The 57,671-nt window shown below is 53.7% G+C and carries 51 protein-coding genes (1 of these 51 running past the window's edge); 27 read left to right on the top strand and 24 right to left on the bottom strand.

Annotation, left to right across the window (positions count from 1 at the left end):
* The 3 genes in view from gcvPB to IE065_RS05155 are tightly spaced (at most 15 nt apart) and all read left to right on the top strand, a layout consistent with a single transcriptional unit that may run on beyond the window.
* A protein-coding gene (gene gcvPB, locus IE065_RS05165) for an aminomethyl-transferring glycine dehydrogenase subunit GcvPB (protein ID WP_189512523.1) crosses the window boundary here: on the top strand, positions 1 to 649 show its final stretch. The gene continues 812 nt to the left of window position 1, outside the view; the window shows 649 of its 1,461 coding nt (coding positions 813-1,461); its start codon lies beyond the left edge, outside the window; the stop codon is at positions 647 to 649.
* A 15-nt stretch (positions 650 to 664) separates the two neighbouring features.
* Positions 665 to 1,099 (top strand): response regulator, encoded by a 435-nt coding sequence (locus IE065_RS05160; RefSeq protein WP_189512520.1) that lies wholly within the window; start codon positions 665 to 667, stop codon positions 1,097 to 1,099.
* Positions 1,096 to 3,207, top strand: a complete 2,112-nt coding sequence (locus IE065_RS05155; RefSeq protein ID WP_189512517.1) for a methyl-accepting chemotaxis protein — start codon at positions 1,096 to 1,098, stop codon at positions 3,205 to 3,207. Before IE065_RS05160 ends, IE065_RS05155 begins: the two co-directional genes overlap by 4 nt.
* 17 nt (positions 3,208 to 3,224) lie before the next feature.
* Here the strand turns inward: IE065_RS05155 and alr are convergent, their stop codons facing one another.
* The 7 genes from alr to IE065_RS05120 all read right to left on the bottom strand — a co-directional run bounded on the left by alr (position 3,225) and on the right by IE065_RS05120 (position 10,066).
* Complete coding sequence (gene alr / locus IE065_RS05150; RefSeq protein ID WP_189512514.1) at positions 3,225 to 4,397, bottom strand: alanine racemase; 1,173 nt, start codon at positions 4,395 to 4,397, stop codon at positions 3,225 to 3,227.
* Between the two features lie 46 nt (positions 4,398 to 4,443).
* Positions 4,444 to 5,382: a cation diffusion facilitator family transporter gene (locus tag IE065_RS05145; protein ID WP_189512511.1), complete on the bottom strand. Its 939-nt coding sequence runs from the start codon at positions 5,380 to 5,382 to the stop codon at positions 4,444 to 4,446.
* On the bottom strand, positions 5,375 to 6,649 hold the full coding sequence (locus IE065_RS05140; protein WP_189512508.1) for a hypothetical protein: 1,275 nt from the start codon (positions 6,647 to 6,649) through the stop codon (positions 5,375 to 5,377). Before IE065_RS05140 ends, IE065_RS05145 begins: the two co-directional genes overlap by 8 nt.
* Positions 6,650 to 6,712: 63 nt before the next feature.
* Complete coding sequence (locus IE065_RS05135; protein WP_189512505.1) at positions 6,713 to 7,951, bottom strand: NAD(P)/FAD-dependent oxidoreductase; 1,239 nt, start codon at positions 7,949 to 7,951, stop codon at positions 6,713 to 6,715.
* 27 nt (positions 7,952 to 7,978) lie between these two features.
* Positions 7,979 to 8,887, bottom strand: a complete 909-nt coding sequence (locus tag IE065_RS05130) for a chorismate transformation FkbO/Hyg5 family protein (protein WP_189512502.1) — start codon at positions 8,885 to 8,887, stop codon at positions 7,979 to 7,981.
* A gap of 8 nt (positions 8,888 to 8,895) precedes the next feature.
* Complete coding sequence (locus IE065_RS05125; RefSeq protein WP_189512499.1) at positions 8,896 to 9,309, bottom strand: hypothetical protein; 414 nt, start codon at positions 9,307 to 9,309, stop codon at positions 8,896 to 8,898.
* Between the two features lie 25 nt (positions 9,310 to 9,334).
* Positions 9,335 to 10,066, bottom strand: a complete 732-nt coding sequence (locus IE065_RS05120) for a class I SAM-dependent methyltransferase (RefSeq protein ID WP_189512495.1) — start codon at positions 10,064 to 10,066, stop codon at positions 9,335 to 9,337.
* A 99-nt stretch (positions 10,067 to 10,165) separates the two neighbouring features.
* Here IE065_RS05120 and IE065_RS05115 point away from each other — a divergent pair, with 99 nt between their 5' ends.
* Entirely contained in the window at positions 10,166 to 10,690 is a 525-nt protein-coding gene (locus IE065_RS05115; protein ID WP_189512492.1) for a hypothetical protein, read from the top strand.
* A 3-nt stretch (positions 10,691 to 10,693) separates the two neighbouring features.
* Here IE065_RS05115 and dgt read toward each other — a convergent pair whose 3' ends face one another.
* Positions 10,694 to 12,004, bottom strand: a complete 1,311-nt coding sequence (dgt, locus tag IE065_RS05110; RefSeq protein ID WP_229792059.1) for a dGTP triphosphohydrolase — start codon at positions 12,002 to 12,004, stop codon at positions 10,694 to 10,696.
* A gap of 52 nt (positions 12,005 to 12,056) precedes the next feature.
* Complete coding sequence (locus IE065_RS05105) at positions 12,057 to 12,896, bottom strand: FkbM family methyltransferase (protein ID WP_189512488.1); 840 nt, start codon at positions 12,894 to 12,896, stop codon at positions 12,057 to 12,059.
* A gap of 170 nt (positions 12,897 to 13,066) precedes the next feature.
* Between IE065_RS05105 and IE065_RS05100 the strand changes: the two genes are divergently transcribed.
* Positions 13,067 to 14,497 (top strand): phytoene desaturase family protein, encoded by a 1,431-nt coding sequence (locus tag IE065_RS05100; protein ID WP_189512485.1) that lies wholly within the window; start codon positions 13,067 to 13,069, stop codon positions 14,495 to 14,497.
* 64 nt (positions 14,498 to 14,561) lie between these two features.
* Here the strand turns inward: IE065_RS05100 and IE065_RS05095 are convergent, their stop codons facing one another.
* The 5 genes from IE065_RS05095 to IE065_RS05075 all read right to left on the bottom strand — a co-directional run bounded on the left by IE065_RS05095 (position 14,562) and on the right by IE065_RS05075 (position 20,922).
* Entirely contained in the window at positions 14,562 to 15,233 is a 672-nt protein-coding gene (locus IE065_RS05095; RefSeq protein WP_189512482.1) for a PEP-CTERM sorting domain-containing protein, read from the bottom strand.
* A gap of 218 nt (positions 15,234 to 15,451) precedes the next feature.
* Complete coding sequence (locus IE065_RS05090) at positions 15,452 to 16,546, bottom strand: acyltransferase family protein (protein WP_189512480.1); 1,095 nt, start codon at positions 16,544 to 16,546, stop codon at positions 15,452 to 15,454.
* Between the two features lie 6 nt (positions 16,547 to 16,552).
* Positions 16,553 to 17,170 (bottom strand): HAD family hydrolase, encoded by a 618-nt coding sequence (locus IE065_RS05085; RefSeq protein ID WP_189512478.1) that lies wholly within the window; start codon positions 17,168 to 17,170, stop codon positions 16,553 to 16,555.
* Complete coding sequence (locus IE065_RS05080) at positions 17,167 to 19,698, bottom strand: DNA topoisomerase 3 (RefSeq protein WP_189512476.1); 2,532 nt, start codon at positions 19,696 to 19,698, stop codon at positions 17,167 to 17,169. Before IE065_RS05080 ends, IE065_RS05085 begins: the two co-directional genes overlap by 4 nt.
* Before the next feature lie 141 nt (positions 19,699 to 19,839).
* Positions 19,840 to 20,922 (bottom strand): pyridoxal-phosphate-dependent aminotransferase family protein, encoded by a 1,083-nt coding sequence (locus IE065_RS05075; protein ID WP_189512474.1) that lies wholly within the window; start codon positions 20,920 to 20,922, stop codon positions 19,840 to 19,842.
* Positions 20,923 to 21,211: 289 nt separating this feature from the next.
* Between IE065_RS05075 and IE065_RS05070 the strand changes: the two genes are divergently transcribed.
* The 4 genes from IE065_RS05070 to IE065_RS05055 all read left to right on the top strand — a co-directional run bounded on the left by IE065_RS05070 (position 21,212) and on the right by IE065_RS05055 (position 24,216).
* Positions 21,212 to 21,958 carry a class I SAM-dependent methyltransferase gene (locus IE065_RS05070; protein WP_189512472.1) on the top strand — a complete coding sequence of 249 codons (747 nt, stop codon included), beginning with the start codon at positions 21,212 to 21,214 and terminating at the stop codon, positions 21,956 to 21,958.
* A gap of 6 nt (positions 21,959 to 21,964) precedes the next feature.
* The gene (locus IE065_RS05065) at positions 21,965 to 22,420 is read left to right on the top strand and encodes an RDD family protein (RefSeq protein WP_189512470.1); all 456 of its coding nucleotides are present in this window, start codon (positions 21,965 to 21,967) and stop codon (positions 22,418 to 22,420) included.
* The gene (locus IE065_RS05060) at positions 22,410 to 23,294 is read left to right on the top strand and encodes a formyltransferase (RefSeq protein WP_189512468.1); all 885 of its coding nucleotides are present in this window, start codon (positions 22,410 to 22,412) and stop codon (positions 23,292 to 23,294) included. The genes IE065_RS05065 and IE065_RS05060 overlap by 11 nt, the downstream gene beginning before the upstream one ends.
* A 160-nt stretch (positions 23,295 to 23,454) precedes the next feature.
* On the top strand, positions 23,455 to 24,216 hold the full coding sequence (locus tag IE065_RS05055; RefSeq protein ID WP_189512466.1) for a hypothetical protein: 762 nt from the start codon (positions 23,455 to 23,457) through the stop codon (positions 24,214 to 24,216).
* A 59-nt stretch (positions 24,217 to 24,275) separates the two neighbouring features.
* On the opposite strand, the gene glpK is transcribed toward IE065_RS05055, so the two are convergent.
* Complete coding sequence (gene glpK, locus IE065_RS05050; RefSeq protein ID WP_189512464.1) at positions 24,276 to 25,763, bottom strand: glycerol kinase GlpK; 1,488 nt, start codon at positions 25,761 to 25,763, stop codon at positions 24,276 to 24,278.
* 233 nt (positions 25,764 to 25,996) lie between these two features.
* Between glpK and purS the strand changes: the two genes are divergently transcribed.
* From purS to IE065_RS05030, 4 genes are all read left to right on the top strand, one after another.
* Complete coding sequence (purS, locus tag IE065_RS05045; protein ID WP_189512837.1) at positions 25,997 to 26,236, top strand: phosphoribosylformylglycinamidine synthase subunit PurS; 240 nt, start codon at positions 25,997 to 25,999, stop codon at positions 26,234 to 26,236.
* 22 nt (positions 26,237 to 26,258) lie between these two features.
* Positions 26,259 to 26,936 carry a phosphoribosylformylglycinamidine synthase subunit PurQ gene (gene purQ, locus IE065_RS05040; RefSeq protein ID WP_189512462.1) on the top strand — a complete coding sequence of 226 codons (678 nt, stop codon included), beginning with the start codon at positions 26,259 to 26,261 and terminating at the stop codon, positions 26,934 to 26,936.
* Between the two features lie 21 nt (positions 26,937 to 26,957).
* Positions 26,958 to 29,273 (top strand): phosphoribosylformylglycinamidine synthase subunit PurL, encoded by a 2,316-nt coding sequence (purL, locus tag IE065_RS05035; protein ID WP_189512460.1) that lies wholly within the window; start codon positions 26,958 to 26,960, stop codon positions 29,271 to 29,273.
* 114 nt (positions 29,274 to 29,387) lie between these two features.
* Entirely contained in the window at positions 29,388 to 29,843 is a 456-nt protein-coding gene (locus IE065_RS05030) for a c-type cytochrome (protein ID WP_189512458.1), read from the top strand.
* A gap of 43 nt (positions 29,844 to 29,886) precedes the next feature.
* Here IE065_RS05030 and IE065_RS05025 read toward each other — a convergent pair whose 3' ends face one another.
* Complete coding sequence (locus IE065_RS05025) at positions 29,887 to 30,951, bottom strand: LacI family DNA-binding transcriptional regulator (RefSeq protein ID WP_189512456.1); 1,065 nt, start codon at positions 30,949 to 30,951, stop codon at positions 29,887 to 29,889.
* A gap of 228 nt (positions 30,952 to 31,179) precedes the next feature.
* On the opposite strand from IE065_RS05025, the gene IE065_RS05020 reads away from it, so the two are divergent.
* On the top strand, positions 31,180 to 32,127 hold the full coding sequence (locus IE065_RS05020) for an ABC transporter permease (protein WP_189512454.1): 948 nt from the start codon (positions 31,180 to 31,182) through the stop codon (positions 32,125 to 32,127).
* Between the two features lie 41 nt (positions 32,128 to 32,168).
* Here the strand turns inward: IE065_RS05020 and IE065_RS05015 are convergent, their stop codons facing one another.
* Both IE065_RS05015 and IE065_RS05010 read right to left on the bottom strand, forming a co-directional pair.
* Complete coding sequence (locus IE065_RS05015) at positions 32,169 to 32,966, bottom strand: TatD family hydrolase (protein WP_189512452.1); 798 nt, start codon at positions 32,964 to 32,966, stop codon at positions 32,169 to 32,171.
* Between the two features lie 149 nt (positions 32,967 to 33,115).
* The gene (locus IE065_RS05010) at positions 33,116 to 34,069 is read right to left on the bottom strand and encodes a LysR family transcriptional regulator (protein WP_189512451.1); all 954 of its coding nucleotides are present in this window, start codon (positions 34,067 to 34,069) and stop codon (positions 33,116 to 33,118) included.
* Between the two features lie 167 nt (positions 34,070 to 34,236).
* On the opposite strand from IE065_RS05010, the gene IE065_RS05005 reads away from it, so the two are divergent.
* The 4 genes from IE065_RS05005 (at position 34,237) to tkt (ending at position 38,749) form a co-directional block, all read left to right on the top strand.
* Complete coding sequence (locus IE065_RS05005) at positions 34,237 to 34,863, top strand: peroxiredoxin (protein ID WP_189512449.1); 627 nt, start codon at positions 34,237 to 34,239, stop codon at positions 34,861 to 34,863.
* 127 nt (positions 34,864 to 34,990) lie between these two features.
* Positions 34,991 to 35,938 (top strand): thioredoxin-disulfide reductase, encoded by a 948-nt coding sequence (gene trxB / locus IE065_RS05000; protein ID WP_189512447.1) that lies wholly within the window; start codon positions 34,991 to 34,993, stop codon positions 35,936 to 35,938.
* Positions 35,939 to 36,115: 177 nt separating this feature from the next.
* Positions 36,116 to 36,562, top strand: a complete 447-nt coding sequence (locus IE065_RS04995; RefSeq protein ID WP_189512446.1) for a hypothetical protein — start codon at positions 36,116 to 36,118, stop codon at positions 36,560 to 36,562.
* A gap of 195 nt (positions 36,563 to 36,757) precedes the next feature.
* Positions 36,758 to 38,749 (top strand): transketolase, encoded by a 1,992-nt coding sequence (tkt, locus tag IE065_RS04990; RefSeq protein WP_189512444.1) that lies wholly within the window; start codon positions 36,758 to 36,760, stop codon positions 38,747 to 38,749.
* Between the two features lie 118 nt (positions 38,750 to 38,867).
* Here the strand turns inward: tkt and IE065_RS04985 are convergent, their stop codons facing one another.
* Positions 38,868 to 39,557: a VIT1/CCC1 transporter family protein gene (locus IE065_RS04985; protein ID WP_189512442.1), complete on the bottom strand. Its 690-nt coding sequence runs from the start codon at positions 39,555 to 39,557 to the stop codon at positions 38,868 to 38,870.
* A gap of 154 nt (positions 39,558 to 39,711) precedes the next feature.
* Here IE065_RS04985 and IE065_RS04980 point away from each other — a divergent pair, with 154 nt between their 5' ends.
* Together IE065_RS04980 and IE065_RS04975 are read left to right on the top strand one after the other, a co-directional pair.
* Positions 39,712 to 40,299 (top strand): peroxiredoxin-like family protein, encoded by a 588-nt coding sequence (locus IE065_RS04980; protein WP_189512440.1) that lies wholly within the window; start codon positions 39,712 to 39,714, stop codon positions 40,297 to 40,299.
* A 57-nt stretch (positions 40,300 to 40,356) separates the two neighbouring features.
* Entirely contained in the window at positions 40,357 to 41,442 is a 1,086-nt protein-coding gene (locus IE065_RS04975; RefSeq protein WP_189512438.1) for a transporter substrate-binding domain-containing protein, read from the top strand.
* A 37-nt stretch (positions 41,443 to 41,479) separates the two neighbouring features.
* Here the strand turns inward: IE065_RS04975 and IE065_RS04970 are convergent, their stop codons facing one another.
* Both IE065_RS04970 and fusA read right to left on the bottom strand, forming a co-directional pair.
* Positions 41,480 to 42,880, bottom strand: a complete 1,401-nt coding sequence (locus IE065_RS04970) for a phenylacetate--CoA ligase family protein (RefSeq protein WP_189512436.1) — start codon at positions 42,878 to 42,880, stop codon at positions 41,480 to 41,482.
* A 190-nt stretch (positions 42,881 to 43,070) separates the two neighbouring features.
* Complete coding sequence (gene fusA / locus IE065_RS04965; protein ID WP_189512434.1) at positions 43,071 to 45,176, bottom strand: elongation factor G; 2,106 nt, start codon at positions 45,174 to 45,176, stop codon at positions 43,071 to 43,073.
* Positions 45,177 to 45,331: 155 nt separating this feature from the next.
* On the opposite strand from fusA, the gene IE065_RS04960 reads away from it, so the two are divergent.
* Positions 45,332 to 45,574, top strand: a complete 243-nt coding sequence (locus IE065_RS04960) for a hypothetical protein (protein ID WP_189512432.1) — start codon at positions 45,332 to 45,334, stop codon at positions 45,572 to 45,574.
* 109 nt (positions 45,575 to 45,683) lie between these two features.
* Here IE065_RS04960 and IE065_RS04955 read toward each other — a convergent pair whose 3' ends face one another.
* A complete protein-coding gene (locus tag IE065_RS04955) occupies positions 45,684 to 47,753 on the bottom strand; it encodes a chondroitinase-B domain-containing protein (protein ID WP_189512430.1) in 2,070 nt (689 codons plus the stop codon).
* Positions 47,754 to 48,234: 481 nt separating this feature from the next.
* Here IE065_RS04955 and IE065_RS04950 point away from each other — a divergent pair, with 481 nt between their 5' ends.
* Entirely contained in the window at positions 48,235 to 49,182 is a 948-nt protein-coding gene (locus tag IE065_RS04950; protein ID WP_189512428.1) for a PEP-CTERM sorting domain-containing protein, read from the top strand.
* A gap of 495 nt (positions 49,183 to 49,677) precedes the next feature.
* The gene (locus IE065_RS04945) at positions 49,678 to 50,988 is read left to right on the top strand and encodes a hypothetical protein (RefSeq protein WP_189512426.1); all 1,311 of its coding nucleotides are present in this window, start codon (positions 49,678 to 49,680) and stop codon (positions 50,986 to 50,988) included.
* 172 nt (positions 50,989 to 51,160) lie between these two features.
* Here the strand turns inward: IE065_RS04945 and IE065_RS04940 are convergent, their stop codons facing one another.
* Positions 51,161 to 52,036 carry a helix-turn-helix domain-containing protein gene (locus IE065_RS04940; protein WP_189512424.1) on the bottom strand — a complete coding sequence of 292 codons (876 nt, stop codon included), beginning with the start codon at positions 52,034 to 52,036 and terminating at the stop codon, positions 51,161 to 51,163.
* 165 nt (positions 52,037 to 52,201) lie between these two features.
* Between IE065_RS04940 and IE065_RS04935 the strand changes: the two genes are divergently transcribed.
* From IE065_RS04935 to IE065_RS04920, 4 genes are all read left to right on the top strand, one after another.
* Positions 52,202 to 53,017, top strand: coding sequence for a PIG-L deacetylase family protein (locus IE065_RS04935; protein WP_189512422.1), 816 nt, complete (start codon positions 52,202 to 52,204; stop codon positions 53,015 to 53,017).
* Between the two features lie 4 nt (positions 53,018 to 53,021).
* Entirely contained in the window at positions 53,022 to 53,960 is a 939-nt protein-coding gene (locus IE065_RS04930) for a sugar phosphate isomerase family (RefSeq protein WP_189512420.1), read from the top strand.
* Positions 53,961 to 54,093: 133 nt separating this feature from the next.
* The gene (locus IE065_RS04925; protein WP_200163337.1) at positions 54,094 to 55,143 is read left to right on the top strand and encodes a beta/alpha barrel domain-containing protein; all 1,050 of its coding nucleotides are present in this window, start codon (positions 54,094 to 54,096) and stop codon (positions 55,141 to 55,143) included.
* Positions 55,144 to 55,161: 18 nt separating this feature from the next.
* Positions 55,162 to 56,277 (top strand): carbohydrate kinase family protein, encoded by a 1,116-nt coding sequence (locus IE065_RS04920; RefSeq protein ID WP_189512418.1) that lies wholly within the window; start codon positions 55,162 to 55,164, stop codon positions 56,275 to 56,277.
* A gap of 137 nt (positions 56,278 to 56,414) precedes the next feature.
* On the opposite strand, the gene IE065_RS04915 is transcribed toward IE065_RS04920, so the two are convergent.
* Positions 56,415 to 57,104, bottom strand: coding sequence for an IS3 family transposase (locus IE065_RS04915; RefSeq protein WP_189512416.1), 690 nt, complete (start codon positions 57,102 to 57,104; stop codon positions 56,415 to 56,417).
* Positions 57,105 to 57,671: the final 567 nt, after the last annotated feature.

Below are 57,671 nucleotides of genomic sequence, written 5' to 3'. Positions count from 1 at the left end.
GACGCTCTCGACTCCCCACGGCGGCGGAGGTCCTGGCGCTGGACCCTGCGGCGTGAAGGCATTTTTGGAACCGTATTTACCGACGCCAGTAGTCCGCCCGATCGACGGCGTGCCCGCACCAGACTGCAATCGCCCAGAATCCGTCGGCAAGGTCAAGATGCACTTCGGTCACGTCGAGGTGCTCGTCCGTGCGTATTGCTATATCTTGGCCAACGGCGCGATCGGCTTGAAAACGGCGACCGAAAACGCCGTGCTCAATGCGAACTACATGAAGCATCAGCTCGCTGATTTGCTGCCCGCTGCCTTCCCACAAAACTGCATGCACGAGTGCCTGCTACATGGCGGATCGCTCAAGGTGCGTGGGGCGGACTTTGTGAAGCGTCTGATCGACTTCGGTGTGCATCCTCCAACGCTTGTTGGCGCGGGCTGCGTCCACTTCGCAGAAGAATTTGACGAGGCCATGCTGATCGAGCCCACCGAAACCGAGAGCATCGAATCCCTTGATTTCGTCATCGAACAATTTCGTAAAGTCGCCCGCGAAGCCGCCGTTGCTCCATATATGATCGAGACCGCACCTCACTCCGCTAGCACCGCCAAAATCATCCACAACGAAGCGGTCTGGATGAGCATCTACGACCCCAACGATTAAAATATTTTCCGCCTAATGCACCTCCCCCCCTTTGAACCGAAGAAAGCGCGTATCCTCGTCGTCGAGGATACGAATATGATGCGTATTATGATGATGCGCCACCTCAGCCAAGCCGGCTATGAACACGTCGAATCGGTGGAGGATGGCCAGCAGTGCCTGGATTACATTGCTGAACATCCGGTGGACCTCATCTTGCTCGATATTCAAATGCCCGTACTCAATGGCTACGAAGCGCTCAAGGCAATCAAGGCGAACCCCGCTTACAAGGACATCGCCGTGATCATGGTCACCGCGGTAGATAATATTGAAAGCGTCGCGCAATGCATTTCCGACGGGGCTGAGGACTACATGGCAAAGCTCTTCAACCCAATCCTACTCACGGCAAAAATCGACACCTCCCTCGAGCTACGACATCTCCGGATGGCCGTCGCAGCGGATCAATCCTCATGAAGCTACCGGCGCTCAGTTTTCGCAGTCTCCGCTCCCAGATCATTGTCTGCATTGCGCTACCGGTTATTGCTACGATTGCGCTCATCTCTTACATCCTACTGACCGAGTTCTACGAACAGTTAAAGAACGGCGCACTCACCAACATCAACCTGACCACCGAAAAAGCGTCGGACGAAATTGATAAAGCCAACTTGGAGTCCATTACCCTACCCAAAACAATGGCCATTGCTCAGCAGAATGGCATGTTTGGCCATCGCGAGGACTCCATTCACTACGCTCAGGAAATTCTGAAACTACACCCGCAGTTGACAGGGGCCTACTTCGGCTATGAGCCCAACGCGGATGGCCAAGACCACGAGTTCATCGGCTCAGTCGATGAAGAATTCGCCAAGGCCGTCGACGAAACAGGCCGCTTCCTGCCCTACTGGTATCGTGACCACGAGAACGATTCCAACATCTTGCTGACTCCGCTGGTCGACATGGAAACCAGCTTTTATTATCAGGGTGTCAAAAACCGCGCACTGGGTGACTCCGAGCTAAAAAACATCGGCTTCGCCACCGAGCTCAGCAAGCACTATGTGCCACAGAAAGTAGACCGTCACACATCAACGAACGAACTGGCCATGGTCACCGAGCCCTACGACTATGAGGGCAAGCTCATCGTGGAGCAGACTTATCCCATCATCATTGACGACGAGTTTAAGGGCATTGCCGGTGTCGACCGCGCACTCGCATTTTTGCAAAGCTATCTAGAAGAGCTTAAGCCTTACAAGACCGCGGAATTCATCTTGATCAGCCGCCGCGGGCGCATCATTGCCGCAACGATGGACAGTAAATTGAAAAGCAAGCGCGTCGAGGACTTGGACATCAGTGATACGCTGCTGAAGTTCTATAAAATGTCGCTTGATTCCAATATTCTTTTAGTAAAAGAGCCCGACGGCGAGGAGCGTTTCTACGACTCGGTTAAAATCGAAACCGGAAAATGGACGCTCGTAATGAGTGTCGCCAAAAGCGAAATCTACGCACCTCTCAACCGCCACGTCGCCTATATGGCAACGGTGTCAATCATCGGACTAATCATCACGCTGGTGGTCATGGTCTGGCTCGCAAATTCCATTTCCCGCCGCATCTCCCACGCTGCCATCTTGGCCAGTCGCGTGGCCGATGGCGACCTGACCGCCAAAGTCGCCGTCACGGGCAATGATGAAGCTGGAGTGTTACTACGCGCGATCAAGACCATGATCAGTAACCTCAACACGCTCATCGGTCAGGTGAAAGGCTCTAGTGTCCAACTGTCCGCAACGGCTACTAAAATTTCCGCCAACGCCAAGCAACAGGAAACCGCCGTCAATGAATTTGAAACCTCGACGAATTCCATTGCCGCAGCGGTGAAGGAAATTTCCACGACCTCACAGGAGCTCTCGAACACCATGAGCGATGTGACCTCGAGCGCCAACGAAACTGCCGCACTAGCAGATTCTGGGCGCAAAAGTCTGGAAGATATGGAGACGGTTATGGGCAAGCTCGCCGAGGCCAATGCCGCAATTTCCACAAAGCTTTCCGTGATCAGCGACCGCGCAAAAAACGTCAACCGCGTCATCACCACGATCACCACCGTGGCCGATCAAACGAATTTGCTTTCACTCAATGCCGCAATTGAGGCGGAGAAAGCTGGCGAATATGGCTTGGGCTTTTCTGTGGTCGCGCGCGAAATTCGCCGCCTGTCCGACCAGACCGCTGTCGCCACGCTGGACATTGAGCAGATGATCAAGGAAATGCATTCCTCGGTGGCCAGCGGGGTTGGTGAGATGGAGCACTTCAGTCAACAAATGAAGCAGAGCATGGGCGGCGTCCAAGCCGTCAGCAAGCAGCTCGTAGAAATCATTAAGCATGTTCAGGAGCTAACCACTCAGTTTGAATCAGTCCGCCAAGGCATGGACACACAGTCCATTGGTGCCAAACACATTGATCAGGCGATGCTCGGTCTTAAAGACGCTGCCCGCTCCACGACTTCATCCATCTTAGGCTTCAATCAAGCGACCCGCGAATTGCAGCAATCAGTTAAGGTTCTTCGCAGCGAAGTGGACAAGTTTGACGTGGATGCCTAAAATTGTGCCTATAACTATCACTGATCCCGCGTAGTCTTATATTGGCGAGGAACGCGCTTGGTGATCGAGCAAAAGATTTCCCAAGGAATATTGTCACACCAGTAGGCAAACTCTTCGACTGTGATGCGTTCGTGAGTCTCGCCGTCTTTTTGATGCTCAATGGTAACCGCCTGCGCGCCAATCATCGTAGCAATGTCTCCTGGGGCAGCTTCGGGTAGATCCGTTACGTCGACAATCGTCTGGTCCATCGTTACTCGACCAAGAACCGGGCAACGCCGGCCACGAATGAGTACCGATGCGCGGTTGCTCGCAGTCGTTGGGATGCCATCGCCGTAACCAGCAGTCAACACCGCGAGCTGGCTGCGACGGCGCAGCTTGTGCGTTTGCGAGTAACTAATCGGCACCCCAGAGGGCAGTTCCTTGACGATGCCAATACGCGCATGAAAGCTCAGAACGGGCTCTGGCTTGATACGATCCAGCAGCGAACCGCGATACGGTGCATGGCCGAACTGAAGCAAACCGACACGAACCGCGTTAAACGGGCTATCTGGCGCCAGTGTATCGAGACCCGCGCTATTGTCGGCATGGATCAGCAGTCGCTGGTCGGCGAGTTCAGGTAATTTATCAAGCAGTTGGAGAAACCGACGGCGTTGCAGCAGCGTGTAGTCTGGGTCGCTATCGGCGCTGGAAAAATGCGTAAAGACGCCCTCCAGCGCAATATTCTTGGCCGCAACGATTCGCTCGAACAACGGGCGCGCCTCGGTGTGCCAAATCCCCAAACGGCCCATGCCAGTATCAACTTTCAGGTGGACTCGGACCGGGCGCTTGTGCTTGCGGCCCAGCTTGTCCAGGCGCTCAACCTCTTCGGCGGTTGAGACTGTAGCCACCAGATCATAGTGCAGCAGATGGGCCTCTTCTTCGGGCAGCACGGCCCCCAAGACAAGTATCGGCCAGCCGGAGCCAATCTCACGCAATTCAGCAGCTTCGTAAACATTCGCAACAGCAAAGGCATCCGCCCCACTCTGCATCAGGCGAGCTACGGTTTGCGGCATTCCGTGGCCGTAAGCGTCTGCTTTGACCACGGCAACATAGCGGATATGCGATGGCAGCGCGGCCCGGATTTTTCCCAGGTTACGCTCCAAAGCGGCAAGATCAATCTCTGCCCAGCACCGATGCGTCGAGCCATTCATTCGTCTAAATCGTTACTCAAAACAGTGTTGGGCGCGAAATGTTTTTTCACGATAATAAATCCTGATCAGCCCACACCTTGTCATGCGTGAACATCACGTCGATCACGAGGTAGGGATACGTGGGCTTGAGCTGTTCGCAAATAGCACGGCGGCAAGCGTCCTGCTCTTCCACGCTGCTGGGCCAAGTTGCATCCTTCGCAACAATGAGAAATACATGCAGGTAAACGAAGCGTCCCGCCCGAATTGCACGGACTTGGTGGGATTCGCAGGACTTATCCGCAAGGTAATTAGCCATCGCCTCACGCGCGTCTTTGAGCAATTTCGCGTCGACATTTTGCCCCAACACCTGCGCCCAGTTTTCCCGAATAATACGGATCGGCACCGGCATGAAAATCAGACACAGCACCATCACCGCAACCGGATCCGCATAGGGTGCCCAGTCTCGAAAACGTGAGTTCTCAAGTAAGTAAACCCCGAGCAGCGCAACGGCGATAATTCCGCTGAGCACGGTGTCCAGCAGCCAGTTTTTCGCGTCCACATCCACAATCGGCGAGTGGCATTTTTTGGCAAAAGCACGGAGTGTCAGCGTAATAAACAAGCCGATCCCACTCGCAGAAATGGCGTAGAAAAATGCAATGCCCGCCGCAATCTCACGCCCCCCGTGGAAGAGCGCTCCTGCCGATGAATAAAGCCCCAACAAGCAGACCGTCGCGATGATCAAGCCCTTGCCAAGATTCAGGATCGGCTCGTAATACGCATAACCAAAGGGATAGCGATCGTCCGTCGGCCGCATGACCATTCGTGCGACCTTGAGCGACAGTAGCGCCACTCCAAAGTTGATCAGCGAAAACACCCCATCGAGTAGCACTGCGTCGGAGTGACAAAGCGCGGCAAAAACGATCCCTAGCACACCCAATGACAGGTTTCCCCAAACGCTATATTTCAAAGCGCGTTGCTCGTGGGCGGTGGCGTTGGGCTCAGACATGGGCAAGCGCGGTAGCGTCGATTTCGCAATGACAGCCAAACGGCGATTCGCTTATTTCGTCGCCGAGAGACAGTACGCCATCGTTTTGCAAAAGACGAAACTCCGAGTCGAATGTTTCTGAATGCGCCTGCAAGATATCAGCTTTCCAAGCCTCAGGCAGTTCAACGACATTGGGTTGGAAGATTTCAGGTTGGGCCGTAACCGATGTGAGGCCGAGTGCCGCGCAAGCAGCCAACTCAGGCAGTAGCGCAAGAGGATGCCCGGTAGTCAAGGGGCCAGCGGCCACGGTCCATTTGCCCACCGGCTCACGGTCTCGCCGGGCCCCCAGCAAGCACGCATCGACAATGCTCGGTATCAGCCCACGGTCAGCGCGAAAGACCGCACCTGCGTAGCCCCATTCAAACGAGCGCGCACAAGCACCGGGCGCATTGTCGGCCTCATCAATAAGGATCGGCGGGCGGTTGGGCCATTCGGCAAAGAGCGCGACGACAGCATTGCCCAGCGACTCCTCTACGGAGAATGGTTGCTCAATATAGCCGATGCGGCGGCAAAACTTCTTCAGTTCAGACGCGGCGCTCATGTCGTCCCACAACACGCGAAGATCCGTCGTGGTCGCAAAGGCGGCATTGCCTTCCAGACTGACCGAATAGACACCTTCGAGGCGATCGAGTCGCTCGGAAAAAGCAATCAGGCGGGCGATATCTACGCTAGGATGGCCACTCAAGCCAAACTGAAAATGTCGAATTCCTTGCGCCAAGGCGTCTGTAAAAACCGAAAACTCGGTGTCGGCGGCAATGAGTAACTGGATATTGAGACGAGGCTGGATCGGCTGCAAAAGCTCGGCGGGCTTTTTCCCTGCAAGCGGTTTACAGAGCTTTCCCAAATCGATTCTAAGCGTGTTTTGGCGAAGACAGTCTGTAAACGACATCTGCTGCCCGCGACAAAAGGCGTCCACCAATGCGCGCTCCACAAGTGCCAAACCAAAGGCGATTGATGCCTCCGTTTTGTCATTCGCCTTGCGCCAACTCATCATGGCGTCGCGGAGTTTCAACCAGAAGCCGAACACACTACTGGCTCGAATTTCGGTGGCATAGCGAGCCGCCTGTTCCGCTGCCTGTGCGAAAACCGGTGAATCATTAGGCGGACGGATCACCGCAAGGCCTCGAATAACATGCCGTTCATCTCCCTGCGTGTAACCGAGGAAACAAACAAGCGCAGAATCAGTGGCGATCAGAGAGCGGATTGAGGTGCGGCGAATGCGAATCATGGGGTAGATTTACCAGTCGATTTATGCAGCCTCAGACGGCTAGGCCAAGCGGAATCGACCATCTCAAAGTTCCACGGTTGGCGACACGGTGTGGTATCGATTAAGGCGGCAGATCGCCCGGAAAAGCGCGAAGCGCCAGCGAACTGAAAAATCCCGCTTCGTATGGCCCGCAACAATGGAATTAATCGCACTGAAGAGCTGAAACTTATCGGACGGCTGCATGAACACGGAAAAGCCCTGACGATCATAAAACAAAGTAACCAGTTGAAGCATCACACCCATGCTTTCCCGAAGACTGCTCTCGTAGAAACGTTGCTCCTTTGCCGTGAGAAAACCGCGCTGACAAGCTTTGCCCGACAGAAGTTTTTCCGCGAGATTTGCGGATTCCATCGCCAAGTAAATACCAGATGAGAATACGGGATCAATGAATCCAGCCGCATCACCCAGCAAAAACCAGTTTCGGCCCGCAAACTGTTGGTTACAGTATGAATAGTCCGCCTCGACATGAAACTCCTCTATCGGCTCAGCCTCGCTCATCCAATCGCGCATAAACGGATTCTCTGCGACATTGGCTTCGAAGATGGCACGAGGGCGCTGCCGTTCTTCATTACTGGTCGTCACTAAACCCACCGAGGTGCGCTCATCATCGAGCGGAATGGACCAAAACCAGCCGGAGGGCACCCGCACGATAATGATATTGCCCATTTCACGCCCAGTCCGACGTTTGACGCCACGGAAGTGATTAAAAACCGCAAAGCGGCGAGGCAGGTCAAATCCATCGGACTTGATCCCCAAATGGCGTGGTAGCAAACCGCTGCGTCCAGTGGCGTCAAACAACCAGCGCGCATTAACCGCCTCCCCCCCACCCAAGGTCACACGCCAACCAGCGTCGACTTCAGTAAGTTCCTTTACGGTGACTGGCTGGCGAATCTCACACCCGACCTCCCCAGCGCGATTCAGCAACAGTTCATCAAAACGCGAACGCTCCACTTCGTAAGTATATTCGTAGCCGGGAATGAGCCCATTGGCGAAAATATTGTGCACACGCGCCTCGCCGCTGCCGTAACAGAACTCAGCGCCGTATTTCCGCAGAAAACCGGCATCGTCCATCCGATCCCACACATCCAAACGCTTGAGCATGTGGTTAACCGCCGGGATCAACGACTCGCCGATGTGAAAACGCGGAAAACTACGCTTCTCGACAAGTAGCACCGAAAGCCCGGATTGTGCCAGCAAGATGCCTGCCGCCGTGCCCGCTGGGCCAGCACCGATAATCAGGCAATCATAGCAACTGGACGCCATCGAAAAATCCAATCCGATCGTGAGTAGTTACGCAAGCGCAGCGGGCCAGGAAAGTTCAATTTCCACCAGAAGTTCTTCACGGCAAATATCGGAATGCACGATATTGAAACGATCGGCCGTGCACCACGCATGCTCGCGAATGCATGCCATCACTGTCGAAGCATCTTCGGGACGGCGGACATACGCACGTCCAATTGCAGAGCCAACATGCGTAATATCCCCCCCCAAAGCAGCTACACTTTCCGCGATAATGCGGTCGAGGTTTTCTCCGGTGACTTCAAGCTGACCAGCCAAGTCTCCCAAAGCAATACTGTCGGAGCCGCGCACTGCAGCCGTACCGGAAATATACAGCGCCGGAGATTCCCCGGCGACATATGATGAACGACTAAAGCTCGGCGGACGTGGACCGTATCGCTCCGGGTAACGATAAGCCGGGCTCTGTAAGGGATTTTCCAGATGGTGCGCCCGCCGGTGGGTGGCCATGGCGAATACCGTCAGCTGGTTATCATTTACCCCAACTGCAGAAGCCGCGCAAAATGAGTCAAAGGCCCGCCCACCAAACTTAGCAACAAACGCCTCATGACGTCCGAAGCAAAAAGCACGATAGTTCTCCAAACCATCAACAACCTCATTGATTGCTGGAACAAAGTTCCATATCCGGACGATTTCCGAACCATCCAGACAACGAAAAAGCTGATGATATAAATCCTCCGCGCAATCCGCCAGCGGGCCATTCACCGGGACACTGCTAGCATAGACCAGCCAGCCATTGGACTCGGATACGAAATGCTCCTCCGAGCGCTCAAAGACATCCACCGACCCAGCGCATATAACCTCCTGCCCCGCACCCTCCAATAAAGGCGTGGCCAAGTGAATTTCCCCATAATCAGGATTCAGGTGGGAATGGTTGGCTCCAAAGATTACCCGTATGGGCATGACAGCAATTAGTAGGTCGACCGCGCCAACATGTTATTCATGTCTTTCTGGAGATTCTCCAACCAGCCATAAGGCACGGCCGGATAGTAACCCTTGCGCTTCGTTGAGTAATACGTGGAGTCCGAAAAGATTTTAATCTGATTTCCTTCGTGCACCAGAGTCACCTTCGCTTTGAAACCGCGGTGGTCGAGCGTGCCCACAACCTTGTTTGGACTCGACTCAATTATCTTCCATTGACGGCCCGTCAGTGCCCGGTACATCACATCTTGAACAGCGGTATCAGTCACCCCATTCGGAGCCTGTACGGTCAGCGGATCAGCGTTATAATCCTCCACGGAGGACTTACCGCGTAGAGTATTGCAGCCGGATGCAATCAGTAAGCAAAAGAGCCCCAGCAAGGACAAGAGTGTGGCGTGTTTCATCGTCATATCTCGGTGTATTGGTATTCTATTTTTCAGCGGAATATTCACTAAAGCATCCCATGACCCATTCGTGTTTGGGCTCTTTAAAGCCTGCACTCTTCAAATCGCGTAGGACGTCGTCGACGGCGACCATCTGGTCCATCGTTTCCCAGTAGTAAGCCATCAGGTAACGGGCGGATTCGCTGCCCGTAAAGAGCTTGGTCAGCGTGGGCAGGATGTGCTTAAAATACAGTTTAAAGAAGAAACGACCAACTTTCTTTGTGGGCATTGTCACGTCCATGATGAGCACTTTACCACCAGGCTTAAGACAGCGGTTAAACTCACGAAAAGACTGCTCCAGCTCGTTCACATGACGCAGGGCAAAGCCCATCGTGAGGTAGTCAAAATGATTGTCTGGCACGGGCATTTCATCTGCCCCAGCCTGAATGTGCTCACAATTGAGCTGCTTCTTCGACTCGGCAATCATGCCAGCGCTGGGCTCTAGGCAAGTAATATCTCCCTCGTTCTCCTGACCAATTACGTCACGAATTGCGCGAGCGGTGGGTCCAGTGCCAGCAGCGACGTCGAGCACCTTCATGCCCGGCTTTAGGCCATGTCCTTTGAGCGCCCATACACGATACCGGTGCCCAGTGCCAAACCATCCCCATTTCGCAATGCCTTCGTAATACGGCGCTGCATCGTCAAAAACTTTTCGAAGGAAAGACTGTTTCTCATTGAGCGTCGTATAATGATCCGACAGCGAAGGATGTGGCTCCATTCCATAACCATCAATTACGCCATTCCTATGGCAACTTAAAAAAAGAGAGGAACTTTTTCTTGCTCTTCAGGTAACATTACTTGTTTACCTTTTACACGCATGAACAAATCTCTATCTGTATCATTACTCTTTGGCCTATTTGCCATACTATTTACTGGTTGCGCTGGGCAGAAAAGCCAAGTCGCCTCAAACGCCGTCTTTCAGGACCAAGACATCTATTATGTAGAGCGTTTGCCTGCGGATGAACGAGGCGTAAACAACCTCATTGTCGACAATTTGCGTCAACGCGGTTTTCAGGCCAAGTCCGGACCACAGAACGAAGCCCCTGCCGAAGCCGACTACATCTTGGCCTATGAGGATAATTGGATGTGGGACATGACCATGTACATGCTGAAATTGGAAATCAAGATTCGCAACCGCACCGGCTCAACCATCGCCTCGGGAGAATCCTACCGCCCATCTCTCCAGCGTAAACCGCCAGAATTCATGGTTGATGAAACACTCGACGAGATTTTTGCCAAGGTCAATGACCGCTATGTGACCCCCGAAGAAGAAACCGATAAAAAGGCCGTACGCGCCGGTGGACGCTCTGGCCTCAGTGGCGACCCCGAGCACGTAATGTAGGCGTTACGACAAATCCGTGATTGAGCCGAAGTCTGGGTCGAACAAACGCTTGTAAAGCCGAGCGGCCTGTGGGTCAGTCAGGCTGGCAATGAAGTCACAGAGCAGGCGCGCGCGCGTCGCTTCGTCTTCCGTAGCCATTGTCCAACTGTGTATCGGCTCAGGCAGCAGCTTGAGCGAGCGGCCCGTAATCTGGCTGGGTAGGTAATGCTCCGCCAGCGCGGTGAAGAGCTTATGCAGGATTACCCCCCCCTTGAACTCGATCTGCTGGATACGGGTGGAGAGAAAAATCACATCTAGCGCCAGTTGCTTGTAAATGTCGCGTTCACGCTCGATTTCAGGGTCCACGATAACCCGGAAAGCGTGCCGCTCAGTCATGCCACTCAGAAAATTCTCCGTCGGCTTCAACGAACAGGCATGGATAAAATGTCCGACCTTATTAGCGAATCGAGGCTCCAGTTTATTCTCTGAAATGGTCTCAATGAGTTTGATTAAAGCTGGGTGATCGCGCATCCAAGCATGTTTCCCCGAGAGCCCTGCCGCCCACTTGCGGACGGTATCCTCGGTCAGAAAACCTGCTTTCGCACCATCAACGATATCATGCAGCGAATAAGCGGTGTCGTCCGCCCAATCCATTATCTGACACTCCACACTCTTGAAATGGTTAAGATCCAGATCCGCCGGGGCCGCTTCACCGCCAAAAACAAAGCTCCGCACATCTGCCTGCTCCTCGTAGAGGAAATGATTATCAGGCCACGGGCTTTTTTTCAGGTCTTCCTCAGTCAGTTTGGCTGTCTCCTCGGAGCGTAGTGACTTGTATTTAAGCACCCCATCCAGGAACGCACGTGTGGGCCGCAAGCCAGTTGCACCATCGGGCCGTTCATAAATGAGCTGCGTCAGAATGCGCAAGGTCTGGGCGTTGCCTTCAAAGCCGCCGTAGCTAGCCATCAACTCGTTAAGCTTACGCTCGCCAATGTGGCCATAAGGCGGGTGGCCAATATCATGTGCCAGGCCGATGGCTTCGAGCAGATCCAGGTCGATCGCTTGCCCACCTTTTTCGGGCCGCCGCAGCCATTCCCCAATCGACCGTGCGATACGTGCCACCTCCAGCGAGTGCGTCAACCGCGTGCGGTAGAAGTCATATTCGCCCGACTGAAAAACCTGCGTCTTCGATTGCAGACGTCGAAACGCGAAGGAGAAAATAACGCGGTCGCGGTCCACCTGAAACGGCGAGCGATGCGGGTCGTCTGCGGGCGGCATTGGCCCCTGGTCCCCCCAAGCGGCGTAATCAAAGTCGGTATAAAAGACGTCAGGCATGAGCAAAGTGCTGAGGTAAACCGGTCCCACCGGAAAAGACAACCCTACTCAATCAGTTCGCACGAGCGACAAAATTCAGGTTGCCGGGAAATGGGTCTTCCCTGTCGGCGACTAGCTGACGAACGCGATCCGGCTCAACGGAGGCATCCGTATCGGCAGGCGTCAGGCAATATCCAGCGTTCCAAAACATATTGAGCACATCCACATAATGCGGATTCACATCGGCAAAGTTATGCCGGAAGCCATGTTCAAACATCCAGGTTGGCTTCGGTGTTTTCGCCAATATACCAGATGCACCTTGAAGCACGTGGAACTCGTGCCCCTCGACATCCATCTTGATCAACAGGCGCTTGCCCGCGAAACGGTCGCCGATCAGGCGGTCTAGGGTTGTCCGAGCAACGAGCATGGACTGCACTGCGGACTTGCCGCCCCACTCTTGGTTGAGAGAAGCCATTTCGCCGCTGCCAAAAAGACGCACGAAGCCCACGTCGTCGCTCAACGCAAAATTAAAGCACTCCACCCCGCTGATATCATTGGCTTCCAAGTTCCGCAGCAGGTTCTGGAAATTCTTTGGATGGGCCTCGATCGCAATACAGGGCAAACCCGCCCGGGCCGCCAGCAATGTAAACACGCCGATGTTTGCCCCAATGTCCACAAAGACGTCAGCATCAGCGAGCCGATCTTGGAAGTCAGTGATCTCCTCGCTATCGAGGCGGTCAGAAACGGCGTCACCCGAGGTAAAGTAACGGCTCACGTCCCCGTAGATCGTGAAGCCCAATTGAGACTGGTAAGGCTTGGTGATCGCGTAAATCCAGTCATCGCGCAATCGACGATAAGCGATTCCCAAGCTGGGAAAACGCTGATCAACCAATGCTTTCAGGTAACGTTTCACGGAGTGGAGTTCAAATCAGGTTTCATCGCGACCACGGTCAGGCCGTTGTCGGCAATATAGGCGCATAAGCGGTAGCTTGGGAAGCGTTGAATTTGCACAAGGCCGATAATCTGCACCCTTGCCTTTCCACGCAAGGCGAGTAATTTGGCCGGTTTTTACCTCGAGAAAACATGGCGAAAGACTGGCTGGAAGGCATTGAAGAAGAATACGACGTGGTTGTGATCGGGAGCGGTCTCGGCGGCCTCACGGGTGCCAATACCCTCGCAAAAATGGGCCACCGCGTCTTGTTGCTGGAGCATCATTATCAGTTGGGCGGGCTTGCCACCTGGTTCAAGCGCCCGGGCCGCCACATCTTCGACATCTCACTCCATGGCTTCCCCCATGGCATGATCAAGAGTTGCCGCAAATATTGGGGTAAGAACATCTCCGAACGCATTGTGCAGCTCAAACGCGTCCGTTTCATCAACCCACAGTTTGATGTCGAGACCACCTTTGACCGCGAAGACTTTACCAAGATTTTCGTGGAAAAATTCAAGGTGCCGCGCGAGCAGGTGGAGGGCTTTTTCGAGCACCTCCGCCAAATGAATTACTATGATCGCGACGAACGCACCGCCAAAGAACTCTTCGAGGAGTTTTTTCCCGGTCGTAACGACGTGCATCGTCTGCTTATGGAGCCCATTTCCTACGCTAACGGCTCCACATGGGACGATCCCGCGATCACCTACGGTATCGTGTTCTCCAACTTCATGAGCAAAGGCGTGTTCATCTATCAGGGCGGCACCGACCAACTCATCGCCCAGATGACCGAAGAGCTTGAGAAAAACGGCGTCACCCTACGCAAGAATTGCCTTGTGGAGAAAGTGCACGTCGAAAATGGCCACGTAACCGGCGTCACCATCGCTCCACGCACTGGCGAAACTCGCACGGTCCGTTGCAAAGCCGTGCTCTCGAACTCCAATATTAAAAATACGATTTTCGAGCTGGCGGGCAAAGAGAATTTCACCCCGGAATTCATTGCTGAAGCTAATGCCGTTCGCGTAAACACCAGCTCTTGCCAAGTCTACATCGGCATCAAGCGCGGTGAATCGATCCCTGACATTGGCGATCTGGTCTTCACCTCCGAGGCCGAAGAATTTTCCAGTGAAGAGCTGACCAGCTTCAACACCAGCAGCCGCACCTTCTCCGTTTATTATCCAGAAACGCGGCCGCATCTGGATGAGGATCGCTACGCTATTGTCGCCTCCCTCAACGCCCAATGGGCCGATTGGAAGGCGCTCAATGACCAGGATTACGAGGCCGCGAAAAAGCGTCTTTGCGAGGAAGCCCTCACGGGCTTGGAGAAATTCATTCCTGACATCCGCGAGAAGGTCGACCATCTCGAAGCCGCAACCCCGCGTACCGTCAAGCACTACGTCCGCCACTTTGGCGGGACTTCGTTTGGCACGAAGTTCGAGGGGCTCAAGGTCTCGATGGAACTACCTGAGCAGCTCCCTGGCCTCTACCACGCAGGCTCAGTGGGCATCATCATGAGCGGCTGGCTCGGCACCATCAACTACGGCGTCATCGTCGCCAGCAAGGTCGACAGCTTTTTGCGGAGTTAAGGTTACAAAAAAACTCCCGCAACGAAGGCGGGAGTTTTAGAAAACGATTAATGGGCGCGAACGCTTACTTGCGGCGGCAATATCCCACCAGCATCAGCACGCCGATCGACATGAGCATTGCGTAAGTTGCTGGCTCCGGAATCGCGATCGCGCTCACAGAGACGTTGTCCAAGTAGAAGTCCTCTCCACCGGCGCTGGAATTCGTTCGAAAACGCATCGAGACATCCGTCGCTGCCCCATAATACGATGCAGGCACGGTCACTTCATAAGAGAAGAAGGCCGTATCGCCACCAGCGGCATTAGGTAGAACAATGGTCGAACCCGAATAGTTGCTCACATTCGCATAGCCATTTGATTGCCCCAGATCAATAATAACGTCCTCAAAGCCTGAACCAAAATCAAGAGCAAACCCAATTAGGCCTTCATTGCTTTCGATACTATCGGCAATCGCGTAATCGAAAGAGAAGACTAAATCCTCGCCACCACCCGGTATCGCAATCGGAGTACCCGATGTAACGGTTCGGAGACTGCTATTTGAGAGAAATAGGCTCTGCGTGCCCACTGAAGCTCGGGCATCGGTAACAAAAATCCTGACGGCGTTGCTGACATTCCAGCCAACTGGCGCTTCGCCAACGACATCCGGTGGATTTTCAAAACTATCGCTGAAGAGAACCACGCCAAAGCTGGAATTTGCTAACAGCGCACAAGAGAGAAGTATGGATTTGGGGTACATCATTAGGCTAAATTGAGCGGGAAATCTGACTTAGTCAATAGGATTCGTTGTTTCTTGAAAAATATCCTATTAATATGTGTACCGGAATCCCATTCACTCGTGCCCCCCCCCCTGTCACTTCTTGAAGGCAAAAGACGAAGGTTTCGCACGGCCAACAGCAGCATTATGGTCGCTAACAAAGTTGCCCTTGCTAGTGGAACTAGCTTATCACCAGACTTTCTCTATTTCCCGGATTTCGGGATGTAGGGAAAGCGCCTCTTTAGGCTGTTGATCGGCTTTTCAAAGAAATGCCAAGACAGCACAGACAACAACGCCGTGAGGCTGAATTTAACCGCCAACAGTAACCAATAGTTTTTACTAAAATCATCAGGAATACCCAATCGTTCGAAAATGCGGTACCCAGGGATAGGGGCGCTGTAATAAAACCACAACCAAATCGGCATGCTCATTCCATGGATAACGTAGATGCCGTAGCTGATGGTCCCAATGTAAACGGCTAAGCGATTCTGCAGCAGAAACCCCGGCAAGCCCGTGAAACCAATAGACGCGCGCCAAATTAAAGCTCCACTGACCAACGCCACCCCTGTCTGTCTAAAGGCCATGAACCCAATCAGATTAGTCTGAGCCAAAATAAACAAAGCCACGCCAACGAAGAAAAACCATTTACACAGTTTGGTCATTTGTTCGGGCATCATCTGCCGCGCCAAGATCGCGAGAACGGCACCAATTCCAAAGCAGTCAAGCGTCCCAATCGTCAGTAGAGCTGGATCAATCCCCAAGGAAGACGACCACACAATAATCTTCGACAATGGCGCTAACGCGATGCATGAGAGCATCACGGCCAATAAATGTCTTTTAGGCGTGAAAAGCATCAACAATGGCCAGAACAAATAGAACTGTTCCTCAACGGCGAGAGACCATAGATGCGAGCCCCAAATACTCCGTGTTGTCAGTTCCTGATAAACATTTTGAAAATAGGTCGCGTGCCAAAGCCAAGCTTCACGGAACGGCTGAACATCCAGCAAAATCATCAGAAGCAGCACCGCATAATAGAGCGGGAAAATTCGCAAAAATCGGCGGATATAAAACTGCCGCATCACCACGCCACGATTGGCCGTTTCGTCAGATTTAAACCGCGCATCTAGCAAAATACCGGTAATCAAAAAGCCGCTTAAAACAAAAAAAACCTCTACGCCGATTGCACCAACGGATGTCCCGCAAAAAGTGCCATTGATGGCTTCCGGTGCCCAATGAAACCAAACAACTGCACCCACGGCGTAAGCGCGGAGACCATCTAGTTGCGATAGCCGTTTCATCCGAAATTATGCCTCTACGCCTGCCGAAAAGATATCCGGATCAACATAGACCCAACGCATACCAGCGGCTTCTGCCGCAGTAAGTCCAAGCTTGCTGTCTTCAAAGACCACGCACTTAGTGGGATCGACTCCAAGTAGCTCCGCAGCCTTTAAGAAACCATCAGGCGCAGGCTTGCTGTGGACGACATCCTGCTTGGTCACAACGATGTCAAAAAGGTGGTCAATGCCGCAATAATGCAGCGTACCATGCACTTGATGGCGATCACCACCCGAGGCGACTGCAATGGGCAAGCCCTTTGCCTTAAACTCAGTGGCCAGCTTGACGACCTGGTGGATGGGCTGAATATTGGCATGCTCCTTTTGCAGGAAATCATTCTGGTCCGAAACGACTGTATCGGGCTCCAGAGAATCACCAAAGCGCTCATTCAGTTGTTCAACCGAATGGTGCATTCCCACGCCCGCCATGGAATAAAACAAGTCCCAAGTAAACTCAAACTTGGCTCTGTTCTTGATGAAGGCATGACGCCACGCCCGGTAATGCAGCGGCATGGTGTCGGCCAACGTGCCATCACAATCAAAAATGTAGGCCAACGTCTCGCCTTCCGGCAGCTTCAGGTCGCTCATGAATCCTTAGCGGCTTTCTTAGCCGCCTTTTTGGCTGCCTTTTTGCGCGGTGGTCGCGGCGGGAATTCAAAGCCGATCTTGCCACCATCCTTCAGGAAAAGCTGCGCATCAAAAAGTCGACCTGTGCGATTGGACTTGAAGCCTTGGATGACGGACGTTTTTTCCCCTGCCAGCATTTTTTTAACCTCCTCAGGGGGGAGGGCTTTGCCGAGCATGTTGCGACTCAGACGGAATGCAGGTTTGCCGTCTGGGTCACGGCCTTCGCTCACGTAGGCGTTGGGCGTCTCACGGACCGGAGTCTGGTCAATGGGGGATTGGCCAACAACCGGGTATTGGCTTAGGTCGACGGTTTCATCGAGCGATTCCTCACCGTTGGAGCCGAAGTCCAAATCGACCCGCTGCGTGCCGTTGTCCTTGACGATTAACTTGAGCAGCGCAGAGAACGCCTTGCCGTTGCGTGATGTAAAGCCATCGAGTGGACCGACTTCCTTTTTGTCGATCAACTCCTTAACTTCATCCATCGTCAACTTGCGGCCACCAATGACTTTGTTAATTGAAAGTGCAGGGTATTCTTTACCCCGAATCTCGATCTTGTCCTGGGAGAACCAGGCGCGGTGGTCTTCGAGCAAGGACTCGTTGTTTGTTGGCGAAATGATATCTACCTTCTCTGGCGGCGGCGGGCTGGCGAGCTTGTTCACCATAGACTGTGTCGCGTCTGTAATGTCCTTCATGAAGGCGGCGCGGGATAGATTGCCTTCTTCAACGAGGCGGAGCTTGTGCTCCCACTCGCCCGTCATTTGCGGTGACGTCAGTTGCTCAATATCAAACAGCTTCAAAAACTGCATCAGGCTTTCCGCCTTTTGCGTGGGTACAAGCTCACGGCCTTGGCGCTCCATATAACGCTCATGCACCAAGTGGTCGATGGTCTGCGCACGCGTCGCTGGCGTGCCTAGTCCCTTTTCTTTCATCGCGTCAGCGAAGTCTTCGTCGTCGATAAGCTTACCGGCACCTTCCATGGCGGAGAGCAACGTGGCTTCCGAGTAACGGGGGGGGGGCTTGGTGGCGTCGCCTTCGAGTTGTGCGTCCTTGCGATCTGCTAGGGCGCCCTTGGGCGAATCGCTCCGGGCAAAGTCAGGGTCGGTCAGTGGGGTCAAGTTGTCCTCGCCGAGGCCTCCCTTGCCGTAGACATCCATCCAGCCGCCAAAGGCCAGTACCTTACCTTCAGTCTTGAAGGAGTGCTCGCCTAAAACGCTTGTACGAGTGGTGACGTCGAATTCTGCTGGCGGGAAGAATATCGCGATTGTGCGGCGTGCGATCATGTCGAAAACTTTTGCTTCCAGTTCGCCCAGTTTCTTAGCAGATGCATCAGTCGGGATGATCGCAAAGTGATCGCTGACCTGACCGTTATTAAAGATGCGTTTGTTGCCAGTATTCACCCAGCGATTTTCCAAAACCTTTTCGGCATGCAATGCGTAAGGCTCGTCCAGATTGCGCAAAACGTTGATCACCGTGGGGCCATAGTCCTCAGGCAATGCCTTGGAGTCCGTTCGCGGATAGGTGATCATCTTGTGCTTCTCGTAAAGTGCCTGAGCAATATTCAGGGTGTGGCCAGCGGACAAGCCGAAGCGGCTGTTGGCCTCGCGTTGGAGGCTCGTCAAATCGTAGAGGCGCGGGCTGGCCTGCTTGGTGCGCTTCTTTTCCTCTGTAACCTTGGCTGGCCCAGCGGCGAGCACGGACTGGAGAATTGCCTCAGCCTTCTCCTGTTCCCAGATGCGGTCCACGCGATCATGCTCATCGTCGCTCTTCTTAAAGTCCGGCTTTTGATACAGTCCTTGATATTCGCCAGCAGCCACGCCGAAATCGGCGATAAGACGCCAATAGTCACGAGGCTTGAAGTTGCGAATTTCCATTTCGCGTTGGTAAACGAGGGAGAGGGTTGGCGTCTGCACACGGCCAACGGTGGCAGCGCGGCCACCCCGGCGGCCAAAGACAACTGTAGCTCCACGAGTGCCATTGATACCGATGAGCCAGTCCGCCTCAGAGCGGGAACGAGCAGCATCCTGCAAGGGCTGCATTTCAGATGCCTCGCGCAGGTTAGCGAAGGCGTCCTTGATCGCTCCGGGTGTCATAGAGGACATCCAGAGGCGCTTGACCGGTTTTTTGCCCTTGGCCAGTTCGTTGACATAGGTGAAGATCAGCTCGCCCTCACGACCGGCGTCACAGGCGTTGATGATCTGGTCGATGTCTTTACGTGCAATGAGCTTTTTAAGCTCCTGATACTTCTGCTTAGTCTTGTCGATCGGCTTGAGTTGAAACTTCTCCGGCACGATAGGCAGCGTCTTGAGTGTCCAACGCTTGAGGTCCTTGCTGATGTCCTCGGGCATGAAAAGCTCCACAAGGTGGCCGACCGCCGAGCTGATCACCCATTCGTCGTTTTCGTAAAAATCGCCCTTCTTCGGGACTTTGCCCAGCACGCGTGCTAGGTCACCCGCAACGGATGGTTTCTCGGCAATGACTAAACTTTTCATAGATATAAAATAAAAACGGTTTTTATAAACAGAAGGCAGCAAAGAAAGCAAAGCTCACTCCGTGATCGCGCACAGGTTGCTTTGCTTTCTTTGCTACCTTCTGTTCAAAAAATGGCTCGATGGCGTATAATTAAATTTGATTTACTTCGCGGTGAACTCCGGCACGAGCACGTCGAGGTTTGCAAGGAGTTCAGTGATGGTTTCGTCGGTCTCGTCGCCCATGTTGGAAATTCGGAATGTCTTGCCCTTGATCTTACCGTAACCGCCGTCGATATCGAACTGGTAGCGCGATTTCGCAGCCTTCCGGAGGCCTTCCAGATCGATGCCGATGTCATTCCTAAAGCAGCAGAGTGTTTTCGATCCGTATTCGGGGGGGGGGAGCAGCGACAAGCCGTGCTTGGCACCCCAGGCGCGAACAAGGTTATTCAGGCGCTCGTGGCGGGCGTAGCGCGTTTCCAGACCTTCGGCGAAAATATCCTCAAGCTTGCTTTGAAGCGCATAGATCAAAGGAATGACTGGTGTGCTGGGGGTCATGCCCTTCTCGTAGTTCGAATGGAACTCAAGAAAGTCAAAGTAGTATCCACGGCCTTCTACTGTAGCAGCGCGCTGGCGAGCCTTCTCCGAGACGGACAATAGCGCCAAACCCGGTGGTAAAGCCAATGCCTTCTGCGAACCCGTAAGGAGCACATCAATGCCCAACTCGTCCTTTTTGATCGGCAGAGCCGTGAACGAGCTAACCGAGTCTACAATCGCGATGACGTCTGGGAACTCATTAACCACGGCCATGATCTCAGCCAGCGGATTCATCGTGCCGGTCGAGGTCTCGTTATGTATAAGGGTTAGCGCGTCGTATTTGCCCGTCGAGAGCTCACGGCGAACATCTTCCGGGTCAGCAGGCGTGCCCCATTCGTATTGCAATGCGCCACAAGGCAGACTGCAGCGCTGAGCCACGTCGTTCCATTTGTCCGAGAATGCGCCCGACATGATGTTGAGCACGCCCTTCTTGGTGACGTTGCGGATCGCGCCTTCCATCACACCCCAAGCGGAGGAGGTGCTCAGGTAGACTGGGTCCTGCGTATACATCAGCTGCTGGAGCTGTGGCTGGATGGCTTGATAGAGGTTGACGAAGTCCTTGCTGCGGTGACCCATCACCCACGAAGTCATCGCGTTAAGGGTCTTGTCCGACACATGGACTGGTCCAGGAATAAAGAGTTTATAGCTCACGGTTTCTTGCGTTGAATAATAAAAGCAGCAGCGGCTATATGGGGATACCCTGCGCCGTGTCAAACGTCCGCTTGGGAAATTTATAAAGGGCAACTGCATAAAATCCCGTTACGACTGCGACTTAATGTCCCTTTTAACCGAAAAGGATGAGCCGAATCATGGCCGAAAAGGCACTCCAAACACTTGCTCTCTTACCGTATGAGATGGAAATGCGGCTAAGAATTAGCAGGCTTTACACGGGGCACGGTTTTCGCCTTCATGGAAATATATGGCGGAACCCATGATATTGATGAACAGCCTCGCGGGCAAAAAAGCGCTCAGCCTAGTGCGCAAAGCTGACTTCGCCCATCCTGGCGATGTCGAAGCGATTGAGATGGTCTTTAAGAAGCTGCCACGCCAGCCCGACACCAAGGTGCTAGACATTGGCAGCGGACTCGGCGGAACCTCAGAGCACATCCGCGCCGAAGGCTGGGGAAAAGTGACTGGTATCGACATCAACCGCAGCTCCATCGTCTACGCAAACGAGACCTACAAACGCTGCAATTTCGTCCATGGTGACGTGGTGGACGCGCCCTTGATCCTTGAGCACGGCTTTGAAGTGCTGGTCAGCTTCACGGCTTTTTATGCATTCAAGGACCCCGGTGCTGCGCTTAAGGCGCTTTCCCAAATCGCCTCGCCCAATTCTTCGCTGACAATTTTTGACTATGTGGACCGTGGCGACTACCAACAGCATCCCATCATGGAGGGAGACCAGCGCTTCCTGCCCAACCCGCTTCACCTTGATAAGGTAGAGGGGTTGCTTGCGGCCAACGGCTGGCGCCTCTTCACAATCGAACCGCTCCACCCACATTTTGCTGATTGGTATCTCGCTCTGATCGAGAAAATAAAGGGGGCTGAAGATAAAATCCGTAAATCCACGCCTGAGGGCTTTTACGAGCATATGCTATCGCTCTACACTCAGCTCTACAACTCAATCCACGAAAACCACTTGGGCGGGGCCATTATCCGCGCGGTGCACGGTAAGGCGCAGCTTTAAGCAGCTATGAATCTTGCCACTAGACGTGTGGTTGCGCTGCTGATCGACTTGGCTTTTTTCTTCATGTCGTTCTACCTGTTCGCCACGCCGACGATCAAGTTTCTGGTCAGCGCCATTCAGCGCTACATCGACCCCGACTTTTCCATGGAGGGCATTGCAGGCGGCGCAATGATTGCCGCGCTGGGCGTTTTCATTGTCTGGCCGCTCACCTATTTTTTCCTGATGGGAGTGCTCACCAAAGCCTCTCCGGGCAAGCTAATCGTCGGGCTCAAGGTCTACTCCGAGAGTAACCAAGGCATCAGCCGCTGGCAGGCCGGACTCCGCGAAGTCTTCCGCCTCATGGAGATCTACTCCTTCGCCATGGCTGCTCTTTCTGTCTACAATATTTTCCGGGGCCTCCGTTCCACAACGGAAATGATCACGCACACTCATGTGCTCAGAAAGGACGTTTTTGAAAACTGACCTGTCGCCCCGCATTGTTGTCTTTGCCTACAGTGATGTGGGCCACGCTTGCCTGAAGCTGCTGCTCAAGCGCGGTTGCCAAGTCGTCGCGGTGTTTACTCATCTGGATAACCTTAACGAAAATCAATGGTTTCCGTCGGTCGCCAAATTAGCGAACGAACACGGCGTCTCCGTTTATACGCCAGATAAAATCACCCGCGCCGAACACGAAGACCTGCTCCGCAAAACGCTCCGGCCAGATCTATTTTTTTCATTCTACTACCGTAACATGCTGCCGTTGTGGGCGCTGGAGTTGGCGACACTAGGCGCATTTAACCTTCATGGCTCTTATCTGCCGTATTACCGTGGGCGGGCACCAGTCAACTGGGCCGTACTCCACGGTGAGACATCCACCGGGGCAACCTTGCACCACATGGTTAAGGCACCCGACGCTGGGGACATCGTTGACCAGGAAAAGGTCGCCATTGGACCGGATGAACCCGCCATTGATGTCATGGTCCGTGTCCGCGAGGCAGGTGTCATCGTTCTTGGGCGGCAATTAGATGCGCTGCTCGCTGGGCGCGCACCCCGTATTCCACAGGACGAAGGCTTGGCAACGTATTTTGGCGGACGACGACCCGATGATGGCCGCATTGACTGGGCACAGCCCGCACGCGCAGTCCATAATCTCGTGCGCGCCGTCACCCATCCCTACCCAGGAGCCTTTTGTGACGCGCTTTTTCAGGGTGAGCGGACGTTTATTTGGCAAACCCGCGTTCGCGACGAACTATCCGGCGCTCCGGGCGAAATCATTTCGATGGAGCCATTGATTGTCGCTACCGACCATGGTGCATTGGAAATCATTGAACACGACCGATCTCCACTGCGCGAGTAGAATAACGTTTGATTGACTAGTCGGATCGTGAAGTGAATTATCATAATCCGCTCCCACAAGTTCGCATTGCAAAACAATGTGTCCTTTATAATGGATCGATACTGAACATTACGCTAGCCTGTATGTCCGCAAACGCAGCCACCTCTACTAGGATAAGATAATGAAAAGATTCGCCTCCCTACTGGTCATCCTTGCCGCCAGCTTCTCCCCAGCCTGGGCGCTACAACGCACACTAACGAACCAAGACGGCGTCTCCATCGTCGCAGAACTCGACGAACTTATCGACAAAGACGGCGTCGAAACGCTCTCCTTTAAACGAGTCAGCGACCAGCGCTCGTTTGAAATCGCCCTGAGCACACTGAGCTTTGACGACCAGTCCGCGATTCGAAAATGGTGGAAAGAAGAAGAAAAAGCCCGACAACTCCTTAGCCCCAATGTCGACCTTGATATCAATTTCAAACAGAACCGGAAAAAGAAGAGCATAAACTCCAGCTACTATAGCGATAATAACCGCTACAGCTACACGCCCGAAGTACGCATCACCAATGACGATCTTTACCGCAGCTTTAAAGGCAACAAAGTGCGCATTGTCTGCTTCGCTGAGCATACCTATCACAGGGGGACTCTAAAGGTCACCTCTGCCTCCGACAGCGTCGTTGACTTCCCCCGCAACGGTGACACCACAGTGTATGGCAACAGCTACGAGTTCGCGAACTACGAATCCGATTACAGTAATTATGAATATGGTTGGGAGCACGCGGGTTACATCGTGGTAATCCGCAACTCCAAAGATGAAATCACCCACATCAAAACAGACGAAGACGACTTCCAGCGCAATGTGAAGAACGCATTGAAAGCGGATGAAGGGGACTACTACAGCAAAGACCTGCGGTCCGAGCGCAGCAGCTACCGTAATTACTAAGGCGTTGTAATCAGAGTTTACAGGCCAATAAAAAGCCGCTCAATATTCAGCAATCCGTATTATTTGGCCCAGCCTTTAGCACGAGAGACCGCATCACGCCAAACACCCATCTTTTCCGTAGCCTCGTCGCTGGACATGGCAGGCTCGAAAGTGCGATCAATTTTCCACTGCTCGCTGATCGCCTTTTCATCGGCAAAGACACCGGTGGCCAAGCCTGCAAGATAGGCCGCACCAAGCGCGGTGGTTTCCGTGTTTTGTGGGCGAATGACGGGCACCCCGAGCAGATCAGCCTGAAACTGCATCAGCAAATCGTTGCGCGATGCACCGCCATCAACACGTAGTTCCTTGAGGGCAATACCGCTATCAGCGTTCATCGCCTCAAGCAGTTCAGCGCTTTGGAAGGCAATAGACTCCAACGCAGCACGGGCAATGTGAGCGGCGGTCGTGCCACGAGTCAGACCAACAATTGCACCACGAGCCGTTGGGTCCCAATGCGGGGCACCAAGCCCGGTAAACGCAGGCACCAGCATGACGCCATCGGTGTCAGGCACGCTCGCAGCGAGCGGTTCGCTTTCACTCGCAGTATGAATCATTCGCAGCCCATCACGAAGCCACTGGATGACGGCACCGCCCATGAACACACTGCCTTCCAACGCATATTTGCGGCGACGCCCTTTAGTCTGCCAGGCAATGGTAGTCAGCAAGTGATTCTTAGATGCGATGGGTTTCTCACCGGTTTGCTGGAGGAGGAAACAGCCAGTGCCGTAGGTGTTCTTAGCCGTGCCTTTCTTAAAACAGGTTTGACCAAAGAGCGCAGCATGCTGGTCGCCTGCAACCCCTGCAATCGTGGCACCGCCAAAGTCCGTGCATTCGCCGAAATCGCCCGATGAAGTACGCACCTCGGGTAACATTTCGTGGGGAACGCCAAACCATTCCAACAATTCTTCGTCCCACTGACCTTCATGGATATTATAAAGCAGGGTTCGACTGGCATTAGAGGGGTCTGTCGCGTGGACAGCTCCCCCGGTCAAGTTCCAGATCAGCCAACTGTCAACAGTACCAAAACACAGCTCCCCCCGTTCAGCCGCTTTCCGGGCACCATCTACATGGTCGAGTATCCAGTGGAGCTTCGTACCCGAAAAATATGGGTCGAGCCGCAGTCCGGTTTTTTGGGTAATGTCATTGGCCTTACCCTCGCTATGCATGCGGTCGCAATACTTTGAGGTGCGACGGTCCTGCCAGACAATGGCGCGGTGGATGGGCCGTCCGGTTTTTCGCTCCCAGACCAATGTCGTTTCCCGCTGGTTGGTGATCCCAACCCCAGCAAGATCACGGCCTCGCAAGCTCGCCTTACCCATCGCTTCGGCAGCAACAGCGTTCTGAGTTGCCCAGATGTCGTTCGGATCGTGCTCAATCCAGCCCGACTCCGGGAAAAACTGCGTAAATTCCCTCTGCGCAGATGCAACGGATTCGCCATCGGCGTTAAAAACAATGGCGCGGGAACTGGTCGTTCCCTGATCTAGGGCAAGGAGGTAGCGTTTCGGCATAGCGCGGGGTTGACGTTTATCCAAAGCATAACGCCGAGCACCCACCGGTCAACCCGTCTTAATCAATACCATCAACTTGCGCGAAACAGCAATAAACCATGTCACCAAGAATGGCCAAATAGCAGGACAATAGCTTCGATGCCAAGCGAGAGAAGAGGGGCAGAGCTCGTTAATCGCGGCCAAGCGGCGAATAACGCTTGTCAGCGGCGGTGAGATGCTCACAACTAAGTGGCATGAAGGTCACGGTATTTGTCACACCCAAGAAGACGGTGCTTGATCCCCAAGGCGCGGCCGTCGGTCACGCCATGGAGCATCTTAATGTAAAACCAAGCAGCGATGTGCGCGTCGGCAAGACGATTGAGTTCGAGCTGGAAGGCTCCGACACGCCCGAGCTGCGTGCGCAACTGGAAAAGATTTGTGACGGATTGCTCAGCAATCCCGTCATCGAAGATTACCGCTACGAGCTCGCCTAGTTAACGCCCAACGCTGCGCCCCATGAAGATCGCCGTCATTCAATTTCCTGGCTCCAACTGCGACCGCGACGCCTATCACGCGTTCTTTGGCGTATTTAACCAGCCCACGCGCTTGTTCTGGCATAAGCGGCCGAGCTTGGCTGGTGCGGAGTGCGTCGTGCTGCCCGGTGGATTTTCCTATGGGGACTACCTACGCTGCGGCGCGATTGCCCGTTTTTCGCCGATCATGAACTCGATCATTGAGTTCGCTAATAATGGCGGACCGGTGCTGGGCATTTGCAACGGATTCCAGATTCTCTGCGAAGCGGGCCTGCTTCCGGGTGCCCTCGTCCGTAACGAAGGCATGGAATTTGTCTGCGAGTCTGCCAAGCTCAATGTCGAGGACAGCATGGACTACTTTAACCAAGGCAGCCTCGGCGAGACCATTGACATTCCCATCGCCCACGGCGAAGGCAACTACCGCATCGATGATGACGGCCTAGCCGATCTGGAGGCCAATAACCAAGTGCTGTTTCGCTATGCGAACAACCCCAATGGCTCCATTAGCAACATTGCGGGCATCCGCAACAAGGAAGGCAACGTCTTTGGCATGATGCCCCACCCCGAACGCGCAGTGGAGGAAATCCACCCGAGCCGCGACGGCATCGGCGTAATCAAGGCGTTCCTAAAATCCCAGATGGCCCGTCAGCAAAAGGCGTAAACCCAAGCAACTTATTTTCCCATGCCCACCGAAGCACCCGCGCCGAATCCCGACCCTACGCTGAACGCGCCCATCACGCCCGAGCTGGTGGATAAGCACGGCCTGACGCCCGACGAATACGAACGGATTAAGAAGATCTTGGGCCGCGAGCCCAACTTAACCGAACTCGGCATATTCAGCGTCATGTGGTCGGAGCACTGCTCCTACAAGAATTCCAAAAAGCTACTCAAGCAGTTCCCCACTCAGAAGTTTGACGAGGACTCCCGCAACAAAGTCCTCGTGAAAGCGGGTGAGGAAAATGCGGGCGTGGTCGACATTGGCGACGGCTGGGCGATCTGCTTTAAGATCGAATCGCACAACCACCCGAGCGCAGTCGAGCCTTTCGAAGGCGCAGCGACTGGCGTTGGCGGTATTTTGCGCGACATCTTCACCATGGGTGCCCGCCCTGCCCTGTTCACCAATTCCCTGCGCTTTGGTGAGCTGACCTCCGCTGACTCCCGCCGCATCATGCGCGGCGTCGTCCACGGCATCTCCCACTACGGTAACTGCGTAGGCATTCCGAATATCGGCGGTGACACGTATTTTGACACCTGCTACGAGGGGAACCCGCTGGTCAATGCACTCTGCCTCGGTGTGCTCAAGCACGATCAGATAAAGCGCGGCGCGGCATCCGGCGTGGGTAATCCAGTTTATTATGTCGGCGCAGCCACCGGCCGTGACGGCCTTGGCGGTGCCAGTTTTGCCTCCAAAGAGCTCTCCGAAGAATCCGCCGCTGACCGACCCGCCGTCCAGAAGGGTGACCCCTTTATGGGCAAGCTTTTGATGGAAGCCTGTCTGGAAATGATGGGCGTCGATGGCCTCGTGGTTGGCATTCAAGACATGGGTGCCGCTGGCCTCACCTGCTCCACTTGCGAAACCGCCGCCCGTGGTGATGTCGGTGTAGAGATTGAGCTAGACCTCGTTCCTCAGCGCGAAACCGGTATGAACTCCTACGAGATCATGCTTTCGGAAAGTCAGGAGCGCATGCTCGTGATCGCCAAAAAAGGCCGCGAAGAAGAGCTCGAAAAGATTTTTGAAAAATGGGACCTGCACGCCGCCAAAGTCGGCCTGGTCACCGAAGGCAAGGACATGGTCGTCAAGCAGCATGGCCAAGTCGTGGTGCGCATCCCTGCCATGGATTTGACGGAGGAAGCCCCGCTCAACGACCCGATTGCCACACGTCCTGCCTATCTCGACGAGATTCAGGCCTGGGACATCGAAACCTTGCCCGACTTGACCGATGACGGCATCTATGACGCCCTCCCTCAGTTACTTGCTGACCCTTCCATCGCCAACAAACGCTGGATCCATCGGCAGTATGACCAAATGGTCATGACCAACACCGTGAAGCATGCTGGCGAGTCCGACGCAGCCGTTGTTCGCCTCCGCTGCGGTGGTCCGGACCAAGATAAATACATCGCGATCACCAACGACTGTAACAGCCGCTACTGCTGGGGCGACCCATACGAAGGTGGCAAAATCGCCGTCGCTGAAGCTATCCGTAACCTTGCTTGCACCGGTGCACGTCCGTTGGCGATGACCAACAACCTCAATTTTGGTAACCCAAACAAGCCCGAGTCCTTCTACATGCTCAAAGAGTGTGTGCGCGGCCTCGCGGAAACATGCGAATTTTTCGATGTGCCCGTCGTGGGTGGCAACGTGAGCCTCTACAACGAAAAACAAGATACGAAAATCGACCCGACGCCGGTCGTTTCGGTAGTCGGCATCATCGACAGCCGCCAATACATCACCAGCTCCACCATCAAAAAGGGCAACGAAGCGCTTATTCTCTTAGGCGACGTGCCAAAGGAGCTGGGTTGCAGCGCTTTCTTGCGCGTCGTGCATCAGTTGAAGACTGGCCTACCGCCACGCATGGATTTGGAAAACCAAGCCGCGCTGATGGACTTCCTCCAAGTGCAAATCCAAAAGGGGCGCATCCACGCCGCACACGACATCGCCGAAGGTGGTTTGCTCGTCGGACTCTGCGAAATGCTCTTTGCGGGCGAAGAAACCTTTGGCGCTGACATTAATTTTGAAGACCTCCCGATTGACCGCTGGGACTCGCTCTTCTTCGGCGAAAGCCAAGGCCGCATCCTGCTGGCCGTCGACGCCAGCCGCGCGGACCACGTAGTCCACGACGCCGAACGTTACGACATCCACGCAGATATCATTGGTGAGGCCAACGACGAAGGCATTCTGCACGTCGACGCGCCCAATCTGGAGCACCCAATCGAATGGGACACATCTTCGCTGCGCGAAATCTGGGAGAACGCCATCCCCAGCGCGATGAAGATCTAGCCAACGTCCCGTTGGTTCGAGAGTTTGTGTGAAATACTTGCCTACACGCCGTATAAAGTGACAGCCAAGGCTTTACGCTAATCAAACTTTGCTGGATAATGAATCGGTAAGACCATGCGCCCCTTCATTTTCCTATCGCTGAGTATGATCTTGCTGACGGCCTTCTTCGGCTGCGGCAAACCTCCTCCGACCAAAGCCGTGCGCGCGCCCGAGCCGCCGCCCAAACCGATATCGCTGGATACATCGATGAAAAGTGGGGCAGAGCTTTACGCACTGCATTGTCAGTCATGCCACGGGGATAAGGGGCAAGGCGTGACGCAGATTTTCCCGCCATTAATGGGCAGCCCGCGCCTCGGATCCGGCGAATATTTTGTCCACGGACTGATTCATGGCTTCCCACCACCAAGCGACCCCAATGGCTCACCTTGGATGGGTGAAATGCCGAAATTCACCTCACTGAGCAACGAAGATCTGGCCAAACTCACCAACTACGCTCGCCAGCAATGGGGGGGGGGAGGGAAAGATGTTGTGACGGCAGAAATTGTCGCCGAACAACGCGCTGAGCCTTAACCGTTTTCACTTTGATTAGGCGCGGATAAGTCCGATGTTACGGCTACGTTCGGCCGTGATTGATAGAGCGATTCGGTAGGCTGGGAGCTGGAAGTAGGCTTCCGAGGACACGAATACGCTTGGCCAGTGCCGGAATGCCCCGTTGGTTGCGGTGGAGTTCGTCAACCAGAAGCTCGACGGCTGTTTGACCGATGACACGGGCGTTTCTTTGGATGCTCGCAATGCCGGAATCCAGGTGATTGCCCTGCATGGTGACAAATCCAACTTCCTCCGGAATTTTCAAGCCACAAGCCTTCAATCCGGGTATTAAATCTGCCCGATGACCGAGCACGACATCGACTTTGGCTTCCCTCACCCAATCGGCAATTGCCTGATGATCCAGCTGCTTGACCCGCTGATAGAACAGACTTGGTTTACTGCCACTTTTTGCACGATTCGTGTAAGAGTGGTAGGCAGCGCTCCAGTGGTAGCTGACACGCCCATCGAAGGTGTCATCCAAGACCATACCGGGGCGACAGTAACCCATCTGATGGAGCGTTTTGAAAACGCCAATGACTGTCTCAAAGTTATCAATCGAAACATTATGAATTTCCGGCTGAGTAAGCCCTTGGCCGATACTCACGACCGTATAACGCTCCCATTTGAGGTCAATTCTCGCGTCCGTCGGGAACGGCGACCCAATGAGAAGCCCTCGAATTCCCCGCGCAAAGAGGATGTCGTCCAATCGATTATAGTCGATGCCTTGGGCCACGGGGTCAAAGGCGTCGATTCGGTACCCCAAGGCTTCTGCACCCGCCAGCGCGCCTTCGTAGAACTGCCAATTCGTGCTGTGCGGATCTTTCGATGACTTCGGGACATTGTGCTGCAAATAGGCAAGAGTGGTCAGCTTAATACTGTCACGAGGCCGCCGGTTTGCGCAAAAAGCAGAGACCAGCGGGTTCCGTTGATACCCTTGCCGTAAGGCTTCAGCCTGTACTCGCTCACGAGTTGATTGAGGGATCGAAGGATCGTTGCGAAGGGCGATTGACACCCCAGAAATCGACATTCCGAGCGCCTGTGCAATCGTCTTTAATGTTGGAGGGGGGGGGGGCTTTTCTGGGCGAGGCATCGTGGTCAAACGGATTGCTGTCTGATTATTCAGATATATTCGGCAGATGAAACGATATTGTTGAATCCTTCAATTGATTAATTGGATAGACTGGATTATCAGCTGATGTAACCTCCATTTGGCATCCCCCCCCGGTGAGAAGCGTGAGAACATAGCCCCATGTGCCGTTTTACGATACATTCCGCGCTTGGAAACGTCTCCATCGCCTGCTTTATTCCAGATTGAGCCATGACAAAGCTTATCTTACGCCGCCTGCTGGAGACGATCCCGGTGCTGTTGCTCTTGGCGACACTGGCGTTTTTTATGATGCGTTCTGCGCCGGGTAGTGCTTTTGACCGCGAAAAGGAAGTCCCCGACCACGTACGTGCGGCCTATGAGGCACAATATGGCCTCAATGATCCGCTAATTGTGCAATACGGGCGTTTTCTCGGTGTTTGGCCGCGTCCGAACGGACAATATTTGGGATTGTTGCAAGGCGATCTCGGCGTTTCGACAACTTATACAGGCTGGACAGTTGCCGAGCTGATGGGCGCGAAAATCCCCGTCTCGCTGGAGCTCGGGCTCTACGCCCTGATCATCGCGGTGCTGATCGGCGTCACGATGGGCGTGCTCGCTGCGTGGCGGCCTCATTCCTGGACAGATCACCTGCCCATGAGTCTGGCGATGCTGGGTATTTGCCTGCCGACGTTCGTCATCGGGCCACTGCTCATTCTCGCGTTTTCACTGGAGCTGCCTTGGTTCAATGTATCGGGCTGGGAATTTCCAGGCGACCGGGTGTTGCCTTCGCTGACACTCGGCCTTTTTTACGCCCCCTATTTGGCACGTCTGACCCGTGGCAGCATGCTGGAAGTGCGCAATGCAGACTTTATGCGGACGGCGTTGGCCAAAGGTGTCTCCGGCTGGCGCGTGTATGCGGTCCATGGCCTGCGCAATGGTATTTTGCCAGTCATCTCGTTCCTTGGGCCTGCGGCGGCAGGGCTTATCAGCGGCTCATTTGTGGTGGAGACGATCTTCCGAATACCTGGCCTCGGCCGGTTTTTCGTGGAGGCGGCGATCAACCGTGACGCGATGCTCGTCATCGGCTGCGCATTATTTTACGCGGCGCTGCTGGTCCTGCTCAACCTCGCGGCAGAAATCCTCCAAGCCACGTTGAATCCGAAGCTGCGTTTTGCGTAGGCGAGCAGTTTCTCCGTCGAGTTTCTGACTAAAGCGCCTCGCTAAACCAGGCCGAAAAACGCCTCGGTGTTTCGAGTGGCTTGGGCGGCAAAATCTTCCAGAGACAAACCCAGTAATGCGGCGCTGCGTTCAGCGGTGAAGCGAACGAAGGCGGGCTCGCATTCCTTACCACGATGCGGGTCAGGAGCCAGGTAGGGCGCGTCGGTTTCGACCATCGCTTTTTCTGCACCTTGCACAAAAAGCGCCTCGCGCACGTTGTCGGCCTTCTTATAAGTCACGACGCCGGTAAACGAACCGCGGCCACCATAGGCGTTGAGGCGGCGCATCTCGTCGGCCCCTTCGGCAAAACAATGGAAGACCACGCGCTCGCCGGGGAACTGTTTTTCCTCCAGAATAGCCATCGTTTCGTCGAATGCGTTACGCGAGTGAACAACGATCGGCATGTCAAACTGAAGGGCTAAATCGAGCTGGGCGCGAAAGGCGTTGGCCTGATGTTTTTTGAGCTCCGCCGCTTCGTCTGGGTATTTGGGTAGATGGAAATTATCCAAACCGATCTCACCCAAGGCAACAGGGCTAGGGTCGTTGGTGAAAAAGGTCGATAGCGCGGCGACTTGGTCGCGCCAACCCTCGTCCACGCTGCACGGGTGCAGGCCAGCTGTCCAATAGACGCGGCCAGGATGCTTGCAGGCGAGCTTGTGGTAGAGCGCCCAGTCGTCGAGTGAAGTGCCCACCGTGATCACACGCGAAACACCGGCTTCCGCCGCCCGCGCAAGGACAGCGTCTACTTCGCCGCGCAGGTGAAATTTTTCCAGGTGACAATGGCTGTCGATTAAATCCATGCCACCATTGAAGCGGCAGAACGTGCGTGAGAGAAGGATTTTTCTTAGCCGCAGATGAACGCGGATGTTGTGCGGATTGGGTGGACGAAGATAAGGACGCTCTTTTTTTAAACAGGAAGACCGGAAAGTTCGGGAAAAGGTGGACGAAGTTAGCGTTTCCGAGCTGGCTTTTTCTTAGCGGGTTTGGCGGTGGGCGGCTGGTAGGCTTGGCGCTTGGCGAAGACGGCGCGAAGCTGATTTTGAAATTCCTTCGCTGCTCGAGGGAGGGGGAAGTCTGGGAGCGAAGCAAAGACGATCTCACGCTGCGGCACCGGATCGCGGAAGGCGATGACGTGCAGTGACGTATCGGCAGGCGAGGCATTAGCCAGAGCCATCGAAGGAAGTAGGGAAACCCCAGCACCTGAGCGGATCAGTGCCTTAAGCGTCTCCACCTGCGCACTGAGAAAGCGGACCCGCGGGCGAAACTCCGCCAACTTGCAAAAGCGCATCACCTGACCAGTCAGGCAATGCCCCTCGCGCATCAGGATGAATTCTTCTTCGCGCAAGTCGTCGAGCAGCGGTGCACGTTGCTTGATGTAGCGATTACCGTCGGGGACAACAAGGTAGAGCGGCTCGACGCCGAGAACTTCCGTGTGCCAAGGGCCACCCGTGAGGGGGGGGCTGACCATGACAAAATCCAGCTCGTTGCGCTCCAGTTGAGTCAACAGCTGCTCGGTAGTGGCCTCGTGGACGACGAGCTCGACCTGCGGGTGCTCGGCATTAAAGGCCAACAGCGCCTCTGGAATCAGAAATGGCGCAATCGTCGGGATCGCCCCCAAACGAACCGCCCCGCTAATGACTTTTTGTCGGTCGCGTAGCTCTTCAACCGCGCTTTGCGCCTCGGCCAGAATGCGGTTAGCGCGGCCCAACAGAATCTCCCCAGCAGGCGTTAAGCGGGATTTACCACCCGGCAGCCGCAGGATGAGTTTTTCGTCCAATTCCTCCTCCAGCTTGCGAATTTGCTGTGAGAGCGAGGGTTGGGCGATGTGGCATTGCTCGGCCGCACGGGTGAAGTTACCCGTGCGCGCGACCGCCGTAAAATAACGCAGCTGGTGCATTTCCATAAGCTCTGTTTTAGGACGAAATTAGGTATAGGCAATAGCTATTGAAATCATAGGAACTATATATTTCACGAATGGCAAATTTCCCCGTATATTCTGCGGCGAATCAGGGGCATGGCATTGCCATGTCCACTGAGAGAACAAGAACAAGCAATCAACATACACTTATCATGCCGGTATTAGTCGGAAAAAAAGCACCCAATTTTAACGCACAGGCCGTTGTTAACGGACAGATCGTCGAGAGCTACTCGCTTGATCAATTTCTGGGAAAAAAATACGTCGTCCTGTTCTTCTACCCGAAGGACTTCACGTTCGTCTGCCCAACGGAGATCATCGCCTTCCAAGATCAACTCGCTGAGTTTGAAGCCCGCGACACGCAGGTCATCGGTTGCTCGACCGATACCGAGTTCAGCCACTGGGCCTGGGTCAACCTCGCTCGTGACAAGGGCGGCATCGAAGGCGTCAAATACCCACTGGTTGCGGACACCAACAAGACCATTGCGTCGGCGTATGACGTCCTCACCGGTGACTACGACATCGACATGGAAGGCAACCTCGTTGCTTCTGGTGAGCTCGTTGCCTACCGCGGCCTGTTCCTGATCGACAAGGAAGGCGTCGTGCGCCACCAGGTCGTCAACGACTTGCCGCTGGGCCGCTCCATCAAGGAAGCACTCCGCATGGTCGACGCGCTTCAGCACGTTGAGCAGCACGGCGAAGTATGCCCAATCAACTGGGAAAAGGGCGCTGAAGCCATGGACCCCTCTCACGAAGGTGTTGCTTCCTTTCTGAGCAAGTAAGGACTTGATTTCACACGGGCCGGGGCGAATGATCATCGCCCCGGCTTTCGTTACGCTTGCTTGGCGGAGGTAGTTCTCCGCTTGATGGCTGGCGTTTCCCTTGATCACTGGCACTTTAACTAACAACATGGAAAACGTAATTATTCTAGGCACTGGTTGCGCGGGTTTGACTGCCGCAATCTACACCGCCCGCGCCAATCTCGAGCCTTTGCTCATCGAAGGCGGTCAGCCCGGCGGGCAGCTCACCACCACTTCTGAAGTGGAGAATTTTCCGGGTTTCCCGGAAGGGATCGACGGCTTCATGCTCATGGACAACATGCGCAAGCAGTGCACCCGCTTTGGCACCCGCTTTGCCAATGACATGATCGAAAAAATCGAGGTTATTGACGGCGTTAAAAAGCTCACCGCCGAAAGCGGCAAGGTCTACGAAGCGCGCACGGTGATTATCGCCACGGGTGCCCGCCCGCGCCTGCTCGGCATTCCCGGTGAACAAGAGCTGTGGGGCGGCAAAGGCGTGACCACTTGCGCGACTTGCGACGGAGCTTTTTACCGTAATATGGACGTGGTTGTGGTTGGCGGCGGAGACACCGCTTGCGAAGAAGCTCTCTTCCTGACGCGATTCTGCTCCAAGGTCACCCTCCTCCACCGTCGTGACGAGCTACGCGCCTCCAAGGTGATGGCCGACCGCACACTCGCCCATGCGAAGATTGATGTCGTCTGGGACACCGTGCCCGAGGAAGTGCTTGCCGACAGCGACGGTATGATGCACGCCGTCCGCGTGAAAAACGTCAAGACTGGCGAAGTCCGCGAGCTGGAAGCCAAGGGCTTCTTTATCGCTATTGGGCATATTCCTAACACCACGTTCGCGTCTGAGATACTCAAGCTCGACGATGAAGGCTACATTGTCTCCGACCATGAAAGCGGCGTGCACACCGAAGTGGACGGTCTTTTTGTGGCGGGTGACTGCTCGGACCACGTCTATCGCCAAGCAATTACCGCCGCTGGCATGGGCTGCCGCGCTGCCATTGAGGCCGAGCGTTGGCTCGCCGAACAGCCAGAACTGGCCGAGGCCTAAGCTTGGCGTTACAAACATTTCCTATAAGGAGCACCGGTCCGCCGGTGCTTTTTTTGTGGGCGGGTTCTCGGGGGGGGGACGAACGGCCGACTTAGGTCAAAATAGTGCGACCTCATTGATGATTAAGGTTGATTTTCGTCCAAAAATGACAAAATAAATATTATCATAAAAAAGCCCATGAGATCAATTCTTGCCATTGCCATTTGCCTTATCGCTCCGTTGGCGCATGCCGCCCAAAAAACTGCCATTAAGCTCGATTACGATGCGGCCTGGACCTACTCCCTGACGGTGACAGCTCCAAGCGAGGAAGAGTTTTTTACGATTTCTCTGCTCAAGGACAATCAACTGAGCTACGACTACTGGATGGACACCGATCAGGCGGCCGAAAAGACCGTTTCGCTGACACCTGAGCAGGTGAAAACGCTCACGGCCAAGTTTGCCGACGCCTATACCGCCATCGCCAAGAGTTCCGATAAGAAAGGCGGCGTTATTTTTGCACTGGAAAAAATCGAGGGCCAAAATTCCACCACTTATAAGATGGTCGGGACCGATGCCTCCATCAATGGATTGCTTGCTGCGGCAAAGTCGATTCTTGGCAACGAATACCCATTTAAGGTCAATTAGGCAGATCGTACAGGCCACGCCTTATCTTTGGCACCTGCTGTTGAACGGTGAATAATATTCATCCGATCAATTAATTTCGCCCATGATTCCGCTGGCAAAGGGATTGCGATTGCCGTGACATCCGTGCGAACATACACGTGTGGGGCAAGTTTTGCTTCCCATTAGCCCAGAATCCGATAAACCCATTCTCCTACCATGTCACTGAATACAGAAGCACTCTCCCGCGCAGCCACCGAGGCGCGCGGCCTGTCAATGGATGCGGTTACCGCCGCAAATTCCGGTCACTTGGGCCTGCCTCTGGGCGCGACTGAGCTTGGTGCCGTCCTGTTTGGACACGCCCTCCAGTGTAACCCCAAGGAGCCCAAATGGATCAACCGCGACCGGTTCATCCTCTCAGCTGGGCACGGGTCCATGTTCCTCTACTCTTGGCTTTGCTTGTCGCAATACAATGTGTCTGCCAAGGATGTAGCGAATTTCCGCCAGTTGCACAGTATCACCCCTGGGCACCCGGAATTTGGCGATACCGATGGTGTCGAATGCACGACCGGCCCACTCGGCCAAGGCGTCGGCAACTCGGTTGGTTATGCGGTTTCGGGCAAAATGCTCGCGGCTGAGTTCAACACCGACACCCACAAGATTTTTGACAACCACATCGTCTGCCTCGCGGGCGACGGCTGTCTTCAGGAAGGCGTATCCTGCGAAGCTAGCGCCTATGCCGGTCGCTTCGGTCTGGACAACCTGATCCTCTTCTACGACTCCAACGACGTCACGCTGGACGCCATGGCCAACAAGACACAGTGTGAAGACACCGCCATGCGCTACGAAGCCTATGGCTGGGACGTCGTCACCCTGAGCAACGGCAACGACATTGAGGCCATCGCCACTGCCTACGAGCAGGCCAAGGCCAATGACAACGGCAAGCCCAAGCTGATCATCCTGAAAACAGAGATCGGTCGCGGCATTCCAGAAGTTGCTGGCACCCAGAAGGCCCACGGCGAAGCCGGCGTCAAGTTCGTTGACGCAGCTCGCAAAGCACTCGGCTTGCCCGAGGAGAAGTTCTTCATTTCCGAAGACACCAAAGCCTATTTCACCAAGCTAACGCAGGAACGGGAAATCGCCTACGCTGAGTGGTCCGGTCTCTACGATGCTTGGCGCTCCGCCAACCCCGACAAGGCTGCCCTCCTAGACACTGGCGTTAACCACACCCACGCCACTGCGACCGAGCTGCTGGCCAAGATTCCTGCCGCCGAAGCAGGCAAGGCCAACGCCACTCGCAACTCAGGCGGTGATGCGCTCAACGCCATTTGTGCCCACGCACCACTCGTGCTTTCTGGCTCGGCTGACCTTCACGGCTCGACCAAAAACTACATCAAGGACGGCGGAGACTTCGACACAGACCACTTCACGGGCCGCAATTTCCACTTTGGTATCCGCGAGCATGGCATGGGTGCCATCATGAACGGAATCGCCTACGACGGCATCTACAAGGTCTCAGGTGCTACCTTCTTCACCTTCTCAGATTACATGCGCCCGAGCGTCCGCCTTGCTGCGCTGGCCAAGCTGCCTGTTTTCTACATCTGGACGCATGACAGCGTCGGTGTGGGCGAAGACGGCCCAACCCACCAGCCAATCGAACACGTCGCCTCACTACGCGCGATGCCGAATCTGGACGTTATGCGCCCAGCTGACGCAGAAGAAACCGCCGCCGCCTTCGCGCACGCCATTGAGCGTTCCAGCGGCCCGGTAGCCCTTGTCCTGTCCCGCCAGAACTTGCCGGACATGAGCGAAATTTCCGTGGAAGACCGCCGCCAAGGCACCCTCAAGGGTGGCTATATTGCCAAGAAGGAAACTGGCCCACTGGAAACGATCCTCATTGCCACGGGCAGCGAAGTGCAGCACTGCATGGAAGCCGCCAAGTCTCTCGGAGACGGCGTCCGCGTGGTTTCAATGCCTTGCTGTGAGCTGTTCGACGCTCAGTCCTGCGACTACAAGGAATCCATTCTGCCCGCCGCCTGCACCAAGCGCATTGCGATGGAAGCCGGCGTCACGCTGACCTGGTGGAAATACGTCGGCACAGAAGGCAAAGTGCTCGGCATTGACCGTTTCGGCATCTCTGCCCCCGGCAACACCGTGATGAAGGAACTCGGCATGACCGCCGAAGCCGTCATCGCCGCCGTCAAAGGTTAACCAGCGTCCCACTGGACCTCGGTCTGGCAAAGTAACTTTGCAACAAAGCCTCGTCGATTCCGGCGGGGCTTTTTGTTTTTTAGCGTAATAGGCTTTACTGAAAATCCCCGTTGTCAGCTTACACATTCACGCCGAATAGGTGGCCGATGAGCCCCGTGGCACCCATTGCGAAAGCACCCCAGAAGGTAACACGCATGGCACCGCGCACAATCGAAGCCCCACCCGCTTGTGCGGCCACTCCGCCCAATACCGCCAAAGCGAACAATGAAATCGCCGAGACCAGCCAGACCATGTACGCGCCACTGGCGAAAAATGCCGTGACAAGCGGTGCTGATGCCCCTGCGGCAAATGCTGCCGCTGAGGACCACGCTGCCTGCAGAGGATTCGCCGCAGCGATTTCGGTGATGCCCAATTCATCACGGGCATGGGCACCCAGAGCATCTTTTTCCGTCAATTGCTTGGCAACTTCGAGCGCCAGCGCTGGCTCCAGCCCACGCTTTTCGTAAATACTTGCCAACTCGGCCAACTCGTCATCTGGATTCCGAATCAGCTCCGCTTCTTCCAGCTTTAGATCGGCCTTTTCGGTGTCCGCCTGCGAATACACTGAGACATATTCCCCTGCGGCCATAGACAACGCCCCCGCAACCATCGCCGCTATACCTGCGACCAGTATGGCTTCTCGACTGCTTTCTGCCGATGCCACCCCCACAACGATACTCGCAGTGGAGAGTATCCCATCATTAGCACCAAGGACCGCCGCCCTCAGCCAGCCAATTCGATCAGTGCGATGCATTTCGGGCGGTGGCATGATGGGAATGATACCGATAATCCGACTAGAGCAAGCCCGTACGTAACGATTCTGGAGTCACAAGGATGCATTCGATGCAACAATATCCCCGCTAATGGCCGCCCGTCACGCTTAGCAATTGATCCTCCCGCCGGCATGATCTATCGATTTTCTCATGGTTGCAGTGGAATCAGGACGGGAACTATCCGAAGCCGTGAGGGCAATTGCCCTGCTGGATGAATCTGGGCGGCAGATCCCGCTGGGCGAACTGTTGGGTGAACGCTTAACGGTAATGGTCTTTCTGCGCCACTTTGGGTGCTTGGCGTGCAGTGAGCACGTTGCGGCGTGGAAACCCCGTCTGGCTGAGTTCGACCGCATTGGCGTACGCGTGGTCTTCATTGGCATTGGGCAGCCAAACCAAATCGGCGACTTCATTGCCAAGACTGGCCTGACGGGTGAGCCTGCCGAAGTTTACACCGAGCCCACCCTCACCCTGCACACGGCGCTAGGGCTCACGAACTCGGTCCTGTCCACCATTGGCCCCACAGCGATATTCAACGCGGTGCGCGCTCTGAGTCATGGCAACCTGCAAACGTCCGTTCAAGGCAACGTCCTTCAGCAAGGCGGACTGATCATTGTCGGGCGCAACCTTGTGGTCGAGCTATTGCACCGCGAGCGCACATTGGGCGATTTTCTAGCAATAACCACCGTGCTAGAAAAAGTGACTGCCGTAATCGATCGCCAAGACGGTGATCCGCATTAAGCGCATGGCGATCGATTGAGCATTGAACTGCGCATTCGCATTTGATTTTTTTACCGGATGAAGCGCCTGCTACTCGTATTATTCACGCTATTCTGTTGGAGTGGGCTCTTCGGACAAGCGTCCGATGAATTACCGACTGAGCTGAAGGAGAAGTTGATTGTCGCAACCAAAGAAGCCCCACCCTTTTCCTTTAAAAACGAAAACGATGAATGGGTCGGCATTACGATTGAGCTTTGGGAGGCAGTGGCCGGTAATTTAGGCCTCCGCTATGAATATGTCGAATATGACTTGGCCGACGCACTTGATGCGGTTTCCAAAGGCAAAGCCGACGTCGGGGCGGCCGCAATTTCTGTCACAGCAGACCGTGCCAAACAAATGGACTTCACACACACTTACTATGGCTCGGCGTTGGCCATCGCCACGAATTACCAGAAAAACGACCTTTGGACCGTGATCTCTCAACGAGTCTTTACGTGGACATTTTTCCGCGCCATATTCATCCTGATGCTCGTCCTACTGATCGCTGGGGCGTTGGTTTGGCTGTTTGAGCGTAAGCACAATCCTGATCATTTCGGTGGCCGACCGTTGCACGGACTTGGCGCGGCTTTTTGGTGGTCCGCTGTCACCATGACGACGGTTGGCTACGGAGACAAAGCGCCGACGACAGCTGGTGGGCGCTTTATTGGATTAGTTTGGATGTTCACTTCGATCATCATCATCTCGGGCTTAACGGGGGCCATTGCCACCGCGCTCACCGTGGGTTCGCTGACCCCACGCGTGAAGGGCCCACGAGATTTGCGTAATGTGCGCGTCGGTGCCATTCAGGAGTCCGTGGCCGACGATTACTTGCAGTCCATCGGCGTCACGCCCCAATATTTCAACAGCGTACGGGAGGGACTCCAAGCAGTGTCTGATGACTCCATCGGTGCCTTCGTCCACGATAACGCAATCCTTGGTTACTGGGCGGGTAAGGATTTTTCGGGCAGCGTAGACGTCCTCCAGAACACGTTTGAGCCAAGTTATCTTGCACTGGCGATGCCAATTGGCCACCACGAGCTACGCCCCATCGACATTGCCCTGCTGGAATACGTCCAAACCCCAGCTTGGGATGCCTTGCTGGAGAAATATCGCGCCGCGCAGTAGATCGAACACACCTGCAAGGGCGACCGCCGTTTCTTCGCTATTTTAGCGCAAGGAAACGAGTTAGCTTCCCAGTCTCAATGTGGCGTGGGAGTTCGTTGACAATGGCGACGTTGATGCTGGGCGCAATAACGCCTTGGCTGGCGAGCTCTTGTATCAGTTGGCGTTGAATCAACGGCAGATCCAACGGCGCTTGGGTGATCAAATCGATGTCGGCCCCCGTTCGCGTCTGGCGAACTTGATATTCAACGATGGCGGGCTCTTGGCCAAGTACACCACGAAAGACCATGGGATGCACACGTTGCTCGCCGTAAAGAAACCACACATCTGACCGGCCAGCCAGCTCAGATACACGACGATAGGCGGGGGCATTGGAGCTACCATGGGGAGAAATTAGAAGAGAATCAGTCAGCTCATAACGAATCAGAGGCAACGTATTGCCGTAAAGTCGTGTGACGAGTAGATGATCGGCCTGACCAGCCTGAATGATCGCGCCATCGTCGTCGATAGCTTCAAATATGCAGACATCTTCGGACAGAATAAGCCCGTCAAACTGGTCGCCCTCCATCCCACACATGCCCATCTCGACCGAGCCCCAGGCATTGTGGATATTGATCCCCCAGAGGGCTTCCGTGGCTGCGCGGGCGTCGTCTGTCAGCGGTTCAGAGTTAACCGATATCCGGCGGGGAGAAATCTGCAAATGACCCGCCGAGGCCTCGGCACACAGCTCTTCCATGATCGACGAATAACTGACAATGCGATCAGGTTGAAAGGAATTGAGCATTTCGACGATTACCTGAATCGACTCGCTGGCAGAGATAGGGAGGATCTCGCGTTCTAAATCAGGTGAGATCGGGAAAATCATTCGACTAGCATGTAAATAAGAGCCCGCGCAGATGACGGCTGTGCGCCGTGGACCAGTGGGAGGATTCAACTCATCCTCACGCGCTTCCAAACGATATGCGACGCAGGCCGCAGTGGCGAAAAAATCAGCGTCCCACAGGAAAAGCCCGCGGCGGCCAGAAGACCCACCAGTTGCGCAGAGGTAAAACTCGTCACGGAAGTAGGCGTTGTCTTCAGTTTCGTCACGTAGTGCCGCCAAGTGGGCATTGGCCTGATCCAGAGTTAGCCGTGGGTCCGTCACAATACCGTCCCAGTGCTCCATCACGTCGCTTTTGGTGACGGGTTGAATGTGCGGCAGGTCGGCTAGGGTAAAGGAGTTCGGATCGACCCCCCGCAAACGTGCAGCATAAAACGGTGACTTCTCCTGAGCAATGGCAAGTGTCTCGCGGAGACCACGTCTCTGCTCGGCCTCTATCTGCTCGCGAGACCAATCGAGCCGCATCAGCATTTCGGGCATCTTCTGCCGAAATCGCTGGATGTTCGCCGCTCGTAGGTCATCAAATCTCACCATGAGCAAGAGCAATAGCCCAGCTGACATGGGTCAATCGGAAAGCAGCTCTGGCGCTGTATACCGTTAGCACCCTCGGGTGCATTGGCACGGTTAGCAAAAAAAGCCCCCGGTATTAACCAAGGGCTTTTCGTGCAAAATTTGCGTTTGTCGAAGAAGTCTACTGGTGGCCGCATCCTCATTTCCGCAGTGCGAAAAATCTGGATGCAACCGCAGGTTGCTACTTCTTTTCGTTGCGCTTGGCAGCTTCGGCGATGACGACTTCCGAGATGTTGCGTGGAGCCGCGGCGTAGTGCGAGAACTCCATGGAGAACTGGCCACGACCGGAAGTCATACCGCGCAGGTCACCAATGTAGCCGAACATTTCGCCGAGTGGTGCGTCCGCCTTAATGCGGATACCAGTGCCGGTTGGCTCCTGAGACTTGATCATGCCGCGGCGACGGTTAAGGTCACCAATGGCATCACCGATGTAGTCTTCGGGAACGAACACGTCGAGCTTCATGATCGGCTCAAGAATCTGTGGACCGGCTTTCGCGATCGACTGACGGTAAGCGGCCTTAGCGGCTACTTCGAACGCAATCGCAGAGGAGTCCACTGCGTGGAAGCCACCGTCGAGCAGTGTGAACGCAACGTCAACCAGCGGGTAGCCAGCGAGCACGCCCTTATCAACAGAGTTCTTCCAGCCCTTATCAACGGCAGGCCAGAATTCCTTCGGCACATTACCACCAACAACCTTGGACTCGAATACATAACCGGTGCCGGGTTCGCCTGGCTCGATTTTGTAATCGATCTTCGCAAACTGGCCGGAACCACCTGACTGCTTCTTGTGTGTGTAGCTATCGTTGATGGTCTGCGTAATGGACTCGCGGTAGGCGACCTGTGGCTTGCCGACAGAAACATCAACGCCGTAGGTGCGCTTGAGGATGTCCACCTTAATATCAAGGTGAAGCTCGCCCATGCCCTTGAGAATGGTTTCGCCGGAATCTTCGTCAGTTTCCACACGGAATGACGGGTCTTCAGCGACCATTTTGCCAATGGCGATGCCCATTTTTTCAGCAGATGCTTTTTCCTTGGGTGCCACGGCGATGCTGATAACTGGATCTGGGAAGATCATCGGCTCAAGCGTACCAGGGTTGTTCTCGTCGGCAAGAGTGTGACCGGTCTGGGTGTTTTTCATACCCAGTAGAGCAACGATGTCGCCAGCCTGTGCGCCGTCCACTTCGTTGCGGTCATTGGCGTGCATTTCAATGATACGGCCAATGCGCTCGGTTTTACGCGTGAAGGTATTGAGAACGCTGTCGCCTTTCTTGATCTTGCCCGAATAGATACGGGTAAAGGTCAAGGCACCGTACTTGTCATCCATGATCTTGAACGCGAGCGCACGGAAAGGCGCAGTCGTGTCAACCTTGGCAAAACGGCCTGTTTCATTACCTTCGAGGTCCATCTCAGGCTGAGCTGGCACTTCAGTTGGGCTTGGCAGGTATTCCACCACACCATCGAGTACGTTCTGCACGCCCTTGTTCTTAAAGGAGCTGCCACAGAAGGTTGGGAAGAAGTCGAGCTTGATGGTGCCAGCGCGCACGCACTTTTTGATCTCTTCGATGCTAGGCTCTTCACCGCCGAGGTATTTCTCCATGATCTCATCATCCTGCTCAACAGCAGTTTCGATGAGTTCCTCGCGGTATTGCTCGACATCGTCGACCATGTCTGCGGGCACATCTTCGAGGGTGTACTTCATTGGGTCACCGGAATCGTCCCATATCCAAGCTTTGCGGGTCAGGAGATCGACGACGCCCTTGAAGCCGCCTTCTGTGCCGATTGGGAGAACCATGACCAACGGCTTAGCACCGAGGACGTTCTTCACCTGGTCAACGACACGGTAAAAATCTGCCCCGATACGGTCCAGCTTGTTCACGTAGATCACACGGGCGACCTTAGAGTCATTGGCGTAGCGCCAGTTGGTTTCGGACTGGGGCTCAACGCCACCGGAGCCACAGAACACGCCGATGCCGCCGTCAAGCACCTTGAGGGAGCGGTAAACTTCGATCGTGAAGTCAACGTGCCCAGGGGTGTCGATGATGTTAAAGCGATGTGGTTCCCACTGCTGGGTGCTGCCAGGCCAGAAACAAGTGGTCGCGGCGGATTGAATAGTAATCCCGCGCTCCTTTTCCTGATCCATGAAGTCAGTCGTGGCCGCGCCATCGTGCACTTCACCGAGCTTGTGAATTTTGCCAGTGAGCTTGAGAATACGCTCGGTTGTAGTCGTTTTACCGGCGTCAACGTGGGCGAAGATGCCGATGTTTCGGTATTTGGATAGGTCGGTCACGGTGGGTTTACTGTTTGGAATTACGGCTCCTTGGAGCCAAAAGAACGCTTCAGGGAGCAAAATTTCGCCCGCTTGACAAGCATAACTCTTATAGTCGTGCAAATAGCTGGAAAATTACACCCCTTGAATAAGCATTTTTCGTTTGTCGAGGCGGCATGGACAGTCATTGTGACGTGATGTTACGCTTCATCTGCCTTTTTACCATCCTAACGGCCCTCATCGGCTGCACCGCCACGGAGAAAGATATGTGGTCCACCAAGCCCATGAGCGAAAGCACTGGCGACACATTGGGCGAGCTGAACCAGCGCCAGACCAACGTGGTCGATGGCATGGATGAGCAAGGCCAGCTCAATTCCTACGAAGAAAAGCAGATGGATGAAGCCATCGACGGAAAATGACCCGACGAACTCCCCCGGCTAGCTAATTTCATAAAAAAAAGCCGCCCGCGATTAGCCATCCTCGCGAGCGGCCTCCAAGGTCCCGCTTTTTTGTGGGGGGGAAAGGAGATTATTCGTAAGTAACGACTAATTCCGGCCGATTGCCGCTTGAGGCCTCGGCTGAGTAATAATACGCGTTGAGGTAGGTCGTCGTTGATAGAGGTAGAATGCAGAACGATGCAGCTCCATCGCCCGCCGCTTCCGCGGCGATAAACGACGTGACATCCCATTCCATCCATTGCTCATCGCCGGGCAGTGTGATGGTTCCCATGGAAGATCCATAAGCAGGCTTATTACTCCAGGTAATGCTATACTCGCCCCAGCTGTCATCGACTACGGGGCGCAAGTTGTTCTTCGCACCACTGTCCATGCTCTCAATCTTAATGCGGAATGTGGCGCTGGTGACTGTCCCCGTGACGCTGCTCAGGTTGTATTTTAGATACGCACGCTTGTCATAGTCGCTGACGGTGGAGATTTCGACCTTGAGCGAATTCATATCACTGGCACCGAAGTTCGTTCCCGCATGAATACCGCCGCGGACGTAACTATCGTCGACTGGATTGAGCACAACTGTTTGCGGGTTGGCTGGACCGGGACCAGCATCGGGGCCCCAAGTACAACCCACATCACTGGCAACGAGCGGACGTAAATTTGCTCCGGTAACGGTCGCACCCCAATATTCTTCCGCGCCAACATCTCGGTTCGACGCTAGACGGTCATTGCCCAAGATGTCCAGTGCCGCGGCGCTGACAGTTGCCTGAGCCGCGTTCTCCAACGGACTGCCACTCGTTGGCCGATAAAAACCGTAAGTCGCGTCATCTGCCAAGTCAGGATTATCAAAGAGAATCTGTGTGCTCGTGTAGCTGGGTGAGACGCCACTGAAGAGCTTGCTCGTGCCAGAGGTATGGTAGAACACATTACCAGAATAAGCGATACTGGAGCCCGTCTGACTGTAGGTCAGGATCGAATTCGAGCCGGTGCTGTAAACCGCGTTGTTGGACAATGAGACGCTGCTCGGGGCCTGATTTCGCGTGCCGGATGAGTCTGCACCAAATTCAAAAGGGCGCTTGCAGTTCACGATGGTGTTATGGCCAATCAGAGTGTTGGTAACGGGACGGTAACCGCTGACGGAAATGCAGTCATCGCCGGGATCCCAGTTCAGTTGGCCCGCCACAAGCGAGATTGCCGCCCGTTTGCCCGTGCCGTTCAGCGCTTCGAAGTAGTTGTTGATGACGGTGTGACCATCGCCAGTCACGCGGATGCCACCTTCATAAGAACTACCCGTGCCAAGGAAATAGTTGCCCTCGATCAGGCAATTCTCGCCCTGTCGAATCGTGATTTGCCCCTCGGTGTCGCGAAAGGTATTACCGAGGATAAAATTGCCCGATGATTTATTGGAAACCGTTTCCAGCTCGCCGTCACATTCCTCAAAAAGATTATCCGCCACGATGGTAGCTGTATCCAAGCACACCGAGCTGCTGTCGCCCAGGCGGATAATTTCCCATTCGTTGTCGTTGGAATCAGCAGGGTTGAGCGTGGGGCGGTCACCAAAATAGTTATTGATAATCGTGTGTTCCCCGCCTCGATCACTACCACCAGTTTCCACATAATGGGTAATAACTATTAACGATTTCTCACTTCGTTTTCCGATAAAAGAGCAGTTATCAACCTGGTTGCCGCGCCCATAGAACATGACCCAATGGTGACCGCCAAGATAAGAGGTACCCGTGCGCAAGTCCACTACGCGGCAATTGCTGACGCGCGAGTTATAGGCATGGTCATCATTGTCCTCGGCCCGAAATCGGATCAGGTCGGTCAGATAATATAGCGCATTCGGCGCTGCCGGATCAACCGGGTCGTCAATCTGGAATTCAAATCCGCTGAACGTGCTATCATCGCTGCCAATTCGCAGATAACTATCGCCAGTTAGAATCACACCACCCGGCGTTTCTGCCCGAAGAGTAATGCCATCAACACCTGCCAACATGATTCCTTGACTGGCGTAGGTGCCATCAGACCATACCAACTCATCGCCATAAACAGCCTGCGGGCTATCCGTACCATCGAGCCGATCAGCGACGTCCGCTGCCGAGCTAACGGTGTAGGTGGCGGCACGTGCTTGCGTGATAAAACTCACCATTGAGATCGCGAGGCAGCTTCGAAGAAGCGATTTTAAGATACGGTTTCGGCGTATCGAAGGAGACGACATCGTGCTAGGGCAATGCCGATCCATAATCATGGATACATTCATTTTTACAGGGTAGTTTTGGGGTTAGCTTGAATCTACCAACACAAAGGGGTGTGGCTGGGTAAACGATACAGCGGCAAATGAGACAGTTTTCACGCATAGAATCGCCCGAGGATGCAGTCAAGCCTCAACTAATATTTATTAAAGAATGAACTGATCATCTCCCTACCCTGCAAGGCTTGGTTGTCTATAAATCTGAATGCTACTAAACCATTTCAGTGACGAAGCAATTGCCCATAAAATTTCCCTATATAGAATTTTATCCGATTACCTACACACGTCTTCAAGCCAATTGCCGTTGAATCCATACCAATACTGGCTTCGACAACCCTATTAATAAATAAACATCCCCCACAACCGACCAAGAAAGCCCATGAAAAACCCTATCTTAAAAAGCAATTCAGCCATCGCTGCATTGGCATCGATTCTTCTCGTTTCACTCAGCGCGCATGCCGCCGTCGTCACCTGGGACAATGGTTCCACAGACGGGGACTGGGACACACCCGAGAACTGGGACCCTACCGGTATCCCCGCAGCCAATGACAAGGTCATCATCAACAACGGCGACAGCGTCTCCAAGACCGGCAGCGTTTTCTTCAACGACATCATTGGCACCTCGGACGACGGCCTTTCCCTTACCAACGGCACCCTCACGATCTCCGGAGACTTCACGTCCTTCACTGGCGGCGGTTCCAGCAGCAGCGTCAACAGCCAGATCGGTGTCGATGGCGGAGCCACCACAGCCACGCTCAACATTGATGGAACGCTCAATATCGGTAACACCAATAACACCTCCAGCTCATCTGCCAGCATGAGCATTTTCGGCGGCAGCCTCGTGAGCACCAACATCTTCCAAGGTCGACTTTCGCCCAGCACCAGCGGTCACGCGACTGGGGGCTGGACAATCAATGTCCTCGGCGGCTCCTTAAGCGCCGCTACCTTTGATTGGGCGAATACGACGAACTTGGACCCAGACCCGATCGGCCGCGTAATCATCGGCTCAACTGGCACCGCAGTTGGAGGCACACTCAGCGTCACCGAGATGTCCGACGACTGGACAGACCGCGCCGGCCAATACGTGCTCTTCAACGACGCTCTCGGCTCCCTCACCTTTGGCAAAACCAACTACTCGAACATTGCCGACGTACAAAACCTCATCACGAACGACTTCATTCGCAAAGATGGCTCCATCCTCGATGATTTCGGCATTACTGACAATGGCTCAACCTGGACGGTAAGCATCATCCCCGAACCCTCCACCTACGCAATGCTACTCGGCGCACTCGTCCTGCCTATCCTCTTCCTTCGCCGGAAGCGCTAGACACCACAGCGTAATCGGTTTTCGATCAAGCGTCCGAGGCTAGGCTCGGACGCTTTTTTATCTTACGAAAGTAAACTCACACCACAAAGCATTCATTCATCGATGTGAATGGTTGCTTACTTGAGAGACTAGCATGTTATTGAAATTATTTGATTATGTTATTTCGATGCTTGCCTCTAGCTATCCTTCTAATTTTCGGCCAATGCACCTGGGCTCAGGTGGACGTGACCACGACAATTGGCCATTCTGTTGTCTATTACCTTTCAGAAGGAGGAAGTGACTCAGAGAATGGCCTATCCGAATCGAAAGCTTGGGCAACCTGGGATCACGCCATGGATAAATTAGCTGCCGGGGATACATTGGTCGTTCCTGCCTGGCACGTACGAGCCAAAAGGCGAAAACTTTGTAGTCAATAATCTTGGTTCCACATTCGGGAACGCAACACGAATTGTGAGTCAGCAGGCTGGCAAGGCTATCCTAAGACCAAAAACTCCCTTGAAATCCACCTGGGAAGTCATCGAACCGAGACTTTGGCGACACCATTTCAGCGAAGGGGAGAGAGTAGCCTGCGCCTTTCTGGGAGATGTCTACCTACATAACTACAGCTCATTGAAAGATCTTCAAGATGCACGCAATAAAACGGAAGGCTACCATCGCGGTGGAGAATACTTCAACGGCCCTCCTTACGGGCTGGCGTATGACGACTCGTACCTATATTTAAAATTACCGGATGATCTCGATCTGGATGATTTACAACTAGTGCTTTCTGGAAATCCTCTAGTCAAAATACAGAACTCCTCCGGTTTAATCTTTGACGGCTTTACCTTGCAAGGACGCAGCACTGGGATACGCATCGACGAGCTTAGCACCAATGCGACAATTCGAAATTGTATCATTCTCGGTGCGGCTTATGGCGTAATGACAAATGCAGACTATACCCTCGTTGAATGGTGCGAGTTCACGGTCCCTGGACTAGATACTTTCAACGAAGAATTAATGAAAATTAAGACCTATATTTATTTTTTAATGAAAGAACGCGGGCTTGAGGGCGGACTAGTTTATTCACGGAAAGTGCCTGCCCCACGATTTCTGGAATCCCGCTATAACTATATCCACAGTGTATTTGATGGAGACGGCCTAGGGCAATTTGACGACAGCACAATCCACCATAATATTTACCATGACTGTTTCGACAATGCGGTAGAATTCGAGCCCAATGTAAAAGGCAAGGCAGGGGCCAATCTTAATTTTTATGAGAATAAAGTAAGCGGCTTCTCTAGAGGCTACCTATCGCACCAGCAAAATGGCGTCGATCGTGAGCAGGCCAAACGAGAGGGCTGGTTGATGAAGGGACCTCACTATGTACATCACAACGTCATTATTGCCGACGGAGATGTCAATTTGGGGTGGAAGCCATGGACCATAATTAAATCTCGGCCTTGGGATAATCATATGCGCATAGTATATGCGCATAATCTAATTTATGGCCGTACTAAGACCGATCTATTTTGGTACAAACCGGATTGGGAGTCTGGACTGGCAAACATGACGTGGCTGAGTAACGTCATCCTCCTTCCCGAAGGTGTTGCCACAGAACCTGTGCCTTTTTTCGCTAATAGTAATGCTCTGCTCGCGCCTAGCACAAATCCAAAACTAACTGGCGAAGATGGATTCTATGTAACCGCGATATCTGATCTGGACTACACCAATAATGCGCCCCAATACAATCCAGGCCCATTTAAAACTGGATACGATATAACTCCGGACTGGCCACGTCCCGCCGCACGTGCATATGCTCCAGAATAAGCGAGCCCAAACATTAACACATCCAAGAGGAAGAAACGCGACTCTTGTGCCCGCACGCCATTGGCTCAGGCGGATGCCACTGGGCAGCAGCGGTCAAAGGACCTCATTACAGACAAACTGAACACTGAGTTTTTCCCTGTCCGAGGGACGCGAAATACTTTGGCACAGGCAATTATTTGCCCAGAAGCCCTCCCCTATCTTTGCGATATTCCCTCGGACTACGTCCAGTGATTTCGCGGAAACGACGATTAAAATTGGAGAGGTTGTTAAAGCCTGCCCCAAATGCAATTTCAGCGATTGAATCTTCGCTTCCAAGAAGCCGAGCGCAGGCGCTGGCTACTCGAAGCTCATTCAAGTGTTGATGAAACGTACGGCCACTCTGACGATGGAAGAAGCGGCTAAATGCCTGGGGAGACATATGAATCCAACTCGCAACTTCTCCTTGGGCCATGGTGGAGTCCGACAAGCGCTCCTCAAGCATCTTTAGAACACGGGCCAGTCGCAGATCGCGTTCAGCCCGCTTTCCGCCTTGGATAGGATTAGGATTCAAGCGAAGGCGCTTTCGTTGTACGGCCAACTCCTCCAATAACTGAAGTAATAATGCGATAGGCATATCCCTCTGCTCGCGTATTTCGATACGTCTAATATACTCCGCACAAGCTCTGGCAGTTTTACCAGTGAAGATATAGCCGCATTCAGCTTGGACGATGAGATTTCGTATCCGACGATTCTCAGGCAAATTCCAGAAGGCATCACCCCATATAAGAGGCCGAAAATGCAGAACAGACCATTGTGCTCCTGTTCTCTGGCTAGGTGCAGAACCGTAGGCATGTGGTAAGTTGGCCCCCAGCATGACTAGTTGGCCAGATTGATAAGGATATATCGCGCGTCCTGCATGGAGGATCCCTTCGCCGTTTTCAATCCATACCAATTCCACCTCAGGATGAAAATGCCAGTGAAAATCAACGCAAGGCTTGTGGAATGTAGCTGCCTTTACTCCATGCTGGCTGGAGGGAAGGACTTCTAGTCTAGGTTGCTGGGGGAGCATAGTTCCTAGCGAAAATATACCCGAAATTGGGATGTCATTGCAGAATATCTATCATTCACATGTATGAATTGACCATTAAAATACAGCCAATGTGTTAAATGAGTATCATTATTTTGCAAGCCAAAGGAAGACGTTTGCCTAAAAAATTGCTATAATGAGCGCTAAATGGTAAAAATTGAGCCCAAACCCATAGTACTAGCAGCCGCTGCCCACCCCGACGACATTGAATTCTGTTTCGCCGGCACTCTACTTTTGCTCAAAGAGGCCGGTTGCGACATTCATATGTGGAATTTAGCCAATGGCTGCTACGGGGATATGGTCCATTCACGCGATGAAGTCGCCCACATACGTTGGGGAGAAGCACAAGATTCGGCAAAAGTTGCCGGCGCTATCGCTCATCCCCCACTCTTCGACGACCTGTCGATTTTCTATGATCGCGATTCAATTGCAGCCGTGAGCGCAGTTGTCCGGGAAATCCGCCCAAGCATCATTCTCACTCATTCGCCTAATGACTATATGGAAGATCACCAGAATGCCTGCCGTCTGGTGGTCACGGCTGCCTTTAGCCGAGGAATGCCCAACCATAGAACAACACCCCAGCAGCCCACCTATGACGATTCGGTACGCATCTATCATGCTGCGCCACATGGATTGCGTGATGGTCTGGGAGAGCTATTTAAACCAGACTTCCTCATCGATATAGAGCCTGTGATTCCGACGAAGGGCCAGATGCTGAACTGCCATAAAAGCCAAAAGAACTGGCTCGAAGAAACGCAAGAGATGGATGCCTATATTGAAGAAATGATCTCCATGAGTCGCGAAATGGCAGACCGCGACTATTGCGATGTAGTCCATGCTGAAGGCTGGAGACGACACTCCCATCTGGGTTTTTGCCCCCCCCTATATAATCCTCTAGATATGCTGCTAACACAGAACTTTTACCCAATAAGCACGACCACACCCAACTCTCCTCGCATCTAATACTATGAGCCGTCCAAAGAGCAAACTCGCAGAAGCCTGGTGGGACTACACCACACTCGATTCCGACATACTTAACGATGCTGCCAAATTAACAGCCCACGATCTTGTTCAGCTCTCACGCCCAGGATTTACGGTTAGCATCTACGAGACACCGCAAGAATTCTATTCAGCTCAAGCGCTGGAATATATTACGGCTTGGCAACAATCAACACCTGACAATCCAACAGGCATCTGCGGACCAATCGGGCCAACAGAGCAGTTGCCAATCGTGGCCCAAATGGTGAACGCACTGGACCTCAATCTAAAAAGCAAAGAGGCCCATTTCTGGGGAATGGACGAGTGGGTCGACGCTAACGACAAACCCGTCGATGTCTCTCACCCTTTATCCTTTGCTCGCTGTGACAATGAGATGTGCTTTGACCGAATCCGCCCAAAACTAGCTCTCTTGGACGCGAATAAGCACTTTCCCAGTGGCGACTTAACGGAATATTCCGACAGTTATGACGCTGTACGCTGCGTTCTCATGCAAGGGGGCCAAGGAGAGATTAAGCATTGGGCATTCAATGATCCATTACCCCGAACGGGTGAGTTCAGCAATGCCCCTCCAAGTCCCGAGCAGTACTTGTCGATGGGCACACGCGTAGTCGGTCTGCACCCAGTTACTATTATGCAAAATGCTCGTACATCCGGCGGAGGCAACGTCTCGATGGTTCCAACACGTGCCTGTACCGTTGGCCCCCGTGAGACTTGGAAATCGGAAACCGTCAGCATCTGGCATCCTGGTCACCATGACAATCCATTTGGTATTCGGCTAACTGCACTTATGATTTCCAAAGGAATTTGCGACAGCTCTGTGCCCATGTCACTCTTAGCAAAACATAACAACGTCCGCTTCAGCTATCTTCGCTCAGGCATCGGAAGCGTAGAAGTCGAGATGCACTGATGCATAACCACTGGAACGGTGAAACTTGTCGATTGAAGATCAATGGAGCGCCCATTCAAGCCACTTGCAGTGTCATTCTTCTAACTAACAATACCGCCCGAACTTAAAACCACTCGCCCCAATACAAGCCAAGATGTCGATAAAAACATTAGACCAGAAACTGAAACGCATCGCAAGCGGTTCGACCAGATTTCAGGATTTCATCATCGCCGATGCCAAAGATGCAGACATGGCCTTTGGCATCATGGCACCTGGTCCCAATCGTGCAGGTAAATGTGCCCATGGCTATGACAGAACCCAACAGTGCTACAAAACACTGGCTGAATACCAAACTCAAATCCGTGATGTCATTAATCAAAAGATTGTAGACATCATGCTCTTATCGGCATCCAATCTGGAGGTTCTCGGCATAGAAGAAGGTCTACTGAAGAATTCCCCCATAACCCCAGCAGCTCGAGCGAATGACACAACAGATGTCTGGGCAGTGCGCGGCGGAAGCTACCCACAACAGCCATCCAGACATTTTAGAACAGCCACCATCGATCATATAAAATACGGAAAGCTTGAGTCTCATTACGGCCGCCCACATTTAGGAGCAGACCTTGGCCTCTACTCGGTGACATTCACGAATAACTTAGATTGGGATTATGCAGCTCTGGAAGCTTTTCATGATTTTCGTATTGAAGCCGAAAAAAAGCATTTTCGATATTTCCTTGAAGTTTTTAACCCCAACGTAGACCCAGGTTTCGATCCCCAACAAACAGGTAGTTTCCTCAATGACAGCATTATACGCTGTCTAGCCGGAGTCACTAAAGTCGGTCGACCTTTATTTCTAAAGATTCCTTATAACGGACCAGGCCCGCTAGAGGAGCTGGTCAGCTACGATAGCAATCTCGTTGTCGGTATTTTGGGAGGCAGCTCAGGCACAACCTTGGATGCCTTCCAATTGATTCACGATGCAAGCAAGCATGGGGCGCGAGTAGCGTTGTTTGGCCGCAAAATCAATCTCTCTGAAAACCCCTTGATTTTCATCGAAATGCTGCGCCGCGTTACCGATCGTGAGTTCTCGCCCAAAGACGCCGTTCGTTACTATCACGATGTAACGACGAAAGCGGGCATCCCCCTATCTCGTTCACTTGAAGACGACCTACAGCTCACCGATACGTCACTTAGTTACTCCTAATTTCCTGACAACCGTCACATGATCCAATCACAATTAGCCAAGCATTTACGTGAGCAAAAGAGCCGCTTACAAAATCTATCCGTCATCACTGGATTTGACGGTTTTGTTGATGAACTGATCTCTGTTGTCGGCCAAAGACATTCGCTTAGTGATTACCAACGTATTGAAACCATAGATAAGTTTGGCGAAGTCATACGTGCAGCCGCTGGCCATAGCAGCCTAAGAGAAATAGTCGTCAATAATGTCGATCCTGGCGGTTGCGCGGTCAACCTTGGTGATGGGCTGGCAGAGTTTGGTATACCGGTATCCACCTATGCGACCGTAGGTGAGCCCATCCACTCAGCCTTTAATAATTATGCTCAAAAGGCGCAGCTCGTTAGCTGGGGGGATTCTCCCGGAAAGACTTTAGCATTTGAGTTTGCGGACGGAAAACTCATGTTCAGCTCCGTCAGTCAATTGCAAGAATTCACGCCGGAAAAACTGAGTTTGTGCTTAAAAGATGGGGCGTTCTTTGAAAATTGCTCAAAAGCATCTCTCTTTGCCATTACCAATTGGTCTCTTTTCCCACATATGACCGCTTGCTGGGAGTATCTTCTGGAGGTTGTTTTTTCAAAACTCGTACATAAGCCAAGAATCTTCTTTGATTTAGTCGATCCCTCCAGTCGCTCGGTTGAGGACATACAGAAAATGCTTGGTGCCTTGAGTCAATTTAGCCAATGCTGCCACGTCACTTTGGGCCTGAACCAGAATGAGACAAACGTACTGAGCCGACTAACCAATGGAACCCACACACAGGCAAAGACCCCCGAAGAGGCTCTCATCCAAGCTTGCGAATTAAAATCAAATATCGGCATCGAATCAGTCATCGTCCATTCCCTGCGCTATGCCGTGGGATGTGATGGCAGTAATACGGCATTGGCATGGGGGCCCTTCTGTGAGAACCCCAAAAAATCCACCGGCGCAGGCGACCGCTTCAATGCCGGATACATTCTCGGCAGCCTTATCGAGTGTTCACTGGAAGATAAGCTAATGCTCGCCACCGCATCAGCCGGTTATTTTGTGCGCACCGCCAAAAGCGCATCAATCGAGAACTTGGCTAGCTTTATTGAAGAAACCAGCTTTATGCGCGGATGAAACTATCAAAACTTCCTTAGCTATAATTACCCTACCATTCGACCAACACTTCAAGTTTCATGGCAGCTGGGTCGAGCTTACGTAATTGAGACCACTTGAATCGACAGTCTGGTTCCTTAGTGACCCGCTCCCAATCTTTATGCCAGGGGCAGTGCTAGGATTTTCCGTTTCGATTGAGTGGTTGTTTTATTGGATACAGCTCGCTGGGCGTATTCGGTCGGAGGCCGATAGCCCAGGGAGCTGTGCGGTCTATAGGTATTATAATCGAGGCGGTATTCTTCAAGCTTTTCCCTGGTCTCGGGCAGAGAAAAGAAGATCTCAGTGTTCAGCAGCTCGTCGCGTAGCTTGCCATTGAAGGACTCGATATAGCCATTCTCGGTTGGTTTGCCTGATCGGATAAAATCAAGCTGAACCTCATTGGCATAAGCCCAGGCATCGAGCACTTTGCCAGCAAACTCAGGTCCATTGTCAACGGTGATTGCCTGCGGCAGCGCACCGGCAGTGCGGGCAGCCAGGTCCAGTGCATAAGCAACTTTGGATGCGGTGATGGACCGGTCCACGTAGAGCACTGGGCATGTTCGGTCATACTGATCCACGACTGTCAGCACGCGAAAACGCCTGCCATCGTTGAGCTGGTCCGTAATGAAGTCCATCGACCAGCGTTGACCGGAAGCATCCGCCTGCGCTAATGGAGCGCCAACACGGGAACCGCGCTTTTTGCATTTTTTACGCTTCAGATCCAGCCCTTCAGCCTTGTAGATACGGTAAACCCGTTTGGGGCCAACTTGCCAGCCCTCACGCTTGAGCAGAACCTCTAGCTCCTGCATCCATCGCGCTCACCGACGATGAGATCCAAGTATTGGATCGATTGCGGGCAGCCAAATCCAACACGACGAACAAACCGCTGCTGCTCTCAGACTACATCACCTAAATCGCCAAGCTCGGCCGGCTACCTCGCGCGCGCACGAGACCCCGCGCCAGAGAACATCATCATGTGGAGGGGACTTACACGCCTTGCCAGCCCTACCACTCCTAGGAGAAAGGCGGCGTCGAAAACTTCAACGGACTCGTCCGCCAATACTTCCCCAAGGGAACCAACTTCCTCGATGAGGGCGAGGCTAGCCTCGCCCTCATCGAAACCGAACTGAATCAACGCCCAAGCAAGACCTTGCACTTCCTTTCACCCAACAACCTACAACACAGAATCGCCGCTTGACCCACTCGACCCAACATAACGAATTATTACCTAGCTGTTGGAATTCACGGTTTGTTAATAAAACATCACACAGCCCATATTTCCCTCAGAGGGCGTCTAAAAAGTCGGGGCCCGCAAAAAATGCAGTACATTGATTTACAAGTCTGAGATAGACTTGGGATGCGTGAAAGATATCCGA

The sequence above is a fragment of the Cerasicoccus arenae genome (assembly GCF_014651635.1).
GTDB classification, from domain to species: Bacteria; Verrucomicrobiota; Verrucomicrobiia; order Opitutales; family Cerasicoccaceae; genus Cerasicoccus; species Cerasicoccus arenae.
Note: the sequence above shows the minus strand (reverse complement) of the source record. Positions and strands in the feature narration are given on the sequence as shown.

Excerpts from the sequence above, each read along its gene's own strand:
- purS (WP_189512837.1), top strand. The coding sequence starts at position 25,997 with ATGAAGGTCACGGTATTTGTCACACCCAAGAAGACGGTGCTTGATCCC.
- IE065_RS05065 (WP_189512470.1), top strand. The coding sequence starts at position 21,965 with ATGAATCTTGCCACTAGACGTGTGGTTGCGCTGCTGATCGACTTGGCT.
- IE065_RS05025 (WP_189512456.1), bottom strand. The coding sequence starts at position 30,951 with ATGCCTCGCCCAGAAAAGCCCCCCCCCCCTCCAACATTAAAGACGATT.
- IE065_RS05005 (WP_189512449.1), top strand. The coding sequence starts at position 34,237 with ATGCCGGTATTAGTCGGAAAAAAAGCACCCAATTTTAACGCACAGGCC.
- IE065_RS04955 (WP_189512430.1), bottom strand. The coding sequence starts at position 47,753 with ATGGTGAGTTTTATCACGCAAGCACGTGCCGCCACCTACACCGTTAGC.
- tkt (WP_189512444.1), top strand. The coding sequence starts at position 36,758 with ATGTCACTGAATACAGAAGCACTCTCCCGCGCAGCCACCGAGGCGCGC.
- IE065_RS05070 (WP_189512472.1), top strand. The coding sequence starts at position 21,212 with ATGAACAGCCTCGCGGGCAAAAAAGCGCTCAGCCTAGTGCGCAAAGCT.
- trxB (WP_189512447.1), top strand. The coding sequence starts at position 34,991 with ATGGAAAACGTAATTATTCTAGGCACTGGTTGCGCGGGTTTGACTGCC.
- IE065_RS05055 (WP_189512466.1), top strand. The coding sequence starts at position 23,455 with ATGAAAAGATTCGCCTCCCTACTGGTCATCCTTGCCGCCAGCTTCTCC.
- IE065_RS05015 (WP_189512452.1), bottom strand. The coding sequence starts at position 32,966 with ATGGATTTAATCGACAGCCATTGTCACCTGGAAAAATTTCACCTGCGC.
- IE065_RS04970 (WP_189512436.1), bottom strand. The coding sequence starts at position 42,880 with ATGTCAGCTGGGCTATTGCTCTTGCTCATGGTGAGATTTGATGACCTA.
- IE065_RS05130 (WP_189512502.1), bottom strand. The coding sequence starts at position 8,887 with ATGCCCATACGGGTAATCTTTGGAGCCAACCATTCCCACCTGAATCCT.
- IE065_RS05085 (WP_189512478.1), bottom strand. The coding sequence starts at position 17,170 with ATGAGCGACCTGAAGCTGCCGGAAGGCGAGACGTTGGCCTACATTTTT.
- IE065_RS04935 (WP_189512422.1), top strand. The coding sequence starts at position 52,202 with ATGGTAAAAATTGAGCCCAAACCCATAGTACTAGCAGCCGCTGCCCAC.
- IE065_RS04930 (WP_189512420.1), top strand. The coding sequence starts at position 53,022 with ATGAGCCGTCCAAAGAGCAAACTCGCAGAAGCCTGGTGGGACTACACC.
- IE065_RS04920 (WP_189512418.1), top strand. The coding sequence starts at position 55,162 with ATGATCCAATCACAATTAGCCAAGCATTTACGTGAGCAAAAGAGCCGC.
- dgt (WP_229792059.1), bottom strand. The coding sequence starts at position 12,004 with ATGCCTGACGTCTTTTATACCGACTTTGATTACGCCGCTTGGGGGGAC.
- glpK (WP_189512464.1), bottom strand. The coding sequence starts at position 25,763 with ATGCCGAAACGCTACCTCCTTGCCCTAGATCAGGGAACGACCAGTTCC.
- IE065_RS04925 (WP_200163337.1), top strand. The coding sequence starts at position 54,094 with ATGTCGATAAAAACATTAGACCAGAAACTGAAACGCATCGCAAGCGGT.
- IE065_RS04950 (WP_189512428.1), top strand. The coding sequence starts at position 48,235 with ATGAAAAACCCTATCTTAAAAAGCAATTCAGCCATCGCTGCATTGGCA.
- IE065_RS05115 (WP_189512492.1), top strand. The coding sequence starts at position 10,166 with ATGAACAAATCTCTATCTGTATCATTACTCTTTGGCCTATTTGCCATA.
- IE065_RS05135 (WP_189512505.1), bottom strand. The coding sequence starts at position 7,951 with ATGGCGTCCAGTTGCTATGATTGCCTGATTATCGGTGCTGGCCCAGCG.
- purQ (WP_189512462.1), top strand. The coding sequence starts at position 26,259 with ATGAAGATCGCCGTCATTCAATTTCCTGGCTCCAACTGCGACCGCGAC.
- IE065_RS05030 (WP_189512458.1), top strand. The coding sequence starts at position 29,388 with ATGCGCCCCTTCATTTTCCTATCGCTGAGTATGATCTTGCTGACGGCC.
- IE065_RS05100 (WP_189512485.1), top strand. The coding sequence starts at position 13,067 with ATGGCGAAAGACTGGCTGGAAGGCATTGAAGAAGAATACGACGTGGTT.
- IE065_RS05120 (WP_189512495.1), bottom strand. The coding sequence starts at position 10,066 with ATGGAGCCACATCCTTCGCTGTCGGATCATTATACGACGCTCAATGAG.
- IE065_RS05125 (WP_189512499.1), bottom strand. The coding sequence starts at position 9,309 with ATGAAACACGCCACACTCTTGTCCTTGCTGGGGCTCTTTTGCTTACTG.
- IE065_RS05095 (WP_189512482.1), bottom strand. The coding sequence starts at position 15,233 with ATGATGTACCCCAAATCCATACTTCTCTCTTGTGCGCTGTTAGCAAAT.
- alr (WP_189512514.1), bottom strand. The coding sequence starts at position 4,397 with ATGAATGGCTCGACGCATCGGTGCTGGGCAGAGATTGATCTTGCCGCT.
- IE065_RS04995 (WP_189512446.1), top strand. The coding sequence starts at position 36,116 with ATGAGATCAATTCTTGCCATTGCCATTTGCCTTATCGCTCCGTTGGCG.
- IE065_RS05080 (WP_189512476.1), bottom strand. The coding sequence starts at position 19,698 with ATGAAAAGTTTAGTCATTGCCGAGAAACCATCCGTTGCGGGTGACCTA.
- IE065_RS04940 (WP_189512424.1), bottom strand. The coding sequence starts at position 52,036 with ATGCTCCCCCAGCAACCTAGACTAGAAGTCCTTCCCTCCAGCCAGCAT.
- IE065_RS04915 (WP_189512416.1), bottom strand. The coding sequence starts at position 57,104 with ATGCAGGAGCTAGAGGTTCTGCTCAAGCGTGAGGGCTGGCAAGTTGGC.
- IE065_RS05010 (WP_189512451.1), bottom strand. The coding sequence starts at position 34,069 with ATGGAAATGCACCAGCTGCGTTATTTTACGGCGGTCGCGCGCACGGGT.
- IE065_RS05145 (WP_189512511.1), bottom strand. The coding sequence starts at position 5,382 with ATGTCTGAGCCCAACGCCACCGCCCACGAGCAACGCGCTTTGAAATAT.
- IE065_RS05140 (WP_189512508.1), bottom strand. The coding sequence starts at position 6,649 with ATGATTCGCATTCGCCGCACCTCAATCCGCTCTCTGATCGCCACTGAT.
- IE065_RS04985 (WP_189512442.1), bottom strand. The coding sequence starts at position 39,557 with ATGCCACCGCCCGAAATGCATCGCACTGATCGAATTGGCTGGCTGAGG.
- purL (WP_189512460.1), top strand. The coding sequence starts at position 26,958 with ATGCCCACCGAAGCACCCGCGCCGAATCCCGACCCTACGCTGAACGCG.
- IE065_RS05160 (WP_189512520.1), top strand. The coding sequence starts at position 665 with ATGCACCTCCCCCCCTTTGAACCGAAGAAAGCGCGTATCCTCGTCGTC.
- IE065_RS04975 (WP_189512438.1), top strand. The coding sequence starts at position 40,357 with ATGAAGCGCCTGCTACTCGTATTATTCACGCTATTCTGTTGGAGTGGG.
- IE065_RS05155 (WP_189512517.1), top strand. The coding sequence starts at position 1,096 with ATGAAGCTACCGGCGCTCAGTTTTCGCAGTCTCCGCTCCCAGATCATT.
- IE065_RS04980 (WP_189512440.1), top strand. The coding sequence starts at position 39,712 with ATGGTTGCAGTGGAATCAGGACGGGAACTATCCGAAGCCGTGAGGGCA.
- IE065_RS04960 (WP_189512432.1), top strand. The coding sequence starts at position 45,332 with ATGGACAGTCATTGTGACGTGATGTTACGCTTCATCTGCCTTTTTACC.
- IE065_RS05020 (WP_189512454.1), top strand. The coding sequence starts at position 31,180 with ATGACAAAGCTTATCTTACGCCGCCTGCTGGAGACGATCCCGGTGCTG.
- IE065_RS05090 (WP_189512480.1), bottom strand. The coding sequence starts at position 16,546 with ATGAAACGGCTATCGCAACTAGATGGTCTCCGCGCTTACGCCGTGGGT.